This window comes from Vibrio sp. St2 (genome assembly GCF_947311885.1).
Lineage (GTDB): Bacteria > Pseudomonadota > Gammaproteobacteria > Enterobacterales > Vibrionaceae > Vibrio > Vibrio coralliilyticus.
Genome location: NZ_CAMZNA010000002.1, coordinates 1093017 through 1150687 on the forward strand (window position 1 = coordinate 1093017; position 57671 = coordinate 1150687).

The window sequence follows — 57671 nt, forward strand, 5'->3', positions numbered from 1 at the left end:
CTTGGTCCAAAGAAGCAACATACAATAAGTAAGAAAGCTCACGACCAGCAGTGGCATGATATGGCTGATCAAAGGCCCCGTAATACTCCTTTGTATGACCATGTTGTACTTCAAATTGACGGTTTGATGGCCATTGTAGAGCTTGTCAGTTTGATAGCTAAAGTAACTTTGTAGTAGTTTCCAGCTGCCAAAATCATGTTCAGCCATTCTGATACCGGGTAAGTCTTCGGGTCGCATGGAAGGGTAGCTGTCAAACTCTGGTACCAGCATCAGGTAACCTGAGTCTGGCCGCGGGATCATCGTCAGCTCAATGACTTCACGATCGAACGGAAAAGACTCGTAATCAAAAGGCTGTTTGATGAGAGCGACAAATTGCCACAGCTGGAATCCTTCGCTTTCCCGAATCAGAGACCAAGAGGTATTCAGGGAATTATTGATGTGCAGTGGTGGCTCATCGGTTGCCTGATCTGAGGTGATGATTTTACCGACAATACTGACCTGATCCGCCTCGACCAAATCAAGTGACTCAACGGTTAAGTTTATTTGATGAATGTGCTCCGAAGAGGCTTTTTTCCCCGGTGGATATTGGGCTTGCCAAGCGAGGTACGCGCTTTCTTCATTGACCAACAGAGCTTCGCCTTTGCTGAGTGGTTTAGGTGCTAAAGCCTGATACCAAAGCAGGAGCAGGTATGACAATAGGCACAGTGATAATACAGTAAACAGGCGTCTTAATTTGGCACGTGACGCATCTGGAAAACGCAGCGAAGCGACAAAAATGATTAAACCAGCAATACTGAGAAACCAAATCAGGTCGTGATACCCAGCGTGAGACGTGGTTGATGTCCTGAGCTCATCTGCATCAATAATGAGTCCAAGCTGAGCGTCGAGTCCTTCGATATTACTCAGTACCATCCACTCCTCACGACCAGTGACCGGATGAGAAAAAGTGGATAGATCCCCCTTAGTCAGCTGCTCCGAGATAGAAGCAAGCAGCGGGTACTCGGCAGGGTCTAAGCTGTATATGTCTTTGCCAAGAACCGACTTGTTCGGGTAGGCCAATATCTGACCTGTGCGTGAAATCAGCATGCCAAAGCCTTGGCTACCAAGATCTAGATTCAAGACTTGCTTGGTCAGGCTATTGAGCGAGAAGTTGAGGAAGACGATACCGTCAAAGCCATTATTCATCTGCCCGTCATAATTGGACTCAAAGGGCACGATGAATTCAGCCAGCCAGGTATTGGCCGTGGTGCCGAAATACGGCTCCATCCACATACTGCCCTTTGACATTGGCTGATGAAACCAAAAAGTCCGCGGACCGTTGTTCATCCTGTCTGGCAAGGTGTAGTCGTAACGCTCAGAAATCTGCTGGCTTTGGCGATTGTCTCCGTTTCTCTGAAAGTAGGGTGAATACAAAGGATTGGCAGGATCCGAATAACGGTTCTTACGAAAGGCCACACCACCTCGGTGCGCTCCTTGGGTTGTCATCACTGATTGAGTGATCAAGTGGCGCAGTTCTTTATCATCGCGTTGCTTTTGGTTGATTGCCGCCGCTAACAGTTCCGTTTTCTGCGATAACTCCGCTAAGCGCTTGTTGATGGCTTGAGTCGCGGCTTGGCTTTGTTCGACCAAGTGATGGCGAATGTCAGTATCAATATCTGCGTGTAACTGGTAAAGCGTGATAGTGATAAAGGCCGCAACAGACCAGATAAGCGCTGCAATCCAGCGCAAATGGTAATACTGAAGTTCGGAAGGTTTGATCATGATTCGTCCCCCGCTTCAACGTGCCGATTTTGGCGCTTTTCGGTGAGCGTGATAAAGGTCTTCAAAAAGCTCTGACATAAAGCGCCGCTGACGATGAAAAAGCAAGCCACCATGGTGTAAATCGGCAATATCGCATCGGCTTGGCCAGAAGACGCAATGTATGAGTTTGCCGTTGCCAGTATTTCATCCACACCGATGGCTGATGCTGTGGTGGAGGCCATTAAGATAACTAGAAAGAACTGATTCACTGCTGATAGCGAGAAGGACTTACCGCTGGTACGTTTTTGTGTGGCTAAATCACAGCTGTAACCCATGACAGGGATCGCCAGAGCGATAATGGCTTTACCTAGTGCGGGTACGTACATTTCAAAGCCCATCATTTCCCAGCGTGAGGGGACGATCAGCGCAAGATAAAACAGCATCACGAAACTGGGGACATTACAAAGTAAAGACTGAGCCCCTTTCGCCAGCCACTTGATTGGTGTTTGAGTGTGATTGGTTCCGCGACTCAGCAGAGCTCCGACAGGAAAACCTATCGTCATCGCTGATATAGCAATAAGAATATTGAGGCTGAAGGAGTAGGTAAGCGACAGCCATAAAGTCATGTCCGATAAAATCATTGCAACGCTCCTTTGTTGTTGATGTCGGGCGATGTTTGTCTTTTCAGATAATCGGAATAGCGGGTGAACAGCTTGCCGACGAGATAGGCAAACAGCAGTACTTCAAGGTAATAAAAAAGAGCCAGAAGTGTCATGAGCAGAACGGGGTAGCCTGAACTGGATACTAAGGTGTTGACCACCAGAACCGCATTGGGCGAAGCAATAACACTCGCCATGCCGGCAGCTTTAGCAAGGTTGACCAAGTTAGCTTTGACCCCAGCACTGTGATGAAGATAGCTTTGAGTTAAGGAAAGCGGTGACGTCACATCTGCGGTCACTAGGTTGTTGATACCAGAGGCGGTGTACAGCGCCAGTACCAGCCAGGCAACACTGGCTCCGCTTAATAGCCAGTGCTGACCATGCTCGTTCCAAAAAGACAGCGCGCCGAAGTAAATCAGGTAGAGCATCAAAATAGGTGGAATTGAGCTTTGCAGGTGAGTGAGAAATGCGATGGGTTTGGCGACCCAGTTTTTACTACTCATCGTCATTTGAGTAAAGCCTAACGCCAGCGCGATGGCGGTTAGGATTGAAATCACAGTAAACAGAGCAGTGTGAAGCATCGATTGAATAAGTCGCTCGGTATCGAACTGGTCAAAAGGCCAAAACTGTTGGTCCCCTTGTTGCCCTAGTGATATGACGGTATCAAAGCAGAGCTTTTTCTTGCTGACCTTGTCGCTATCTGCCTGACACACGGCATCGCCATTCTCATCTACTGAGTTCCAGTTTTTATGTTGCTGAGCAAGGTAATCCTGTTCTGGCAACTGCCACTGTTGGGCGAGACTCTTCAGACGACCATCTCTGATACGGCTAGCGATAAAACGGGACAGCCAGTTCGCTAAAGATTGCGATGCAGTATCTTTACGAGTCACCATCGACCAATGGATTGGCATGATGGTCTCCACATCAACGCTATAGTCACTCCACTCCTTTTGGTTTGATAAGTGGAACAGAATGCCACTGTCATAGGCCCATGCCCGACATTTGTTGGTCAATAGCGCCAGTTTTGAATCTCGGTTACTCATCAGAATGATTGGTTTGATGCGATAGTTCTGTACCAGCGACTTATTGAAATACGCTCCAGCGGTCAGGCAGACCGGCTTGCCGATTAAGTCAGTCCACTTTTCGACGGTGTTCGATTTGTGAGTCAGGGCGGTAACACCACTGCGGAAATAGTGGGGTGTGATCATACGGACACGCTGTCGACGTTGCATGGAGTCACCGACAGTCGCAATCAGCATATCTACTTGCCCTTCGTTAAGCTTTTGAAAACGGTTGGCACTAGTGACGGTTTTGAATTCCACTTCTGCATTGAGCGCATGGCCGATCATTTGCGCCAAGTCGGGTTCAAAACCAGCAGGTTGATTGTTGCTGTCCAGCATTCCCCAAGGTGGGTAATCGGCTTTAACGCCGATTACAATCCGTCCAGATTGTTTAATTTTGCTCAGTAAATCTTGCGCCTGAACGCTGGGTAACAATAGACAACAACTTATAAGGAGGGTAAAGAAACGAATCATGCACGCCTCCTTGCGACCACCAGTAAGCCGTAACCCAGCGAAGCGGGTAGGAGATTGCACAGCAGGTTATCTAAGAAGGCCATGGCGGAGTTCTGGATGACAAAACGCTCGGGAAAAATGCTTTCTGCAGTGACTTTTTCGATATCAAACCCTGCTTCAATCAGTTCTGCTCTGATCTCGTTTACAGTGTAAAGATGATAGAAAAGAGGTATTTTTCGACCTGATTGATAGCGTTGGTACTGAATATCTCCGGGCAAGTTTTGTTGATTTCTCTGTCGCCATTGCAGTGTGAGAAAACGCCGTCGCCGATTGGGCACGGATAAGATCAGTGATCCATCGGGTTTCATGTGTTTGTAAAACCATTTCAGTAGGTTAGCTCGATCTTTCTGCTCTCGAATGTGGCTCATGACACCGAAAAGTAGCATGCCTAGCTGGAATTTCTCATCTCGGTCTTCAACGTGTTGATGAAGCTGGTTTTGGTCACTGAACCAGTCGACACGCTCGGAGAATGGTTGTGTTGCTTGCTTCGCTTGTTGGACGGCGATTTCACTGATATCAAAGCCATAGAGATGTAAGTTGGTCTGTTTGAGTATTGGATAGCTGTAGCGGCCGTTTCCGCACCCATAGTCCAGTGCTAATGAGTCCTGAGCGAGAAATTGCGCATGCTGAAAGAGCGTGTTTAGAACTCGGATATTGGCTTTTGGATAGCGAGAGGTATACAGGCCGATGCGATAATAATCGTCGTAGGATTGGGCGATAGTTGTAGATTGGACGTTGTTCATGAATAGACTCCTTTCTTCGCCTGAATGAATGCTGCGCAGGTCGCCCTGCGCAAGCCGTTTAAGCTGAGTGAGTCTGGTAGGCGGACTCCAGTCTTTCGTCATAGCGGTTTTCCGCGTAGCCAGGGCCGTTGTAGTAACGGGCGAAGGTCGGCCAGTCGAGTGCTTGAATTGCCTCGTGCAGTTTTGAGTTTGATTTGATGAAATTCACAAAAGCCATCAGGTGGTGACGCTCAGCAAAGAACATGTCGCGAACGAAGGTTTCGACATCGTCATAACCCGCAGCCTGATGGTTAAAGCCCATGATTTGGTAACGGCCGAAGGAAGCAGATTTCAGAGCGGCGGTTCTATCCAAGTCGATAGCTTGTTTCAGGCGGTCATACTCTTTTTCACCACCTACATAGAGTGAGCGATCCCATTTTGGGGAAGAAATATTAGGGTGTGAGTCATCAAATTGATGGCCACTGTATTTGGAGAACTGGTGCGCTTCGAACAAGATGCAAGGCGCGCCAGACTCAAAGAAACCACTGCCTGATGATTCAACATCTGAGACGGCTTTAATCGCGGCAACTTCACAGCCAAGGGAGTCAGCTGCATCATTGTAGTCATCGTCAGTCAGTCCTTTGATAGGTTCAATCGCTGGCAAGAATAACGAGCTCAGCGCACTTTGACTTGCGCTCAGTTCTTTGTTGAGTGTGCGGTGGCTTTTACCATTAGCATCGATTCGGCTATCAGGATTATGAAAACCCAGAATAGTTTTCTGCATAGTGGCGATTGCCTGACATGTTGGCGATTGGCCAAGCTCTGAGCTGATGATGCCATCTTCTTTCAGTGGTGTGCTCAAGCCAATTTTGTCGCTCAATTGATTAAGGGCTTTTTGCACGTTGAGCACATCATCAGGTGTGTTGTCCGCGCCAATTCCAACCGACGAGGATAGGGTGAGTTCTTTCATGTTTGACTCCATGTATTCTGGTTTGATTGATCCCTACAAACGCTACTGGAATAGAGGTGTGACTAATTGGGCAGAGTCAGGGAATTTTCGGCGCGACCGATGAACAAAGGGTTTAAGAAGGAAAAGTTAAGATTTCGTCAGAATTAGATCTCAGAGTGAAGTTGTCGATTTGGATCTCAAATATGGACACATAATGGTGCTATGTTTGTATGAAATTTAACCAGTAAAATCCACCAAGATGAACAAAGGGGTTGTTATGCTAGGTGAAGATCACTCTCTATTAAGCGAATTCCCGCAATACAAAGATACCATTCGTGCATTGGCCAAAATGGATGACAGTTTTCTGTCTGAGATGAAGTCCTATGACTCGTTGGATAAAGAAATCCGCAAGCTTGAACTGATGGATTCTCCACTCAGCGATGAAGAAATGCATAAGATGAAACATGATCGCGCAGTGATGAAGGATGTCCTTCATAAACGTTTGGTGAGCGCGCATCAGTAAGTGGATAACTATCGGTGCTAGGGCGCGTGGTCGCCCTTTTTTTATGTTAGTAAATCAGCTATATCTGTTTGATAGTAAGTGGACTTTAACCTTGAAGTAACTCATCAGGTAATCATGAATATTGATCATTTAAAGCTATTTGTTCGTCTCGCCTCAACTCATAACATCAGTATGGCTGGTCAGGAACTAGGGTTATCTCCAGCAGTAGCAAGCTCACATATCAGTAAACTGGAAAAAGCTCTTGGTGTCCGTCTTGTGCACAGGACCACACGAAAAGTGTCACTCACACAAGAAGGTGAAGCGTTTTTGCCCCATGCTGAGGATGTTTTGGGGAGTGTTGATATGGCTAAAAGTGCTGTCGGTGCAGGGAGTATTACCCCAACAGGTACCTTGAGAGTGACTGCGCCAGCGTCATTTGGTCGATTGCACCTTACACCAGCGTTAAAAGGATTTATGCAGCGATACCCCGAGATCATGATTGACCTGAGGTTTTCTGACTCCGTTATCGATTTGATTGACGGTGGCTTCGATATCGCTATTCGCAACGCTGAATTGAAGGATTCTACATTAGTTGCGAGGAGGTTAGCTAACGACAAACGTGTATTGTGCGCTTCACCGACTTACATTTCTGAAAATGGAACACCACAACACCCTGAAGAGCTTAATAAACACCAGTGTTTGATTCTATCAGGGTTGGACCACTGGTCTTTCAGGTCATCTGCTGGCCCAATGGCAATCAAAGCGCGTGGACGGCTGAGAACTGATAACGGCGACGTAATGAGGGATGCAACTGTCGCTGGATTAGGAATTTCTATTAACTCAACGTGGAGTGTTTACCAACACTTGAAGTCTGGGCAACTGGTAGAAGTTCTAGAGCACTATCCTCTAATATCTGACACCGCAATCTGGGCGGTGTACCCGAGCTCAAGGCAAGTAGCGCCAAAAGTTCGGGCATTTATCGACTATCTGGTTGAATATTACGGTGAACCTACCTACTGGGACAAATATTAGTTATCTAATATTGAATCTAGTGTATTAATTATCGTTGCAATTTTCTCTGTATTCATGGCATCCGGGTGTGGATTGGAAAACGATTCGATGTCGTTGTCATAGTAACACCCATGAGCGTTAGCAAATTCATCTGAGAGTGCTGCTCGCACCAGAATTTCAGCACCAAGGCGGATGTCTCCCCCTGCAATTCCGTAGGCTTCTTTGACCATTTTACTGCCAAGTAGCGATTTTGGGTTTACTGATACAATCATAGGGCCTGATTGTTTATTCTGTGCGCCTAAATAGTGGGACCACATGGTAAGTGCCAGTTTGCTTTGTGCATAAGCTTCACCATCACCAACTTTTACATTTCCTTTTAAGGCGTCTAGTTTGACTGGTGCTTGCGCAGCAGAAGATAGGTTGACCACCCGAGATGTTGATGACATTGAAGGCAGCAGCTGTTTGGTTAATAGGTACGGAGCGAGTGTGTTGACGGCAAATCGGACGTCTAACCCCGCTTCAGTTGTTGGTTCACTGGTAGCATACACGCCAGCATTGTTGATCAGCACATCTAAGTTTCCGAACCTCTCAGTGATTTCAGATACCATTGAACGGACGGAATTGAGATTAGAGAGGTCACAGATTACTGTATTCACGGCGTAACCATCTTTCAGGCTGGCTAGCCGATCTTTGACGTTCTCTGCCTTGCTCTCACTGCGGCCATGAACAATAACATGATGTCCGAGCTGAACCAGAGACTTTGCTGTTTCAAAACCAATGCCATCTGTCGCACCAGTAATTAGTATCACTTTCTTCATTTGTAATGTATCCGTTGCAAGTTGAATTCATGCAAGATCGTCTTTTGCCTCAATTAATGCATGATGACTGACGGAGCCAGCTTTACGAGCTTCAAGGTGAGGTACGTATTCCGGATCGTTCATAAAGTCTAGTGCAGCCTGACGTGAAGGCCATTGGATAATAATACGCAACGCTGGGTCTGTAGCATCTCCTTCCAGGCGCTCATGACTGTCCGTTCGAGCGAGATATTTTCCTCCATACTGAGCCACCAGCTTGTTCGCAGGCCCAATATAGTCTGGTATCCAGTCCTGAACGGTTGGTGTAACTTCTAGAACAGAATAATAAGCGGACATCATCTTTCTCCTAATCGTTGTTTTGTTGCCTGATGTAAAGCTTACTATTCATAAAAAGAATGATAATCCCTAAATTAATGGAATGAGTTTTTAGATTTGGTTGAAAATCGAATACGCTAGCCGTTTGATTTAAAACATTCTAGATAGAATTAAAAAGCGCTGACATCAGGTCAGCGCTTTTGGTTTGTTTCGGCATTATTGGCTTTTGATATTTAGCTATTTTATAGCGAGCAGTTTTTGTGTGAATTCTGCAAAACCGTAGCCACCTGGCTGCGTCATTAGGACTGAAGGGTGAAACGTCAAGCGATCCCAATAGTGCTTAATATTCGCGACCCCAACACTGTTTGGCATAATTTCAAACATGTGCTGGTCGTTCATTGAGTCACCGACATAACAGGCACGCGTTGTGATCTCTTGGCTAGACAGGCCTTTCTCGGTAAGGAATGCCGTGGCTGTCGCTTTTTTCGAGTGCTCGCCATACCATGCATTGATGTGAATCGAGCTGGCGGTGGCGTGGGCACCCAAAGCATGAATCTTAGCGACAATTTCTTCGATCACGGCTTCGTCTACACGGGGGCGGTTCTGGCCGATATCAATCGCCACTTCACATAAACGATAAGATTGATCCAGCGTTAGTGACAAATCTGGGTAGTCACGAAGGATGTCTTCAACCTGCTCTTTTAGCTTTGTTTGGTCGTCGCGGATAGCTTCAAGAGGAACACCAGATCGTAGGGTAAGATATCCATCCTTCTTTTCCATAATAAACGCGCCGTTTTCACCTAATACGGCATCCACAGGCCAAAGCTGGGCAATATGGTCACACCACCCCGCACAAGCGCCAGTTACAGCGACTACCTTCTTGCCTGAGTCTCTTAATTTTTGTAGCGCGATTAAGGTCTCTGGCGGCAAACGGCCTTCCCAAGTCAGGGTGTCATCGACATCCGTCAGTACCCAGTCGACCTGTTTCCAGTTTTGGTTTAAATCATTCGTCACCGAATTCATTTCTACACCTCAAAATTCTTTCAATACATCGTGTTAAAGTAAATTCGGCAAAAACATCACTAAGCTTTCTGAGAAAGTCAGCAGCATCAACACCGTCAGTAGCGCCAACAGTAGTGGCGCCACTTCTCGTACAAAATCAACCATACGTACCTTTAGGATGGAACATACGGTGAACATCATTGAACCAAATGGCGGTGTCACACCCCCAATCATGATATTTACAATGACAATGATGCCGAAGTGAACTGGGTTGACGCCCAAGTTCAGTACGGCTGGCAGTAGCAATGGCGTGAGGATGATCATCGCCGCGCCACCTTCAATAAACATCCCTACGACCAACAGCAGAGCGTTAATGAGTAGCAGCAATACCAGTTTGTTGTCTGTCAGTTCAATCAGCGCTGAGGCCACATTGTGTGGGATTTGCTCCAGCGTCATATAGTAACCAAACACCATGGCACCAATAATGATGAACATGACGCTACTGGTACCTTGAACCGTTTCACGCATGATCATTGGAATGTGTTTGAAGCCAAGCTCGCGATACACAAATGCGCCAATGATGATACAGAGCAGAACCGCAATCGCACCTGCTTCTGTCGGTGTAAACAAACCAAAGCGCATCCCCAAAATGATGCCGAAAGGAATCAGTAATGCAGGCACGGCTTTCAGGAAGTAATGGAAACGCTCTTTTGCTGTTGCAGGCTCCGAACGAGATGGCTTGTACTTACGTTTGCGGGCGATAAACGCGATGGTCAGCATCAGGGAAGCCGCCATTAGAAGCGCAGGTACATAACCCGCAATAAACATCTGGTGAACAGAAACATTGGCGAGCAACGCAAAAATGATCAGGTTGATACCCGGCGGAATCACCGGGCTGATGCTTGAAGAAGCTGCGGTTACCGCTGCGGTAAAGGGTAGGTCATAACCGCGTTTGGTCATTTCTGGCGCCAGTATTTTCGACTGCATCGCAGCATCAGCGTTAGCAGAGCCTGAGATGCCGCCCATCAATGTGCTTAATGCTACGTTAACCTGCGCCAGGCCACCTGTTTTGTGACCAATCATAGAGTCAGCAAAGGCCAGCAAGCTTCGGCTGATCCCAGCGTAGTTCATGACCGAACCGACCATAATGAAAAACGGTATCGCTAACAGTGGAAAAGATTCAGCGGAGCTGATGAAACGCTGCATAACCAAGCTCACTGGAATCGAATCATTGATGAATAAGAAGTAGACCATCGATGAGGCGATCAGTGAAAAAGCAATGGGAATATTGAGCAGAAAAAGGACAAATAGAATGATGATTGGCAGATAGCTTTCCATCGACAGAACCTATTTATGTGAACGCTTAAGTAACGCGACGTCATCCACAATGAACTTCACTGTGTGAATAGCCATAAGAACAAAACAAAGCACCAGTACGCCGTTAATGGCGAAGTACGACAGGCCCATTACAGGCGTGACTTTGTTAGAAAGCATCAGGTATTGATAGCTCAGAATCGCCATCAAGATATTGAGGGCCAGTAAGAACACGGACACACCGAGCTTAAATGCAGGTTTCGCTTTGCTTGGCAGCATAGCGACCATGACGTCGACGCCCATATGCAGCTTATGCTTGTAACAAGAGCTGATACCTAAGTACACCGCCCAGATAAAGCAGATTACAGACAGCTCTTCGCTCCAAGGGACGACAAAGCCAAACCCGTAACGTAAAACCACGTTCACAATCACAACCAGTACCGTGATTGAAATAGCAATCGAAGCGAGGATCTCTTCAATATTTCTTAGTAAAAACAAAAAATCTTCTCCGGCAAACTACCTATTAACCATAGATAATTTACGAACAATGCGGCCTGAAAAACATCAAGCCGCATCTAGGTTAGTTAGTGTTTTGTGAGTTATTGAGCTGCACGAATCGTTTCTAGCTCTTGCATGATCTTAGCGTGGATGCCTTCGCTCCATTCAGGGAACTGGTTGTAGACATCAGCCGTTAGCTGGTTGAACTCTTCAGAGTTGACTTCGTTAAACGTTACGCCGAGTTCTTCCAGCTTTTGAGTGTATTCCGTATCAAGCTTGACCAGCTCAGAAGTGTTTGAAATCGCGCCCGCTTCCAGTTCTTCGTTAATGATTTGCTGCTGCTCTGGAGTGAACTTGTCCCATAGCTTAGGAGAGATGTAGATGCCGACTGTGCCAAGGAAGTGCTTGGTGAGTGACATGTTCTTCGCAACTTCATAGATCTTAGTCGAGTACATCGTCAGAATAGAACCTTCCAGACCGTCAACCACACCTTGCTGAACACCCGCGTAAGTTTCTGGGAATGGCAGAGAAGCTGGTGCTGCGCCCATCGCAGATAGCGTGCTAATGAACAGTTGGCTCTGTGGTACGCGAATACGCATGCCTTTCATATCTGCAGAGTTCACGATCTCTTTGTTGGTGATCATGTGGCGGAAGCCGAACATGTAATCTGCATTCAGTACTTTAATGCCTTTTTCTTCTGCTTTCGCTTTTAGCCCAGCGACAAACTCTGTGTCCATCATTGCTAGGTATTCATCGTACGTGTTGTAAAGCATCGGTCCAGCAAGCGCCGCGAAGTCTGGCACGTAGTCACCTAGGTAGGTTAAATCTTCGACCGCGATCCAGTTTGCACCGTTCACAACCTGCTCTAGGTTATCTTTGTATACAGGTAGCTGCCCGCCTGGGAATACTTTGATGTTCACTGAACCGTCAGTACGTTCACGAATTTTGTCTGTCGCTTTAATGAGCTCCTTAGTCAGTAACTCATTTTGCGTAAATACCAGGCTCATGTTGATGTTGATTGGATCAGCAGTCGCCTCAGCTTCAGGCTTTTTCGATTCACCACAACCTACTAAAAGTAGCGCTGCCGCTGTAATTACCGCACCTAATAGCTTTTTCATTTGTCAGTACCTTATTGATGGCTGTTTTATAAAAATTAGAGAGTGATATGTAATATTTGTAGAGTATGCGAGTGAATTATTACACTCATATGAACATTATCATTATTAATATGAACATATTTTGAATGAGATCTCACAATTGTTTAGCAACATCAGCCATTGCCGCTGATGTCGTTTTTCAGCTAAATTAAAGGATAGATCGTTATAAATAATAAAACTGTAATAAAACCAATCTATTGTCGCTTGGTTTTCAAATGAACATTGAGGGTACACTATGATTACAGGCCATCGCGGTGCGGCATCGTTAGCACCAGAGAATACTTTGGTGAGCATTGAACACGCTGCTAAGTCAGGTGCCCTATGGGTAGAAATCGACACCCAACTCAGCGCAGACAACGTTCCAGTTATCATTCACGATAAGACGGTTGATCGTTGTACCAACGGCAAAGGTAAAGTATCAGACCTTGATACTAAGGCGCTTAAAGCACTCGATGCAGGGAGTTGGTTCGGTGCATCGTTCGAAGGAATATCCATTCCCACTCTCGAAGAGGCGTTGGATAAATGTGTCGAACTCGGGCTCACGCTGAACCTTGAGTTGAAAACCTATGATGACAAAACCATCGACACTCTGGTCGAGCAAGTGGTTAAGGTAGTGAAGCAGAACAACTACCCGTTGGACAAGCTGCTTTTCTCGAGTTTTAGCAAAGAGGCACTGGCCATTTGCCAAGCGCAGATACCGGAAGTAAGACGTGGATTCATCTGCGAAGTGTGGAATGATTTTAGCCTAGAGTCGTTGCAAGACTTGGACTTGTTCAGTATCCACATTGATCACAAAATTCTTGATGCTAAGATTGCGAAGTCGATTAAAAACGCGGGTTTGGTGTTAAAGATCTGGACGTTGAATGCACCAGACAAAGCACAGGCGTTTTACGATTTGGGTGTGGATTACATCATCACGGATAAGCCAAACGAATTTTAGTAGGAACTATGGAACTGAACCAACGCCAAAAACAGATTCTCGCGACCCTTAAAGTGGATCAGGATGTTCAGATCGACCAGTTGGCCGAGTTGTTTTCAGTGACCACGCAAACCATTCGGCGCGATGTAAACAATTTGTGCGAGCAAGGGCTAGCGCGTCGAGTTCACGGTGGGGTCAGTTTGCCTGCTACCTTAACAAACACCAGCTATCGCTTTCGTTCTGAGGTGGAGTCGACCACCAAAGATGACATCGCCATGGCGGTCGCGGAAGCCATTCCTGATGGTGCGACCGTGATGATTGGTATTGGTACTACGGTTACGCGCATTGCTCAGTTTCTATTGGGGAAAACTACTTTGCGCGTCGTTACCAACAACCTGCAAGTCGCGAAAATCTTAGAAGCCAATCAGAACATTGAAGTCTACCTTGCTGGCGGCCTGTTTCGCCGTGAGCATCAAGATCTGGTGGGAAGTAGTGTAGTTCACTTCTTCGAGGGCTTTGAAGCCGATATCGGCCTATGCGGTTGCGCATCGGTGACCAGCAGTCACTTCGCAATGGAGCACGAGCAGTTAGAATCGGACTTATCTCAATCCATCATGCGCAACAGTCGCCAAACTTGGCTGGTAGCTGATGCCACTAAATGGGAGCGCACTACTGCTATCAAGGTTGCGCCTCTTGCTCACTTTGAGAGTATTTACACCAATAAAGATCACCTACCCAATGAGTTGAATGTTAAAGTCATTCCAAGTGCTCTATCGCCAAACAAAGAATAAGAACTCTTTCGGTATTTCAAGAACGTACGCCTAAATGCTAGCCCTGTTTATCGACTATTATTAATAGATATGTCTATACATGGAATGGAAGCGATTTAGCTAATAGTCAGATATTAGCTATGTATTCCGTATCCAGATAATACAGGGATTTAGTGAATGAAGGGCAGGTGCAGAAAAAGGCGATACTTTGGCTTTGGGTTTAGCCTTTATTTCTTGCCACTATTTGCTATGGCAGGGCTTAGCCAAACAATAGATTTTACGCTGACGGGTAGCTATGATGTGGGGGATACAAGATTTGCCATCAGCGCAACGGCAACCTCTGGTTTAACGGTCAGTTTTGCCTCTTCCACGCCTTCTGTCTGTACGATTTCAGGCCCTTATGTTGCGATTGGTGCTACCGGAACCTGTACTATTGTTGCTTCACAGGCTGGTGATGGTACTTACGATCCAGCACCGGATGTCTCGCAGTCCACCACGATAGCTAAAGATACGCAAAGTATTCTCTTCCCTAACCCCGGCCCGCAAAATCTGGCAGATAGCTCATTAACATTATCGGCAGTGACCACGGCCAATTTAAGTGTCACATTTGGCTCTAATACGACCAGTGTCTGTACTGTTTCTGGCACCACTTTGAGCTTTGTGACCAACGGTCTGTGTACTGTCTATGCTGACCAAGCGGGTGACAGTAACAATAACGCCGCTAATAGGGTCACACTGTCATTTTACATTGATAATGATACCGACGGAGATGGCGTGATCGACCAGTTGGATGCGTTCGTCAATGATGCCAGTGAATCGTTCGACATCGATAGTGATGGCACAGGGAATAACGCTGATACGAATGATGCCGGTGACTGGGATCTTAGTTTCAATAGCCAGGGTTGGTTGGTCACCACTACTGAAGCGAATGAAGACTATACCTATCAAAATGGAGTGGATGTGACGTCGACAGATGGGATTATTGCTGCGGGTCAAAATGAGATTAATGCAGGGGGATTTAGTGGCCAGTTTGGCACGGTTATCTCGGTCAACTCAGATGGAACGCTCAACACAAGCTTTGATGGTGACGGTAAGCTTCAATTCAGTTCGACTTCCTGCACAACTGGCTGTAATGAAATTCTTGGCAATGTCTTCGTCGCTAACGATGGTAGTTATGTGGCGATAAGCCGAGAGGGTAACTCTTCTGAAGCTAGGTTGGTCAATATAGACTCGACCGGCAGCCTGACCAGTGCCTTTTCTTCTGGTATCTATACTCTACCTGCTCAGTTTCCGATTGGGATATTACCGCTCAGTGATGGTGGTTTTGTGGTTGGCAGCACTAATGGCAGCGTGCCCATCTCAACAATCTATTTCACTCGCTTTAAAAGTGATCTGACGGTGGATACCAGCTTTGGTACTGCTGGGTCTGCGGATGTTCGACCAACGGGCTTTTTCGCCGTAACATCAGTGGCGGTTGCCGAAACGGCTAACTACCTGTTCACTATTCTTCAGCAAAACAATGGCTCTCGCTATCTGGTTCGAATAAACAAAACGGATGGCAGCGTCGATACCAGCTTTGTTCATTTAGGAGCAACAGGCCTTAACCCCAGCGTGTTTGGCACCATTTATGCCATGTTAGGCACTGTAGACAACAAAATTCTTTTTGCCAATTCTGCGTCGCAAATCATCGCTATGGATGAGGATGGCGATATTGCTGAAAGCTTTGGTGATGGGGGGATACAGACGCTCAACCAGACGCTGCAGACCGCTGATCTTGTGAAAAGCAGCGATGGGCGCATTGTTGTTTCTGGCTATGATTCAAATGGCGATCTTCATGTTGCTCGTTTGAAGAGTGACGGGAGCTTAGATACATATTTTGGTGACAATGGTCAGATCAAACTCGACCCAGGTAACGATAGGTTCATTACCAGAGATATGGTGCTGGACAGTGACAATGATATCGTGATTGCTGGCTATGCGGAGATGACAGATACCACTGAGCAGGCGCTGTTCATAAAGTTGATTAATGACCTTGATACCGATGGTGATGGTATTAGTGATCTTGTTGATACAGATGACGATGGCGACGGCGTTAATGACAGCAGCGATGCTTTCCCGCTCGACGCTTCAGAAACCCTCGATACGGATGGGGATGGTACGGGCAACAACGCTGACACGGACGACGATGGCGACGGTGTTAATGACAGTAGTGATGCCTTCCCGCTCGACGCCTCTGAAACACTCGATACGGATGGAGATGGTACGGGCAACAACGCCGACACAGATGATGACGGCGATGGTGTTGATGACAGCAGTGATGCCTTCCCACTCGATGCTTCAGAAACTCTTGATACGGATGGTGACGGCACAGGTAATAATGCCGACACGGACGACGATGGCGATGGCGTCAATGACAGCAGTGATGCTTTCCCACTCGACGCATCAGAAACGCTCGATACTGACGGGGATGGTATAGGGAATAACACTGACACGGATGATGATGGTGACGGTGTTGATGACGTTAATGATGCCTTTCCATTGGATGCTTCAGAGACCAAAGATACTGATGGAGATGGTATCGGAGACAATGCCGATAAGACCAACCAGACTATCAACTTTGCTGCAATCAGCCCTCAAGCTTTATCGGCCAGCACTCTGGCTATCAGCGCGACAGCAACCTCTGGGCTTTCCGTCAGCTTTTCCTCCTCAACATCAGCCATATGTACTGTGACAAACGCTGTGGTGACGCTAGTCGCATCAGGCACATGTACTATAGTCGCGAGTCAGTCAGGAGATACCAACTACGAAGCGGCGAATGATGTGAACGTCAGTTTTGATATCTTGGATGACGCAGCTTTGAGTTCTCGTATTGTCTTGAGCCAGGGAAGTGGTTCAGTTTCCGTATTTTTTGCAGATCAAGGAACAGCGGTGCTGAGGGCCCAAGTGGACAGTGCGAGTAGCACTGCGGGTTACAGTTTTGTCTGGAGTCAAACAGACGTTGAACTTGATCCTAGTGAAGGCCTCAATAGCGAAACCTTCAGCTTTGATCCTCAAGGACATGTCGGTAGCCATGAGGTGAGTGTTGTGGTGACCGATCCTGTTGGGACAACGGTCACTATTAGCAGGGAAATTAGTATTCGCTCGACACTGCCGACCTTGAGTGCGTTAACAGACAGTGATGGGGATGGGAACGATGATCTGAGCGAAGGCTTCGGCGACAGTAATGGAAATGGTATTCCCGACTACCTTGACTCTATCTCAAGCTCATCACAAATTTATTCAGATTCTGTCCACCATTTGGCTTACACCGAGACTGGCTTGTTGTTTGTTCTGGGCGATGTTCCTTACGTTAATGGTCAAGATTTTATAGGTGTTTCCATGGATAACATTGTTGATCATTACAATCTCAGTGAGCAGCAGCAGGATGGGGATTATCAGTATCCAAGCGGCTTGTTTGACTTTGAAGTGCAGCAACTTCGACTGGCCGCTTCCGCGCAGATTGTACTGCGACTGAGTTCTGCTATTCCCGCCAACGCGATTTATCGTAAGTACATTGAGTCAAAAGGGTGGTTTACGTTTGTTGAGGATGCAAACAATGCGCTTGCCAGTGCGGCGAGCGTGAGTGACGATTGCCCCGCGCCGGGCAATGTCAGCTTTAAAAACGGTTTGAATCAAGGGGATGACTGTATTCAGCTCACGATTGAAGATGGTGGCCCTAATGATGCCGATGGTAAGGTCAATGGTATTGTCAGCGACCCAGGTGGTATCGCTGTCGCTTCGACGACGCCAGAAGTCAGCATCGCGGTGGTGAGTAATAACGCCAATACCTTTAGTCGTAACGATCAAGAACAAGTGGTATTGCGCTTGAAAGTCACAGCCAGTTTGGCAGGAGCCCAATTGGATAGCTTACAAATATCCTCATCGGGTGATTTGAATGAGCAAACTGATTTAAGTCTAGTTGCGCTTTATCAAGATACCGATGCGAATGGCGAGGGTGATACCCTGCTTGCCAGTGGTATCTACCTTCAAGATGACGGTCAGCTTGAATTCACTCTATCCACTCCTTTGCAATTGAGCGCGGGTGATACACATCTGGTCATCACCTATCAATTCAAAGAGTGCCCTACAGGGCTGGCGAGTTGCGATACCACAACGGAACGGAGGTAACTCATGATAAGGAAAGTCGTACACGGTGTTGTCGTAGTGCTTGCCGTTTTTGCATTGTCTGGCTGTAGTGATGCTCCAGAGTCGAATGAGTTTGAGCTATCTGTCTCGGATATCAAGATCAGCGAAACCAGCAGCAGCGCACAGCTAGACGTCGATGTGAGTGCTGCCAAGAGCAGCACTCTAAAATTGAAGTAATTGAACGAGATAAACTCTGGATCAGCGACTTTAGTTTACTTCTGCGCCCTGACATGTTGCTTTACGCTTATCGAGCAAACCGCTGAATTGTGTGAGAAGTAGGGCAATGATGACAATCAAAGCGCCGACCCAAGGTGTATTCATTAGGCCATGCTGTGCAACGATTAATCCTCCTCCCCATGAGCCTAAAGCGATGCCGACGTTAAACGCCGCTATGTTAAGTCCAGAGGCGACATCAACCGCATCAGGCGTATGTTTTTCTGCCAGATTAACCACGTAAACTTGCAACCCAGGGACGTTACCAAAGGCGAATGCCCCCCAGATTAGAATCGTAATAACAGCACTAATAGGATGGTAAGCAGCAAGGTTGAAGACAAGCAGTATCATCGCAAGACCTATAAAAATGGCGGTCAGTGCTTTGACAGGTCCAAGTTTATCGGCCATTTTGCCTCCCCAGATATTACCAATGGCAACGGAAACACCATACACCAACATGATTAACCCTATGGTCCCAGAGCTAAATCCAGAAACGTTTTCCAGTATAGGGGCGAGATAAGTGAAAGCAGTAAAAGTGCCTCCATATCCAAGTGCCGTAATCGCATAAACCAGTAGCAACCTAGGTTCAGTAAGAACCTTTAGCTGGGCTGAAATTTTGGTTGCTGGTGGCTGTTTGAGGTTGGCAGGGATTAACAGGGCACTGCCAAGCAAGGCAATGACGCCAAGAATAGCCACGGTGAGAAATGTCGCCTGCCATCCAAATACTTGCCCGATATAGGTGCCAAGAGGAACACCGGTGACCAAAGCAACGGTAAGGCCTGTAAACATGATCGCGATAGCGCTGGCGGCTTTTTCTTTGCTGACCAGTCCTGTAGCAACAGTAGAACCGATGGAAAAGAAAACACCATGAGCCAGTCCGGTCAGGATACGAGCGATGATCAGAGTTTCATAACTCGGAGCTTGCCACGCGAGTACATTCCCTAAAACAAACAAGCTCATTACGGACAATAGGACCTTTTTTCTTGGCCAGTTGCCAGTAAGCGCAGTTATGACGGGAGCTCCAATTGCCACGCCAAGCGCATATAAGCTAACCAATAAGCCAGCGGAAGGTAGGGATACTGCAAGGTCGCTTGCCATGGTCGGAATCAATCCGACGATAACAAACTCAGTAGTGCCGATAGCAAAGGCACTGAGGGTTAAAGCAAAAAGTGCAATTGGCATAATAAATTCCAATAATGATGTCGTGGCTGCCATTATTGAAAATCTTTTATTTGTTAAAAATGGTGATTTTATCAAATTACTTTTGCTATAAATAAAGGTAATTGAATTTAATGGACGAAGACATGCGCACACGTTCAGGTGAGTTAGAAATGCTACTCGCGGTTGTCGATAGCGGCGGGTTTTCAGCGGCAGCTGAAATGTTAAACATACAAGTTGCCAGAATTTCACGTGCGGTAAGCAAGGTGGAGAAACAGCTGGGTGTTTCAATATTGAACCGAACAACAAGGCGGGTAGAGTTAACCCAAGAAGGTCGGACTTTTGTTGACTCTGTGCGTAAGGGCCTTCACATTATTCATCAGGCTGAAGAAGATCTGATTTCTGGAAGCGAACGTCCAAGAGGCAAGTTACGAGTGGATGCCGCCAGTCCATTTGTTTTCCATCAGCTTGTACCGCTGATACAGTCATTCAAAGATACTTATCCAGAGATTGAGTTGGAAATAACCTCTAACGAAGGTTTTGTTGATTTGCTCGAGCAGCGCACCGATGTCGCTATCCGTATCGGACAACTAAAAGATTCAACATTGCATGCACGTCCACTAGGTAAAAGTGAGCTCTTCATCGTAGCTTCTCCCCAGTATCTGGAATCTTCTGGTGCGCCCCGCACAACGTCAGAATTACAGTCGCATCAATTGATAGGTTTTACATCACCTAAAGTGCTTAACCAATGGCCGCTAAAAGGAGTTGATCCCATAGAGCCAGATATCACGTCGAGTAATGGTGAAACGGTTCGGCAGTTGGCATTGGCATCTAATGGTATTGCCTGTTTGTCTGGCTTTATGGTTCGCGAAGATATTAAACAAGGTAGGCTGGTATCTTTGCTTGATGATGCCAAACGTCTTGATACCGGTCGAGAGCAGGTGAGTGCTGTGTACTACAAATCTTCAGCAGTAGCACGGCGAATCTCCGCGTTTATCGACTTTATTCAGCCGAAGTTAACCTTGTAGCAAGATTAGTTTGTGAGCGCAGTGTTTGACTAAACCCACTGCTAATATGGATAACAGTCTATCAAAAGGAGAAAGATGATGATTAAAACAACGACTTCAGTAGTTGAAGGGCGACCTGTACAAGATTATTTGGGCGTTGTGGTCGGTGAAGCTATTTTAGGAGCTAACATTTTCAAAGATATGTTCGGCGCAATTCGAGATGTCGTCGGTGGCCGCTCTGGCGCCTATGAAAGAGAGATGGGCCGAGCTCGTGAGATAGCCTTTGCTGAAATGGAAGAGCGAGCACGTGAGCTGGGTGCCGATGGCATCGTCGGCATCGACATTGATTACGAAGTGATTGGCAGTGGCGGCAGCATGATGATGGTGAGCGTCAGTGGTACCGCGGTGAAATTCAAATAAGGCTATTCAGCAAGGCGCTTTTGCGGTGTAATGGCGCCAATTGCAGATTTAGGAAAGTAATAGATGAAAATTTGGGTTGATGCAGACGCCTGTCCGGTAGTTATCAGAGACATTCTTTTTCGAGCCTCTGAGCGCACTGGCGTGGAAGTCACTCTAGTGGCTAACCAGTTTATCCGTACTCCTGCTTCTCCAAAAGTCACCATGCTACAAGTTCAGGCTGGCTTTGACGTCGCAGATAATGAGATTGTTCAGCGCTGTGAAGCTGGCGATCTGGTTATCACCAGCGATATCCCATTGGCCGATGAGATCATCACCAAAGGCGGCCACGTGTTGAGTTCTCGTGGGGAGCAGTTCACCAAAGAGAATATAAAATCACGCCTTAATATTCGTGATTTTATGGAAACCATGCGCAGTAGTGGTGTCCAAACAGGCGGCCCAGCACCGCTAAACCAAGCGGATCGACAGCAATTTGCTAACCATTTAGACAAATGGTTAGTGCAGTGGCAAAGGGCGCAAAAATAGGAGAGGTGGATGTCCTTGGTTAACCAGTTAGCGCTGTTTATTGATGTGGTGCAGCAAGGCTCTTTTACTAAAGCTGCGACCTTGCACAATATGGACAATTCATCGTTGTCAAAACAGATCAAAAAACTGGAAGTAGAACTAGGCGTGCAGCTTCTTAATCGCTCAACGCGCTCCTTTTCCCTAACGCCAGCGGGTGAAGAAATTCTCGAGCAGGCCCATAATCTGGTTGGGACTTTAGGGCATGTTCACTCCATCGCAGACTCTTATCAGGCAAGGCCGAAAGGGCGCATACGTATTACCGCCCCTCTGCATATTGGTCAGCACTACCTTCAGCCCGTGATTACGCAATTTATGCGCAGTTATCCTGAGGTGGAAATTAACCTGCAAATGGATGATAAACGTTCAGATATTATTTCTGATCACTTTGATGTCGCGTTTCGTCTTGGTCGGCTAGAAGATTCGAGTTTGATTGCGAAGAAAATCGCTGATATCAGGCCGGTGATTCTGGCGTCTGAAAGCTTTATCGAGCAGCACGGAGAACCTCAGACGCCGGACGAGCTAATGAGCTTGCCTTCTGTCGTCTATAGTAATGGGCCATTAACCGTAGATACGGCACGTATTAGCGAAGCTCCGGGTGGCAGTACCTTCATAAATCACAAAATGACGGGTAAATACAAGGTCAATGATGTGCTGACTTTATTGGCGGCCGTCCAAGATGGGCTTGGCTATGCCATGATTTCATCCTCCAACCTATACCGCCCAGTTGCCGAGATGAATCTGAAACCGATCCTGACGCATTACACTCTATGTAATCGCGGCCTGGCCCTATATGCTCTGTACCCCCATCGTAAGCAAACGGCGCTGGTTAGAGAGTTTATTTCTGCGGTGCAGGCACATATTGGTACACCACCAATCTGGGAAAAGCAGGTGGACAACTTTGCTCACCTCTACCCAACTCGCTAAAGAGTGAACAATAAAAAGCCCGGCGAAGGCCGGGCTAATCAACAAAACTTAGTGATGATGTTTGTGGCTCATCCCACTCATGACTTTCTTGATAGGTGCTGAGACGGTCTGCTCCTCACCGTTTGCGAAGGTCAGTTTCACATCAATGCTCTCACCTTCGACCAGCGGCTTTTTCAGGTCAAATAACATAATGTGTAGGCTACCGGGTTTTAGCTCGACCATACCATTGGCTGGCACAGTAATTTGCTCTACCTGACGCATTTTCATTACATCGCCATCTTTAATCACATCATGCAGCTCAACTTTGCCTGCAGCGTCTGTACTGGCTGATACGATAACGCGGTCTTTTGCGCTGTGGTTCATGATTTCAGTGAACACAGCACTAGTGGCTGCACTCGGTGGTGTCGCACGTGCATAGGTATGGGATAGCATGATGTCTGAAGCAGCGTGAGCAAGTGGGCTAAGTGCGATAGACGCTAAAATGAGGGCTTTTAACTTCATTAGGATTTTCCTTGTGACGTAAGTGTTTTCATCGCTTCAACCAAAGGAGCTGGTGTCAGCGTGTGTGGCACTTTAGTAATTAATGTGCCATCTGGTTTTAGGAAATAAAAATAGGAGCTGTGGTCAAGGGTGTACTTCAGCTCCGAGTTTTCTAATTTGGTCTTACGGAAAATAACGCCGTATTTATGTGCCAAAGGTGTGGTGACATCGAGTGGCGCGGACAAGCCTTCAATCATTGGATGGAAGTACTGGGCGTATTTGTAAGAGTCCGCCGCGGCATCACGTTCAGGATCAAGCGAAACAAACATAGGTCTGAAGTGAGATTTTACCTCATCATCCACCTGATTCAGCGCGCCTGCTAACATGGCTAGCGAGGTTGGGCAGACATCTGGACAACGTGTGAATCCAAAGTAAACGATGCGTACGCGAGAGTCTTGTTGGTCGAAGATTTTGACCGGTTTGTCGTTTTCACCGAACAGGACGACTTCTTTACTGGTTGCAGCAGGAGCCTCGGTCGTTGGCTGTGAATCCAGATACGCTTTCACGCCAAAGCCTAGTGCAAACGCAGCAACTAAAATTAAAGACCAGTTCTTACTCATTGTTCCATCCTAATCGAGGTGCTCACACTGTGTTGGCCATCAGTGAGTTCGCCAACCCAAGTCATGGCATCAGTCGTACATACCGGCAGAATAACCTGGCCTGTAAACTGACCTGTTGAGCTTTTATTGAGTTTAAATACGGCGGTACCCATTTCCATCTCGTGGCCCTCCAAAGTCAGCAACAGACTTTCTTGTTGAGCTTCGGGCCAGTCGACGACGATTTCAGTGGGTACCAATGGCTGACTGATGTCGCGATCAACTTTTATACGAACATCGTTGCTTTCACAAGCTTCAGTAGTGAGTAAACAATATTCTGACAAAGGTTTGACTTGGGAACGGGTTTTAAACCACTGGTAAATGTCACCGGCGAAGAAGCCTGCACCAAGCGTTACGACGACCAAGAGCAGCTTTAACATTGAAGACACGGTGTTCTCTCTTTGATTCTAAAGCCGCAATCCTAGCACCAAGTGAGTCTAAATACCTCAGCCAACAAATAAATCTGTGCTTGGAATCAATCTACTCAATGATGGGTGTTCTGGCGATGAATTCCATAGACAGCATGATCCAGAATTCGATCTCCAACTTTTTCCTTATTGGTGATGATACCCTCTAGGGTCATACCTACTCGCTCGGCGACTCGTCGGCTCGGCAGGTTATCTTTGGCGGCACATAGCTGGACCTTCTCCATCTGGTACTCATTAAACGCAATATCAATCAGTTTGTTCACCACGCGCGTAATGATGCCTTTTCCTTGCTGGTGCTGCGATAGCCAATAACCAATCTCGACAGTTTTTGTGTCGTAATTGATTGTGTTGAAGCTGCAGTTTCCTACGATGTTGCTGTTATAGATGATCGCACAGGTCATTGATTTCCCGTCTGCATATTCATGTAATACGCGCTGAACGAACATACGGAAGTCTTGCTCTGACTGGCAGTAGGGCGGCCAAGCTAGCCACTGGGATAAATACTCGGTTTGACTGGATACTAATTCACTGTAATGAGTGGCAAATGATTCCTGAACAAGAGCGAGTTCGAGTTCAGAGTCGATAGAGATTGTGAACATAAGGAACCTAAACAAGTTGAATATGAAGAGCTAACTTAACAGAGTAAGACTGGTATGACCATAAACACTTGTTGCAAAAAACATTTTCCATGTAGCACGGAATTCACCCAAGACGTTATGCAAATCACAATTATATAAATAGTCTTAAATAATTTGTGGTTTTTATGAAAGGAAATCGTTTAGCCTTGCAGCCCTAAAATAAGAAAAATTAGTCAGTTAGGTTATTACTAATGGATGAGCCGCTTGATAACGTAAGCGTAGATTTACGTCAGGTGCTATTTGAAATCGCTTCAGCCCTCGATGCAGTCGGAATTGATGATATAAATCACGGTCACCGAGTTGCATACATTGCTTATCAATGTGCTAAACGAATGGGGTGGGAGGAAGAGCAGGCTCAAATCGCTTTTTCCCTGGGATTGATCCATGATTGCGGTGTTTCGCAGTCTAATGAGCGTTCCTACCTATTCAAGTCGATGGCTCCGGAGAACACCAAAAAGCATTGTATTAAAGGTTATGGGCTGTTGAGCGCTTGCCCGCCTCTGGCTGGATTAGCATTGCCAGTTCTGTATCATCATACCTGGTGGGAGCAGCTGAGTTGCGAAACCAGAGCTTCAGAAAACGATAAACTACTCGCCGGATTGCTATTCATCTCTGACCGGGTTGATTATCTCTACTCACGTTTTTACCCAGACCAATACGGCAATATCACCGAGAACAACAAAAAGTCGATAATCGGGGAATTGACCGCCAATGCTGGGATCTTGTTTGAGCCTAATATGGTTCAGCACATGTGTGAGTTGATAGACAACGATGACTTCTGGTTTTCAATGGAATCTCGCTATATCGAGACAATGGCAAGTCGCTTTCCATCGGTACCTTTCTTTTCATCTCGATTGGGATTGGAAGACACGATTGCTGTAGCGGAATTCTTTGCCCAGATTGTCGATGCAAAAAGCACTTTCACGTTTCAGCACTCTCGTCATGTTGCGGAGTTAACGTCATTTCTGGGTAAACAACTGGGGTACTCGACCAAAGCACAACGTATGCTGTATCTGGCAGGGTTAGTGCACGATATTGGAAAACTGAAAACTCCGGTCGCTGTTTTGCATAAACCTGCAGAGCTGACGGATGAAGAGTATGCGTGCATAAAGCGCCATGCGACTGATACCCGTCACGCATTGACCAATATGTTTCGCTCTAGCCAAGTTATTGATTGGGCTTCGAATCATCATGAAAGGCTGGATGGGTCTGGTTACCCGTTAGGGAAAACAGCCAAAGATCTCGATCAACCAAGCCGAATTGTGGCCATTGCCGATGTGTTTCAGGCTCTAACTCAATCACGCCCTTATCGACAAGGCGTGTCACTTGAGGAAACAATGCAAATACTGCAGGAATTGGTAGATGAATCGAAACTGGATTCTGTCGTGTTTGAGTGTTTGATGGAGAACGATCTTGAGTGCTATCAAATTTCAACAGGTCACCCTGCCATAGAAAAAGCCAGCGCTTAATGCGCTGGCTTTTGGCTTATTGGGCTTGATTACTTTTCCAGTAAGAACTGTTTGAAGCGCGCCTGTGTTTCCGCGTCGGCTTTGTTATACCAGAAATGCAGCATCTCCTCGGCAGTCGAGTCGCCTTTGACGCCTTCTTTGGTGACTTTAGCAGGTAGAGTTACTGGTTGTACCGTGGCGCCAATAGCGGCGGCAGAGACAGCTGCAACACCACCTCGGCGGTTGTAATCTGCCAGTTCAATCTGGAAGTTTCGGCCGATCTGCATACCGTCTTTTACGAGCTTATCCTGCGTAACTGCTAGAGCGCTGCCACTTGCAGTTGTAAGCTGCCAGTCGACATTTTTAATCTTCTTCTCCGCTTCGTGTTGATCGCGGTATTTAGGCATATCGAATGTCAGTTCAGTATCATTGGTATCAAACGTGGCAATAATGGGATCGCTTTCAAGAATAATACGGTCATTACCTTGCGTGAAGTATGGCTGGTAGCGGAACAAAATTTGGTTTTCGCCGTCAGGTAAAGTCAGCGTTTTGTTTGCTGAAAAGAAGCCACCAGAGAGCTCTGGTTTTGCGTCGTTCGCAACCAATACATCCACAGTGTCTGGGACGGTAATGGTTACTTCAGCCACCGCCATACCGCTGATGCTTAATGCAACGGCGGCCAATAATGTTGTTTTGATTTTCATGACTTGATCCATTTGATTTGGTTAGCCAACACTTTGCCTAGCAAGTCCAGATATTTCAATTAGATGAATGTCAAAGTGATAAGATTTCACGGAAACTTAACTTTCAGTGATGATAAACCACTAACTAAGCGCAAGCTAAGTGTGACAGGTGTTTAAGGGTACGGATGACCTATTTTGCTAAGGTTTATTAAATAATGATTTTGGGGTGTGTGATTTATAAATTTTGAGTGACATTTCACGGTAAATAGGTGAGATTACGACTATATTGATGGTTATGTCTATAACCTACGAGAAGGATAACGCTATGAACTGCATTTGGATGCAAGACAGCCGTTTTGTGTTGTCGTCATGGTACAACTTAGACTTTTGCCTATCGCTTTTGAGCAAAGAATCCCCTTCGCTTTGATTTCCTAGGTGCACTCGCACCATCTATTCGCAATTTAACGCTTGAAATCCGATGCAGATTGTCTGCAGGGATCGATCTATCTATAGGAAATTAAATATGAAACGCATTCCAGAACCCTTTCGCATTAAAATGGTTGAACCGATCAAAATGACCACTTATCAAGACCGAGTTGCTGCGCTTGACGAAGCCGGTCTTAATCCTTTCTTGCTAAAAAGTAATGATGTCTATATTGACCTTCTGACTGACTCGGGCACAGGTGCGATGAGTGACAACCAGTGGGCTGGTTTGATGATGGGGGACGAGTCTTACGCAGGGAGTCGCAACTATTACAATCTTTGCCAGGCTGTAGAGCACTTTTTTGGTTATAAGCTAACGGTGCCCGCTCACCAAGGTCGCGGGGCGGAGCAAATTCTATTCCCGGCATTGATTGAGCGTATGCGCAGTGTTCGCGGCGGGACGGAGCCAGTTTTCATCTCTAACTATCACTTTGATACCACGGCGGGGCATATTGAGTTAAATGGAGGCAAGGCCATTAATGTCGTCGACAGACATGCTTTTGATACGACGACCCCGTATGACTGGAAAGGAGATTTCGACCTCGACAAACTTAAAGCCACTATTGAGCAGTATGGTGCGCATAACATTTGCGCCATTATCACCACAGTGACTTGCAATAGTTCTGGCGGTCAGCCCGTATCTATGGCTAACATGCGTGCGGTTTATGAGTTGGCAAGCAAGAATGACATCCCCGTTGTGATTGATTCTGCACGCTATTGTGAAAACGCTTATTTCATTAAACAGCGTGAAGAGGGGTATCAGGATAAGTCGATTTTAGAAATCATCCGAGAGATGTATCAATACGGTGATATGCTGACTATGTCCGCTAAGAAGGACCCTATGGTCAATATTGGTGGCCTGTGCTGTATTCGAGACCACCAAGAGCTGTTCCAAGCCGTGCAAACGCGATGTGTACCAATGGAAGGGTTTGTCACTTATGGCGGCATGGCAGGGCGAGACATGGAAGCGTTGGCTCGTGGTCTATATGAAGGTGCAGACGAAGACTACCTCCACTATAGGATCAGTCAGGTGCAATATCTTGGAGAGCGCCTACGAGAAGGGGGGATTCCCATTCAGTATCCAACAGGTGGGCATGCAGTGTTTGTCGATGCAGCGAAGATACTCCCTCACATTCCACCAGAAGAGTTTCCAGCTCACGTCTTGTGTAATGCCCTATACCTTGAAGCTGGAGTTCGAGCGGTAGAAATTGGTTCGTTGCTCCTGGGGCGTGATCCGGAAACAGGCAAACAAAAATCGTCGGAATTGGAACTGATGCGTCTTACCATTCCTCGTCGTGTATATACCAACGATCACATGGATTATATTGCCGATGCGATCATTGCGCTCAAAGAGCGTGCTCATGAACTTAAAGGCTTAATGTTTGAGTATGAACCTCCCGTGCTGCGTCATTTCACGGCGCGATTTAAGTCCAAATAATCCTTAATTAAAACCTGCCTCCTAAAATTTTTAGGGGGCAGTATTTTGTAATGGAGATCCTCCAATATTTGGTATCTCATTCTTTAAATTATTGACAAATAAGTATGTTTTTCGACTTGTTAGGATTTTATAAATTATGGGTCGAAATCCAATTTGTAATGTAACAGACCTCGTATATACAACTATTTTCTGATCTTGCCTCGAAAACAACCTTTATTTTTTTCATCAAAAAAAAAGTCTCTCAAATACTGAAAGTGATGTTCTTCGCGATGTATCCGTAGAACAGCGAATACCGATCCTCGATAAGTCTTTCGGCTCAATACTTGGCCAGCAGGCAGTTAAACGCGGCTTACGATGATAGGTATCACTTCCCAACTTTCGGGTAAATGTACAAGGAATGAGAGAAATAGGTATGAATCGTATAACTTTGTGCGCCGCTAGTATCGCTTTGGCGCTATCCGGCACCGCGATGGCTGCACCAACAGCCCCTAGTATTGATGTTTACGGCTCGAACAATCTTCAGTTCTCGAAGATTGAGTTAGCAATGGAAACCACTTCTGGCTACAACGACATGGTGAAATATTTCGATGAAGCAGATATCACCATTAAATTTAATCAGTGGAGTGGTACAACAGGGGACACCTACAAGGTTTACTTTGACGGAACTCAGGTGGCAACCGGAGCAATTACGGGTAGCCAGACCACAGCAAGCTTCAAATATGCAAATGGCGGTCGTTATCAGATGACGATTGAAGCGTGTGATGCAAGCGGTTGTAGCACGAGTGCACCTGCTGAAATTGTGGTTGCTGACACCGATGGTGCTCACCTTGCACCGCTGGCGATGAATGTTGATCCAAACAACAAGAGTTACAACACGGACCCTAACACGGTCGTTGGTACTTACTTTGTTGAGTGGGGTATCTATGGCCGTGACTTTACGGTAGACAATATTCCTGCCGATAACCTGACCCATATTCTATACGGCTTTATTCCAATTTGTGGCCCGAACGAATCAGTGAAATCAGTCGGTGGTAACAGCTACAACGCACTGATGACCGCATGTAAAGGGGTTCCAGACTATGAAGTCGTGATTCATGACCCATGGGCGGCTTATCAGAAGAGCTTCCCTCAAGCCGGCCATGAGTACAGCTCTCCCATCAAAGGCAACTACGCGATGCTTATGGCGCTTAAGCAACGCAATCCAGACCTGAAAATCATCCCTTCCATTGGTGGCTGGACGTTATCAGACCCATTCTTTGACTTTACTACCAAAGCGAACCGAGACACGTTTGTCGCTTCTGTTAAGCGCTTCCTGACGACGTGGAAGTTCTATGATGGTGTGGATATTGACTGGGAATTCCCAGGCGGCGGCGGTGCTGCTCCTGATTTAGGTGATCCTGTAAATGATGGCCCAGCGTACATTGCGTTGATGCAAGAGCTTCGTGCGATGCTTGACCAGTTGGAAGCAGACACTGGCAGAACTTATGAGCTTACGTCAGCAATCGGTGTGGGTTACGACAAAATTGAAGATGTGAACTACGGGGATGCAGTTCAGTACATGGATTACATCTTTGCCATGACGTATGACTTCTACGGCGGTTGGAACAATGTTCCTGGTCATCAGACGGCACTGTACTGTGGTACATTCATGCGCCCAGGTCAGTGTGATGGCTCTGGTGTAGATGAAAATGGCGAACCGTATAAAGGCCCTGCTTACACGACGGACAATGGTATTCAGCTTCTGCTAGCACAAGGTGTACCTGCGAATAAACTCGTTGTGGGTACCGCCATGTATGGCCGTGGTTGGGAAGGCGTGACACCTGATACGCTCACCGATCCTAATGACCCAATGACAGGAACAGGTACTGGTAAGCTGAAAGGGAGCACAGCACAAGGTGTCTGGGAAGATGGTGTGATCGACTATAAAGGTGTGAAATCCTTTATGCTTGGCGCAGACAATACCGGCATCAACGGTTTTGAATATGGATACGATGCGCAAGCTGAAGCACCTTGGGTTTGGAACCGTTCTACAGGTCAGCTGATTACGTTTGATGATGACCGTTCTGTCAAAGCGAAAGGTGCATATGTCCGTAACTTGGGCCTTGCCGGTCTATTCTCTTGGGAAATTGATGCTGATAATGGCGACATTCTAAACGCAATGCATGAAGGGCTAGCTGGTGGAACACCAGCAAATAGAGCCCCAGTTGCAGCAGCGGGAGCGGATGTCTCAGTAACAGGCCCAGCATCGGTTGTACTGGATGGCAGCAGCTCAAGCGACTCGGATGGCAGTGTTGCAAGCTATGCGTGGGAACAGCTCTCAGGTACTAGCGTTTCACTAACGGGTGCAAACACTGCACAGGCGAGTTTCGATGTAGCTGAAGTTGCACAAACTGAAACGCTTACTTTCAAATTGACGGTGACGGATAATGAAGGTGCGACGGGCACCGACACAGTTGTTGTGACAGTAAAGGCGAAAGATACTGGCCCTGTAAACACTGCACCAGTTGCGGCAGTATCAGCACCTGCTACAGCGAATGCTGGAGATGTGGTAGTGGTTGACGCTTCTGGTTCTAGTGATGCAGATAATGACACACTAACGTACAGCTGGGATGTGCCTGCTGGACTTAATGCCACCATTAATGGCGCAACGGTGACATTCACGGCTTCAGAGTATGCGCAAGATACTTCTTTGCTATTTACTGTAACAGTCAGCGATGCTCAAGCGACGTCGTCTGCTTCAGCGACTGTCGTTGTAGCGAAGAAAGATACTGGTGGTGGTACTTGTACCAACGTTTGGGATTCTGGCGCAGTATACAATGGTGGTGACCAAGTGACTTGGGATGGTAAAGTCTGGGAAGCGAAGTGGTGGACACAAGGTGATGACCCAGCTCAATCTGGTCAGTGGGGTGTATGGACAGAAGTTGGCCCAGCAAACTGCTAATCTAGGCAACTCTTCTTATCGCAGATAAAGAAAAGCCGCTCAATACTGAGCGGCTTTATTGTTTCTGTCAGTTTAGTTAGCGGCTCTGACTTTGCCTTGTTTAAGACTGTTGAGTACTTCAGCTTTAGGCCCATCAGCGATGACGCAGCCTTTCTCCATCACGATGACTCGATCTACCACATCTAGCATAGATGTTTTATGCGTAATCAAGATCAGCGTTTCCGATGGCTTTAGTTGCGCTAACTGTTGCTTGATGTGCATTTCAGAGCGGTTATCCATAGCACTGGTTGGCTCATCCATTAACAGTACTGGTGGGCGACCAAGGAAGGCGCGTGCAATGGTAACGGCTTGACGTTGACCACCGGAGAGCAATAAGCCTCCTTCACCGACCTGGCGTTCTAGACCCGCTGGGTCCTGCTGAGTAAATACGGTCACACCAGCGCGGTTTGCCGCATCCATCACATCACGATCGTCGGCCAATGGACGACCTAAAGTAATGTTATCGCGAATGGAGCCATAGAATAGCTGGCTGTCTTGCGGCACACAGCCAATGTTGCGTCGGATATCGATATGATGAAGCTGCTCGATATCGGTATCATCAATACGAACATGGCCTTCAGTTGGTTTAAACAATCCAAGGATCAAACGCTCAAGCGTGGTTTTACCTGATCCAATTCGACCAATAATAGCGACTTTCTCACCAGGCTTAATGGTAATGCTCAGGTCTCGAATAGAAGCTATCGGTGAGTCAGGATAGTGGAAGGTGACCTTGTCCAATTCAATCTTACCGTGAACAATTGGACGGTGAATATAGCGTTTCCCTTCCTCCTGCTCATCTGGCATTTCCATCACTTGTTCAATAATGGTCATTGAAGACTTGGCTTGGTTGTATCGTGTGGATAGCAAAGAAAGCTGAACCATAGGGCCAATGGCTCGACCACTCAACATGGTTGCTGCAATCAGGCCACCCATGGTGAGGTCACCTTCTGCAATCAAGTACACGCCAAGAATGATCATCCCAACATTGGATGCTTGCTGAACGAAGCCTGCAGTGTTCTGGATGCCATCTGTGATGCGACGACTCTTGATGTTCCAGTTTGCCATATGAGCGACCGCTTCTTCCCAGCGGAACTGGAATTGGCTTTGAGCACCAAACAGCTTGACGGTTTCTAGCCCTGACAGACTCTCAATCAGGTTAGCGTACTTTTGTGAGGCTAGGCGTGACCCCTCTTCTATTGTGCGTCGCAAAGGTCCCTGAATCAGCGCCGAGTAGATGATCAGGATCAGCACGCCTGCAATCGGAACCAGAACAAGGTTACCCGCCATCAGCCAGATTAGAACAAGGAATAGCAGCGCAAAAGGCAAGTCAATTAAAGAACCAATGGTGGCTGAAGTGAAGAACTCCCGAATGGACTCAAATTCTTGCAAATGACGAGCGAACGCGCCGACTGATGGTGGCCTTGCTTCCATTCGAATGCCAAGTACTTTACTGAACAGCTTGGAAGAGATCAGAATGTCGGATTTTTTGCCTGCTACGTCGATAAAGTAGCTGCGCATTATCTTGAGTGTCAGATCAAATAGGAAGATGACAAAGATACCGCTTGCCAGCACCCACAAGGTTTCGAAGGCGAGGTTGGGCACCACCTTGTCATACACCAAACGGGTAAACATTGGCGCTGCAACGGCAAACAAGTTAATCAGAATAGAAGCGATCAACACGTCACGATAGATGTTCTTCGACTGCCAAATCGTGCTCCAGAACCAGTGCCCTTCGCGCGTTTTGAGGACTTCTGGAGAACGTTCGTCATAACGGAACTGTTTCTTAACCAGAAAGTAGCGACCAATGTAGAGTTCTTCGAGCTCTTCAATAGGAATAGCAATCGGCACTAAACCAGATTCGCCCGTGACGATTTCTGCTTCCTGTTTTTCACTGTTGATAGTGTTAAGCACGCACGCATCACCGCTTTTAAGCAGTAAGACCACGGGCAAAACTAAATCCGAAATATCTTCGAGCTTGGAACGGTTTTCTTTTGCGACCAGACCGGCACGCTCAGCCGAGCGAGGGAATAAAAATGGTGTCAGCTTGCCTTCGGTTAAAGGCAAGCCATTTATCAAGGCTTCCGGCGAGTTAGCCAGACCGTAATAGCGGCTGACATAAATCAGCGAATTTAATAAAGGATCCTGCATCTATAACCTTTTTACTTATCGACAATGAAGCCTTGGAAGACATCAATAAAGTGTTCAGACAAGAAATCCAACTGGGTTTGTGTCTCAACTCGGGACGCAATGGTCTTAATACCAAGGTTATGTGCGGTACGTGAGATAGAAGTCAGGGTAAATTTCTGCTTCTCATCATCCAGATGGTGCGTGTATAGGTAATCCAGTTTGACGTAAGCCGGACGGAACTCATTGATGTAGTCGAGAGACTGGAAGTTACGTCCATAGTTATCAACACCAAATTCTGATCCCGCATTACGCACGGCATTGCAGAAAAGAGCAGTGTGGTGAGGTGTATTAACGAAACAGCTTTCAGGAATTTCGAAGTGCAGTTGGTGTGCGACCGATTTGTGGCGGTTGAGCATTTGAGTGATCCAGCGAATAAAGCTTGGTTGAGCGATACTGCTTTGCGACACGTTGATCGCGATTGGCTCGGAAAACTCGCCATTCTCTAAACGTTCCACAATGGCTTTGATGACATACTCATCGAAAAGATGGCTGGCATTAAGTTGCTCAAGAGCAAATAAGTATTGGTTGGCGCTGAAACGCTCACCGTTTTTCTCAATCGCAGAGAATACTTCACGATGATAGGTTTTCCCCCAACTGTCATTGGCTGCCTGGAAGCGGAACTGGAACCAGTCATTGCTCATTGCTTCTTCAACAAGCGTCTTCCATTGCTGTTTACCCATCAAGTTCTCAGAGTTGTCGCCAGTGACGTAGCCATAGGTTATCTCTGGGTCAGACTTAGCCGTCGCCAAGGCATTATCTAGCATGGTGAGTACTTCAGATGCACTCTTAGTTGCTTCGCTGTAGACCACACCAAGCGATAAGTTCGACGTCGCCATGCCTGTAGGGTCAGCATTGATATCTTGAACGTAAGTAACAATGCTATCGGATACGAGTTTAAGGTCCGCTTCATCCATATTCGGTAAGATGAAGCCGAACTCAGCAGAAGAAATACGAGCAAGCGTAACATCCGGCGAAGTTAGAGAAACTTTAAGGTGATCAGCCAGTTCTCGTACCATGCCATCACCGGCTTCGTAGCCTTTCTCTTCATATAGCTCATGGATAAAACTGGCTTCCAGAATTGCCACACCGCCAAAGCCACCTTCGCCAAGCCAAGAGTTCAATTGGCTCATATAGTAAGCTCGGTTACCCAGCCCAGATACTGGGTCGATGTAGGCACGTTCACGAAGTTGTTGAGCTTCTTTGGCTTGCGCTTTGAAGGACTTTTCTACCTGAGCAGACATGCTATTGATACCATCTACGACATAGATCAGATCTCTTGTGGTTGGTCGCGGTAATGGATCACCGAACTGGTTACGAGCTACTTGCTCCATTTTCTCTACGATGAGTTGAAGAGGGCGAAGTGCACGCTTAAGAATGAAGGCGATGGCCAGAAGACCGATAGTGAAAATCAGACTGAAAGCAATGACCAGACGTTCGAAAGCCTTCCACAACTGGGTGTAGGCATCCCCAGTGTGGCTGACGATCTCAACTTCAGCCAATTGCATCCACCCACTGGTGACGACTCGGCGATCGTGAATTTTCTCAAACAGGTGCAGGCTGGTGAACCAATCAGGTACATCCAAAGGTTTGACTGGGTATGAGCGTAGGATTTCTTCGCCGTTGTCTAAGAAGATTAGTCGGACAACCGAATAACTACTGCCATCGAACAGGGCGTTAATAACAGACTCCACCGCGACATGATCCTTGTTCTCCAAATATGGAGCCAAAGCCAAGCCGACTGTGTTGATGGTATTGTTCACTTCTGAGCGCTGCTGCTGCACTAAGTTGTTGCGCGTGGTATTAAATTCAATGATGAAGACCGAGGCCATCAGCATCAAAAATACAGCAATCATTCCCGCGACAAGCTGTTTATATAAAGTCATATTGCCTACTCATCGTAATTCACTATTGGTTTGTTCAGTTTGAGTGATTTTTCACGGGCACGAAGGTCATTCCACAGACTGAGTCGGGAAGATTTTCCTGCCAGTTGTCCTTGTTTTGATTTCATTAGCCACAGGTTTTTACCATTGAAGCTGTAAATCGGTAATAAATCTCTGCGCTTGGATGCTTTTTTGATTTGTGGATCGATATTATCTAACAGAATTGGTTCCGCACTGGGCTTAGAGTAATATGCGAGCACCATGTGAAACTGGTTAAGCGTGATAGCTTTAACGTATACCAAACGCAGTTTTTTATCTGAGACACCCAGCTCAAGGAGAGAGAAATACTTTGCGATGGTAAAATCTTCGCAATCGCCGGCATTACTGCCAAGAAATTCCAGTGGAGTGGCCCAGTAGTCTTTCTTTCCCCATAAACGGTCATCGTTGACAAAGTTCAGTTGATTAAAGAAGCTATTGACTTCAGTGAGCTTTTGTCTTTCCGAAAGCCCCTTAAACTGCTCCATCTCACGACGCCATGTTTCGACACGTTTGCCCGCTCGATCACCATAAGTATTGCGCACAGCTTCGACCCAGCGCTGCTCTTGAGTATTGAGCGCCTGTGAAGCTGTGGAAGCTAAAATGATAAATAGAGCTGCGAGCCAGTATTTCATGCTGGCTATACTCTGACCTTACTTGTAGTCTCAGTTGTTCGCATCGTTATTCCTTTAGTGCGTTATTTTTGGCGCCCAAAATTGGTTTAAGTAAGTATTCCATTACCGTGCGTTTTCCCGTGATGATATCGACAGAAGCGGTCATCCCAGGAATGATTGGTAAAGAGGTATCGTTGTTCAGACTGGTTTCTTTGGTACGCACCCTAACCAGATAAAAGCTATTGCCTTCTTCGTCTGTCGTGGTATCAGCACTGATGTGCTCTAGTGACCCTTCCAGGCCTCCATACTTGGTAAAATCGTAAGCACTGAATTTTACAATAGCGTGCAAATCTGGTCGAAGGAATGCGATGTCTTGGGGAGCTATCTTCGCTTCTACAAGCAATGTATCTTCACTAGGAACAATTTCGACTATGTCCATACCTGGCTGAATAACGCCGCCTACGGTGTTTACATTCAGTGTTTTGACCGTACCTGCTACAGGTGAAATCACAACCGTGCGATTCACTCGGTCTTCCAAACCAACAGTCGACTCAGTGAGTGCAGACAGTTTGTCTTGTGCTTCGTTGAGCTTTTCTTGTTGTTCTGAGCGGAATTTTTGAGCAGCGTCAATACGGCTAAGCATCGATTCTTTAATAGCTGACTTGAGTACCGGTACTTTCAATTCACTGGAGGTCATTTCTCGACGGGTATCGTTCACCTGACGTTGTAATTTTAGGAGTTCAATTCTAGGTACAACGCCTTCGTCAGCAAGGGGCTTGGTGATCTCCAGCTCTTTACGAGCAAAGCTATAGCTTTCGCGTAGGTTGCGTACCCTTGCCTGAATTTCAACCAAGTCCTGCTGTTTCTGTTTGACCTGCTGGTCAATCAAAGAGATCTGATTTCGTAGATTGTTTAAGTCTTGACGATACTCGGCTCGTTGGCGTTCTACCAGTTTGGGTTGTTTCTCCTCAAGCTGAGGGGGGAATGCAAGCTTACTGAAATCGAGCTGAACACTTTGTTGCCAAGATTTTTCACTGAAGTCTTCATTGATTGTGACGCTTGTGATGGAAGCAGATAGCTGCAGTACGCTCGCAGTCAGGTTTGCTACCTGCTGCTCTCTCTCTCGAAAATCAGAGCGGAAGCGGGTGTCATCGATCAAAAGTAGTTGCTGACCTTTTTGAACGACTTGGCCTTCACGGACGAGAATCTCTTTGACTAGGCCGCCTTCAAGGTTTTGTACTACTTGTATTTGCGAAGAAGGCACAACTTTCCCTTGCCCGACGGTAACTTTATCAATTTGAGCCCATGATGCCCATACGCCAGCAAGAATAAAAAACACCACCATTACCCACAGCATAACGCGCGCACTACTAGGCGTATTGAGCAAAAGCGCTGCCGTTTTGTCATCCACATACTCAAGCTCATTGCCAGAGAGCTTGTTGTAATTGTCCTGACTCATTGATGATCCTTGTTACTTCTACGTATTTGATTGATTCTATTATCCAAAATGATAAATGTTAAGCTGTAGTCGTTAGAACGGTGTGCCATATCAAACACTTAAATAATAGAAAACAATCAATCAGTTGTACTAAGTATATACGGTGATTTTTCTTGATAACTTGCTTTCTACCAATCGATAGCGCTTTACGTGCATCAAATCTCCCGAGACAATCTGGTACATGAGCTTGTGTTAATGTATATATGAGCGCACAATCGGCAAAAAAATTTCGCAGGAGAGAAGATGGAACTCGAAGATATCCGCCGTGAATACAGTAAAGGTGGTTTGCGTAGGAAAGACCTCAAAACCAACCCAGTAGATCAATTCAATCTGTGGTTGCAGCAAGCGATTGACGCTAAACTCACTGATCCAACCGCAATGACAGTGGCGACGGTAGACGAAAACGGTCAGCCTTTCCAGCGAATCGTGTTGCTGAAGTATGTCGATACACAGGGGTTTGTCTTCTATACCAACTTAGGTAGCCGCAAAGCGCAGCAAATTGAAGTTAATTCACGAGTTAGCCTTCATTTCCCATGGCATCCATTGGAGCGTCAGGTGCATATTACGGGTGTGGCTGAGAAGTTGAGTGTTGCAGAAAATATTAAGTACTTCTCCTCACGTCCAAAAGAAAGCCAACTGGCGGCGATTGCAAGTCGACAAAGTAGCCGCATTTCTACACGCGGCGTTCTAGAAGGTAAGTTTCTTGAGCTGAAGCAAAAGTTTGCACAGGGCGAGATTCCGGTTCCTAGCTTCTGGGGAGGATTTCGTATTAAACCTGAAAGCATTGAGTTTTGGCAGGGTGGCGATCACCGCCTTCATGACCGCTTTTTATTCTCCAAGTCAGATAGCGAGTGGCAGATTGACCGTTTAGCACCATAGGTTAGCCGCTTACAACACATACGTTGAATACGCCGTGCTATGCGGCGTATTCATTACTCAATACGACTGAAAGCTGTGTTCTTAGCAGGGTTTGAGGGATGTGCGAGCCAAATCCCGCATCCAGAGCCATATCAATCAGTTGTGCTTTACTGTGGGCACCAAATTTCCCTCTTAGGTGCAACACGTAGTTTTCCAGCGTTTTAGTCGAGATGTTCATGACATCGGCTATGTATTTCGGCTTCTTACCGTACAGCAACAAAAACAATACTTCTGACTCTCTTGTTGTCAGCTTGATTTGATGGTTTTGCGGCGACAATTGATTCAACGAGATTCGCTCTTCACTGTGTAAACCCGTCGCCCGACAAATCCAATGACCGACCTCCAACACTGCGGTATCAGTGAGCTCTTGACCATAGAAGATAGTGCCCTGAACGTTTCCTTGAGAGTCATACCAAGGGGACTTACTGAAAATGTGTGTGCGCCAACTGCCGTCAGGGTAGGGGTGAACATCCAGTACCTTAATTGACTGTTTAGTCTCAATCACGAACCTATCTTGCTCCTGAAAGTCACTGGCACACTTAGTGGTTGGGCTAGGCATCTGATGATCGGTGAGACCGATACAATCCTCTGGCAGTTCAAAGCCAATTAGTTTGGCATAAGAGTGGTTAGCGTAAGCGAAAACGGAATTGAGGTCTTTGCATCCCCAGTAACCCGGGAGTTGATTGAATAAAGAGATTAGGTGCGGTTCCAAAGCGATGTCTACCTTTTACAGTACTCCGGTTATGATATCAGATGAGTAATCTGTCAATCCATCCTAGATTTGCTGTAAGGGTTTTAAAAATAAGAATTTTTGCGGCAAATCGACAAGTATCGAACGAAAAAAAAAGCCAGCGATCGACAGGATAGCTGGCAAATACAAGAATAATTCTTGTCGACGTGTAGAAGAGGTTCTATGCACTCAGTACGAGGAACTGAGCATAGACGTATCAATCGATACTGAGCCCATTGTTGGGTGAGCTCAGGAGAAATTCTACGTGGAAATGAGGCACAAAAAAGGGGGGAAATCCCCCCTAAACCATTATGTGTATTGTTTATTTAGTTGATGTCTCTCACGACACGGAATCCGACATAGTTTGCAGCAGAAGAACTTGATAGCGAAAGCTGCTGATGAGCCGCCGCCATGTCTGGTGAAAAGTTCCAAGCGCCACCTTTTAGCAGGCCGCGTGAGTCACTGGTCCATTGCCAGATGTTGCCTACAGTATCGTAAATACCTAAACGGTTTGGCTTGAACGCATTGACGGGAGAGGTACTCTTGTTTGACCAAGGCGTTCCTCCCCAACCCGTGTTGGCTTGATTGGGGATAAAACTGTCACCCCACCAATAGTTGGTTTCCGCGCCTGCTCTTGCGGCGATCTCCCATTCATCCTCACTTGGTAGACGATAGGTATGTTTGGTTTTTGTGCTTAACCAGTTTACGTAGGCTTGAGCATCGTTTCTGCTAACACAAACCACAGGAGAGTTTGCTGCTTGTTTAAAGCCTGGGTTGCGCCAGTAGCCCTTCGAGATAGGTGTTACTTCGCCTTTTACGATAGCAGTACAGGTGTTCTTAAGCTCCGCGTCAGTCTGGTAGTTAGTGGCGTCAACGAACGTTTTAAACTGACCAACGGTGATAGGTGTCGTACCAAAGCCGAATGGGTGTTTCAACTGAAGTTGCTTCGAGCCATGTTCACCAAGAATGTACTGGCCTGATAGAATAGTGGACAACTCAGGGCCTTGATAACCAGAGCCCAGTGAGTCTGCGAACTTGTCACCTTCACGCAATGGGTTCTCTTTTTCGACCAGAACGGCACGAAGATTTTGATCACGTCTGACGGTCAGCTCACGATGGAAAGAGCGGTAGCCTTCTTTCTGGACGGTAATCATATGCGGCCCAACGGGTAACATGACTTCGACAGGTGTGCTGCCATAGTTTACGCCGTTGATCTCAACGTTATCATCGTAAAGGTTAGAACGGATATTCAAAGTGACCCAAGCCACTTCTTTATTGCTAACAAACTGATCTTTATCGCTCAGTGCTTCCGGTTCGAAGCAGTATTTCTTATCGATGCCCAATAGGGTACAAGCTGCGCTCTGGGTTGGTCTGGCTTGCATCTCAACGTCCATTAAGCTGCGGTAACGAACACCATCATAGAAGCCAGATTCTTTCGCTTTTGAGCGCAAAACGTGAATGTTGAAGGGAACTTTATTGGCATGCAATTTCACCACTTGAGGTTCACTGGTGCCTGCTACAAGTTCTGACTGGAATTGCTTAACCGCCTTTTGCAAAGCAAGATCGCGAGTCTGGCGATCACACTGGGCTATAGTCATATCTGCCTGACAGCGATTAGTGAAACTCACAGATAAGGAATGAGCTTGCTGAAGCTCCTCTTGAAGGCGCTCGGCGCGTGCGCGTAACTTATTCTGGTCGAGAGCATCGATGCCTTGCTCAATCGATTCAACTTCATTGTTCGCGAGATCAAGCTGGTGTTTAAGCTCTTGCAGTTGCTGTTCTTCTGATAGACGTTCTTTCTGGTTTTGTTTTACCTTTGACCAGGCATCTTGGTAGGCTTTCTGAGTAGCGGCGAGATCGATGTTCGGGTCTTCAATCATCCGTGAGTAATCACTTTCAAGGCGTGTTTTTGCCTCGGTCAGTGCCTCATCAAGCGATTTGGCCAGCTTGGTTAACTCAGAGACAGATTGTTGCTGTTGCTCATACGTCGCTTTTTGCTCATCCCGAGCTTGAGTTGCCGCTTTCAGCTCTCCATGCCTATCAAATAACTGCTGATCAATTTCGACAATCGGATCACGAGTATCCTGTGCCGCAACATTAGCCGTGATGAAGCATGGTGATAAAGCAAGAAGAAGCGTTGGTAAACCAGTTCGCATTATCTATATCTACAATTCTTTTCTATCTAATGGGCTTATTCTAAACGAAAGCGCCATTTTGTCTTAAGTTATAAAGCGATAACTTACGACAAAACGGCGTTTTAGGTCAATTTTGTGCAATTCCCCTCTTTCCAAAAAGAGAAGTGGGTTAAATATCTGAATCTGGGCGCAACTTCACCCATACTGTATCGTTGCCATTGACTGGAATTGTACGGTTGTAGGTTTGGTAGCCATCTTTCGACACAGTAAACTGATGTTTGCCTCTTGGTAACACAACTTCAACAGGTGTGCTGCCGTAGTTGACACCGTTAATGGTGACACGATCTTCGTACTGATCTGAACGAATGGTAATGTTGGCCCAGCTCTTCTCTTTGTTGCCTTGTTCTTTTTTGACAACTTCAGTGCCGTTTAGGCAGTAACGAGATGACACGTTCAATAGCTTACACGCTGCAGAAGCTTCAGGACGCGCCTGAAGTTGCGCCTGCATTTCAGTGTAGTAGCTGTTGTTACCTTCAAAACCAGAGCGGATGATTTGGCTTTCCTGAACAAACACATTCAGCTGCACACCTTTAAGGTTCTGCTTAGCCAGATTGGCTTCAGTTAAACCATCAAGCAGTTTCGCTTTGAACGTGTTTACAGCGCGCTGCTTAGTTAGGTATTTACCTTGATTGGTACATTCACCAAGTGTCATGGTAGCAGAACAAGTGGTCTTAAATGCTGTGTTGAGCACATCGCTTTCGCGTAATTCAGCGTCAAGACGCTTCACTCGCGCTTCGACTTTCTGCTCTTTTAGGTAAGATAACTCTGAGTTAATGCGAGAGCGTTTCTGTTTGATTTGCGACAAACGCATTTCCTGTTCGGTAATGGTTTGTTCTTGCTCAAGAATCTGACTTTGGTTTTCTTTAACCGAAGCCCAAGCTTGTTGATACTCCTGCTGGAAAGAAAGCAGGTCAACATCTGGATCGTCTAGAAGGCGGTTATATTGTTTGTCCAGTGCAGACTTGGCACGGTTACGTTTGGCGTTTAGCTCTTGCTCTTCACGCTGGTACTTGGTCAGCTCAGCCCTTAGCTGCTGTAAACGCTCAGATTCTTGTTCAAACTCAGCTCCAAGTGTCTGTAGTTCACTTTGTTTGTTCTCTAACTTTCCATCGATAGTTGCGACAGGATCGGCAGAGGTTGCCGTTTCCGCAAAAACCGAAGTCGATACCCACATAGGGCTTAGCGCAAGTAAAAGCGCTGGGATGCGACGTGTTATCATATTTCCCTGCAACAATTAACGTTTCATTTTACCAACGTAAAAACCAAAAAAAGACAAACTTTTGACAGTCCTTGTTTCCCTGCCTCTCCCAAGTTTTCTTTTAACCTAGCATCTTTCTTTTTAACAGATTAATCAGATTAATCTAACTTAAGTATATAAAACTTGGATGCTATCTATCATTTTGAGTTGATTGGGGAAATATGCAAGTGAAGATTGGGCATCTTCAAAAAGAAAAGTTGCTAGAAGTGACATATACCGTAATTTATGTGCACTTGATCATTCTTCCGGAGCGGTTGAAAGTGTGCTTTTTAACCTATGTTCGGTACTTTTTTCACTCTTCAATAATGTGATGCTGTACCCAATTGCATATTAATCGATAAATTTCGAATTGAAGGGATTTTGGTATAACATGCGACTCTAGTGCCATTCGAGATCACAAATTGTGCCATGACAGCATCTAAGTACACACCATTGATTGGTGAACATGCCAAACTTTTGTCACCCAAGCCCGCAGAGCTAGTGACACTGCCATCTTATATGGACTGTCACGATCACAGCTATACCCAAATAGTGATTGGATTGAAGGGACAGGCGGAATTTGAAGTAAGTGGGTTTGGTAATTTAGTTGGGCCTGGTCAAGGCTGTGTGGTTACGTCTGGCTCTGGTCATGCGTTTGGCGGTGTAGTTGGGCAATCCGATATTCTGGTGTTGAATATGCCCGCGCCATCATGGGATGACCCGTTAATGCTGCAAAAACTCAACGAACTCAACCAGCGCGATACCTATTTCCAACTCGATGGACAAATTCAAAAGCTGATACAAATGCTTGTTGCAGAAATGCAGTCTAGCCCAGAGGACTTGCTTCTCAGTCGGGCTTGCAATGACACAGTGATTGCTTTGCTGCAGCGTCATATGTCGACTTTTACAACATCTCGTAAAGATTCACGCTTCGACCTTGAAGCCATCGACAGATACATTGAACAACATCTTAGTCAGAAGATATCCGTTGCTCAGTTAGCAGGCAGTGTGTTCCTTGGCGAGAGCCAGTTTCACAACTTGTTTAAAGAACAGATGGGTATTACACCCCACCAATATGTGTTGGGTAAGCGGATAGATATGGCCAAGTCATTGATTGAAAAAGGCCACCTCTCATTAGGTCAAGTGGCAGAGCTGACGGGCTTCTCCGGCCAAAGTGCTTTTACTCATACCTTTTCTCGCCTTCAAGGCATGTCTCCATCTCATTACAAGAAACAATTTGGTTAAATAAGAAAAGATTAACCATATATTATTTTGCTTATATGCATGTGACTCTGTTTTTGTTTTGTTAATAATCAGAGTTTTTAGCAAAAAACTCGGAGTTTTTGACAAGTAATCCTCTCCCGCTCAAAATACACTGCAAGCCATTGTAAGAATCCTGATGAAATTGTCAGGTTGAGATTGAGGAAAACGCATGTTTACAGCAACTGATGTGTTGAATGCCGAGTTTGTCGAGCAGCCGCTTGATAAGTTATGGTCATTGATCTCGCCACTTTACATGGTGGACGAATCCCAATGGCTTGAACAACTGTTGCCTCTGGCAATCCCTACTGATGCTGAAAAAGCACAAATTAGCGATAAGACCACCCAGCTAATCGAATCGATTCGTGCTGATAAGAAATCAATCCAGATGATTGACGCCTTGTTGCTTGAATACAGTCTAGATACTCAAGAAGGTATCTTATTGATGTGTCTGGCAGAAGCTTTGATGCGTATTCCTGATTCAGCGACGGCCGATGCATTGATTCGAGATAAGCTGAGTGTTGCCGATTGGAAATCTCACCTAAAGAACTCTGATTCTGTATTCGTGAATGCTTCGACTTGGGGCCTAATGCTGACCGGTAAAGTGGTTGGCTTGTCAGAAGCCGAGTCACAAAGCCCTGTTTCTGCGGTTAACCGCCTGGTTAACAAGATGTCAGAGCCGGTTATCCGTAAAGCGATGCACCAAGCGATGAAAGTAATGGGCCACCAGTTCGTTCTTGGACGTAGTATTGCTGAAGCGCAGAAAAACGGTCGCACCATGCGTGATAAAGGCTTTACCTATTCCTACGATATGTTAGGTGAAGCCGCACTGACGACAGCAGATGCGAATAAATACTTCAAAGATTACCTGATGGCGATTGAAGCGGTTGGTCGTGACAAATATGGCTTAGACACTAGCCCTGCGCCTTCAGTGTCTATTAAGTTGTCAGCCTTACACCCACGCTACGAAGTGGCGAACGAAGAGCGTGTTCTAAACGAGTTAGCTGATACTCTGATGCAGCTTCTTCGTCGAGCTGTTGAGCTGGATGTAGCTATCACAATCGATGCGGAAGAAGCCGATCGTCTTGAGCTTTCACTGAAATTGTTCGAGAAAGTGTATCGCAGCGACTTAGTGAAAGGCTGGGGTAAGTTTGGCCTGGTTATTCAGGCTTATTCAAAACGCGCACTGCCTGTGCTGGTTTGGATTAACGGACTGGCAAAAGAGCAAGGTGATTTGATTCCACTGCGTCTGGTTAAAGGTGCATACTGGGATAGTGAAATCAAATGGTCTCAACAAGCTGGTTACGATAACTATCCAGTTTACACGCGCAAAGAGGCGACGGATGTTGCTTACCTAGCGTGTGCGCGATTCCTACTTTCTGAGAATGTTCGTGGCAACATCTTCCCCCAATTTGCGAGCCACAACGCTCAGACGGTGACGTCTATTGCAGTCATGGCTGAGCACAAAGATTACGAATTCCAGCGTTTGCACGGTATGGGTGATTCCCTATACAACCACGCGATGGAAGCTTATCAGCAATCTGTGCGCATTTACGCACCAGTCGGCAGCCACAAAGATCTATTGCCGTATTTGGTTCGTCGCCTTCTAGAAAACGGTGCAAACAGTTCATTTGTACACCGCTTAGTCGATGCCCGCTGCCCGGTAGAGACTTTGACTCAGCACCCAGTCGATATGCTAAAAGCGTTCGATACCTTGAACAATGCCAAGATACCATTGCCACCACAGGTCTTCCCTGAGCGTCAAAACTCTTATGGTGTCAACGTTGATATTGAATCAGAAGCCAAACCATTTGAGCACTCTGTCGAGAGCTTCCTGAAGAATCAGTGGCAGGCGGGTCCGATCATCAATGGTCAAGCTCATGCCGAAAGCATGATCAAGGAAAACATCAATGTTGAAGCTGTAACAGCGCCTTACGACCGCCGTATTGAAGTGGGTCAGGTTGCCTTCGCGACTCTTGATCATGTTTCCGCTGCCATCGATGGTGCACAGCAAGCGTTTGCCAAATGGCAGACCAGCGATAAAGCTCAGAGAGCCGCTATGCTGGACAAACTGGCAGAGCTACTGGAAGCCAATCTTGCTGAACTTGTTGCTCTGTGTCATCAGGAAGCGGGTAAAACTATTCACGATAGCATTGATGAAGTTCGTGAAGCCGTGGACTTCTGTCGCTACTACGCTAAGCAGGTCGATTCTTTAGGCGAGATTCACTTAAACGGTTTTGATGGACAGGCGCGTACAGTGTCTCGTCAAGGTCGCGGTGTGTTTGTGTGTATCAGCCCTTGGAACTTCCCATTGGCGATTTTCCTTGGTCAGATTACAGCCGCTCTTGTCGCAGGTAACACTGTGGTTGCTAAGCCGGCTGAGCAAACCAGTTTGATTGCTGCACGTGCCGTCGAGTTGATGAATGAAGCAGGCTTCCCAGCAGGTACGATTCAATTGCTGCCAGGTCGCGGTGCTGAAATTGGTTCTGCGTTAACTTCTCACTCTGCCATTGCTGGTGTTGCCTTTACGGGTTCAACGGCAACAGCGCAACGAATCAATCAAACATTGGCGTCTCGTGATGCGGCACCTGTGCCTTTCATCGCAGAAACTGGCGGTCAAAACGCAATGATTGTGGACAGTACGGCACTGCCTGAACAGGTTGTGCGTGATGTTATTCGTTCTGCGTTTGCCTCCGCAGGCCAACGTTGTAGTGCTCTGCGCGTACTTTATGTTCAGGAAGACATTGCCGATCGCATCGTTGCACTGATTCAAGGTGCGATGCAGGAACTGAGTGTCGGTCTTCCTTATCTTCATTCCACCGATGTGGGGCCGGTTATCGATACGACAGCAAAAACCAAACTGGTTAAGCATATTGAGCGTATGACCGCGACGGAAAAGAAAGTGGCTGAGCTTACTTTGGGTGAAGAACATCAACATGGTGATTTCGTTGCGCCAAGTGCCTTTGAAATTCGCGATATTTCTTGTCTTGAAGAAGAACAGTTTGGTCCGATTCTGCACATTGTCCGCTTTAAAGCGAACGAACTTCACCAGATTGTTGAGCGCATTAACAGCACAGGTTTTGGTTTGACTATGGGGATTCATAGCCGCAACGAAACCACTTACCGCTGGATCGAAAAACACGCACGTGTGGGTAACTGCTACATCAACCGTGATCAGGTGGGTGCTGTTGTTGGCGTACAACCGTTTGGTGGTCAGGGCCTTTCTGGTACTGGTCCAAAAGCTGGCGGTCCGCACTACCTATTCCGCTTTACACAAACTTCGTTTTCTTAATCTGTAGGCAAGGAGAAAGATTATGGTTCATCAAGTAACTCGTTTTTCTGATGCTTTTTCAGCGTGGGAAAACTGGAATCTGACTAACTTTGATTCAAAAAGCGAGTGTCTACTGGCTTTTAAACAGGCTCTGCAATCAGTACAGCCGAACTTAGCTTCTGTTGTGGCATATCACATGGAACATGCGTCAGCACTATTGGCTGAAACGCACCAACTGGTAGGCCCTACTGGGGAAACAAACGAACTGTATACCGCAGGTCGAGGTGTGGCACTGATTATTCAAGATGAGTCGTCAGAGTCAGCACAACAAGCAACGATTGCACAGGTGACTGCTGCGTTAGTTGCGGGTAACAGTGTCATCTTATGTAGTGATGACACACAGCTTACTCAAAATCTGGAAGCTGCCTACACGCAGTCTTCCTTACCTATGAACCTATTACAATTTGCCTCTCTTGATGCTTATCATCAGCTGCTGGAGTCAGATGTACGTAGTGTCGGATACATAGGGAATCAAGAGGTTGAACAAACAATCAACCGCCAATTGTCGAAGCGTACAGGTGCTATTGTTGGCCTAGTTTCGGAGACGGATGTTGTGGCTATTCCGGTAGCGCATGATCCACATCTATCGCTTCGCTTTATCACAGAGCGAACGAGAACAATAAATATAACAGCAGTGGGCGGCAACGCGACCTTGTTAGAACTTGGGAGTGAGGCCCACTAATCCTTTCTCAGAGAGCCCTCACTCAGTGTAAGTGAGGGCGTTCATGGAAGGCGATCTTATTAGAGGACAAACACATGGAAAATAGCTTTGCTATTACGACCACGTTTATTGCGTATCTTATTCTGATGTTGGCGATAGGCGTTATTGCTTATCAACGAACGAAAAACTCGACTGATTACTTCTTAGGTGGTCGTTCATTGGGCCCTTGGCCTGCGGCGCTATCAGCGGGTGCATCTGACATGAGTGGCTGGTTGCTACTTGGCTTGCCTGGCTATGCGTATGCAGCGGGTATTGAAGCTTTGTGGCTAGCTGGTGGTCTGCTAGTTGGTACTTGGCTGAACTGGCTAATCAGTGCAAAACGTCTACGTACATACAGTATTACGACAGATGCTCTGACTCTGCCTGAGTTCTTGTCACGTCGCTTTAACGATAATTCGAAACTGATTCAGGTTATCTCTGCTTTCTTTATCCTTTTATTCTTCCTTTTCTACACCAGCTCTGGTCTGGTAGCGGGCGGAAAACTGTTTGAAACGGTATTCGGATTGGATTACACCACAGCAGTTATTATTGGTACTGTTTGTGTGGTTTCTTACACATTGTTTGGTGGCTTCTTAGCGGTATCTTGGACTGACCTTGTACAAGGCCTTCTGATGGCGGCGGCGCTAATGATTGTGCCTATTGCAGCGATGGAAGGTGGCTTTGGTCAACTAAGTACAGATCTATCTAACATCAACCCTCAGCTTTTGACATTGTGGAATGATACTAAAGGTGAGCCGCTGTCAGCGATTGCGATCATCTCTTTGGTTGCGTGGGGCCTAGGTTACTTTGGTCAGCCACACATTCTGGCTCGTTTCAAAGCAGCGCGTAGCAACAAAGATTTGACCACGGCTCGCCGTATCGCTGTTATCTGGACTGCACTGTCTATGGTTGGCGCGATGCTGGTTGGTCTGGTTGGTCTGATTTATGTTACCAACTCTGGCGTATCCATTGATGACGGCGAGAAGATCTTCATGCTACTGGTGAACTCTATCTTCCACCCAGTGGTTGCAGGTGTTCTTCTTGCGGCGATCTTGGCGGCAATCATGAGTACTGCGGACTCACAGCTTTTGGTTTCTTCTTCAGCATTGGCAGAAGATTTTTACAAGCAGCTTGTGAAGAAAGACGCTACGTCTGAAGAGATTGTGATGGTTGGCCGTATTGCGGTAGTAGCTATCTCTATCGTGGCGCTAATCCTAGCGATGACGCCAGACAGTTCAGTTCTTGGCCTAGTGTCTTACGCTTGGGCAGGCTTTGGTGCTGCATTTGGTCCAGCATTGGTGCTTAGCTTGTACTGGTCCCGTATGAACCGCAACGGTGCGCTTGCAGGTATCGTGATTGGTGGTGTGACTATCGTGGTATGGAAGCAGCTAACAGGTGGTTGGTTCGATGTTTACGAAATCGTTCCGGGAATCATCTTCTCTACTATCGCAATTGTGGTTGTGAGCATGATGACAGGTGAACCAGAAGAATCGGTGAAAGCACAGCACGCGAAGTTTGAAAAACAGCTTACTGAACTTGAATAAGCAGTAAACTGGAGAAACATAAAGCCCCGATATTCGGGGCTTTTTTAATAAAGTTGGTTAATAATTGAACTTGGTTCACAAATTGAAAATGAAAATTTGAGCAATTGGAACTAAGGCCTTACTAATATGTCCACTATCAATAACGCCATCGCTCACGGAGAGAGAAAATGCCTCAGGTATATTGCCATTGCTGCCAAAAAGTGACTGCCCACAAAGTTGTTATGAAGCGATGCCAAGAAGAGCATGACTCGGTGAAAAAGAGTTTGGCGTGTTTCTTTGCGACCCTCTTTCAGGGCGCACACTATGTAAAAATGGAAAAGCAGACGTTTTGTCGAGTGTGCAACACTCAGGCAGACTTAGTCGAAGAGCGTGAGCTCTCGAACGTTGAAGCCGCTTAAGTTTCCATTCCTCTCAATAAAATTTCTTCTAGGTCGGTTCCTTTATTAGGTTTCATTGACTTGTTTCGATTATGATAAGCATAAAGAAAGACATCTAATCAGAGCGTTAAATGGACTTAGATAGAATTGACCGTGAAATCCTTCGCACCCTAAACCTTAAAGGGCGTCTTCCTGTCGTCGAGCTTGCTAAGCAAGTGAACCTGACTACATCCCCGTGTTCTGATCGCGTCAAACGATTGGAAAAAGAGGGTTACATTAAGGGCTATCACGCAGAGTTGAATCCGGAAAAACTCGGCTTGGACGTTCAGGTTTTCATCCATATTCGTCTTGATCAAACCAGTTTCTCTATCTTTGAAAAGTTCGCCAAGGCAGTGGAAGACATGCCGGAGATCGAAGAGTGTTATTCGTTATCTGGCGATTTCGACACTATGATCAAAGTGCGGGTTAAAGATATGAAAGCCTATCAGAGCTTTATGTCAACCAAGCTCGGGACACTGCCAGGTGTGATACAGACGCGAAGTGAAGTGGTGATTGAAGAGCATAAAACCAGCTTTGGTGTAAACGCGGATTTGATAGCAACACTGTAGAACAAGAAAAGGGAAGCATTTGCTTCCCTTTTTCGCCAATTGCTGAGTTCTACATCAGGCAATGAATGATGATGCGATACCGATTAGACCGCCAAACACACCGCCCCAGACAACCAGCCAGCCTAAATGCTCTTTAATCATTTTCTGGACGATTTCTTTGACCAGCTTTGGCGTCAGTTCACTTAGGCGCTGGTCAATAATGTTTTCAATATTGACCTGAATCTCTTCCATCATGGCTGGCGATTCCAGTTGACCCTTTAGCGCTTCTTTAACCGCATCGCTCTGGCTGATTTCTACCACCGCTTCCTGCATTTTTTCGACAAACGGTTCTTTCAGCGGTTGCAGGGCTTCCGCGCCGCCAAACATAGCCAGCATGCTGCCAAAAGAAGAGTTTGCAATGACATTGACCAGAGAATCAAACGTTGGATTGAAATCGACTTTTTCTAATACAGGCTCAAGATTGAGTGTCTTGCCCGACATCTCTTTGTTGAGGAATCGATCGATGTTCTCTGCGGTGAAAAACTGTTCCATCATCAAGTTTTTAATGGCGGCCTTAAACTCTTCAAAACGCGCAGGGATCACGCCAGAGCCGTATAAGCCGGGCACTTTCTCGAACAGCATGTGAATCGCCAACCAGTTAGTGATTGCGCCAGAGAAAGCGAATAAGCCTGCATAAAAAGCAATTTGGTTGTCTGTCTGATAGCCACCAGCCAATAGCGCTAGTGCCAGCAAATTTGTTAGTAAGCTTTTATTCATTAGATTTGTGGAAAAATATTGAATGGGAATGGCGCGAGTATATCTCAATTGCTAGTAGAGATTGAATATCGGAAACAAAAAAGCAGAGGGGACACCTCTGCTTTTGTTTCCGGTTATTGGCTTTGATCAGGCTGTTTGTTTCTGCTCGCTTTCATCGCCAATGAATCCGCCCGTTTGATGGGCCCAAAGCTGAGCGTAGATGCCTTCGTTCTGAATCAATTCCTGATGAGTGCCTTGTTCAACAATCTGGCCTTTATCGAGCACGATTAATCTATCCATAGCGGCAATGGTTGATAGGCGGTGTGCAATCGCAATAACCGTTTTGCCTTGCATCAGTTCATTGAGGCTCTCTTGAATAGCCGCTTCCACTTCTGAATCCAAAGCAGAGGTCGCTTCATCCAAGATGAGTAAAGGAGCATCTTTAAGCAGCACACGTGAGATAGCGATACGTTGTCGTTGACCGCCAGACAGTTTCACGCCTCGCTCACCCACCTGAGCATCGTAGCCTTTGTTGCCAAACGGGTCATTGAGTGACTCGATAAACTCATGAGCATGAGCTTGTTTAGTCGCGCGCAGTAGGTCATCTTCTGTGGCATCAGGGTTACCATAAAGAATGTTATCGCGGATAGAGCGGTGAAGCAGGGATGTATCTTGCGTAACCATACCAATATTGCTGCGCAGTGAGTCCTGAGTGATATCAGAAATCACCTGACCATCAATCTTAATGCTGCCACTTTCGACATCATGGAAGCGCAGCAGCAAGTTGACCAAGGTCGATTTACCTGCACCAGAGCGTCCAACTAAACCAACCTTTTCACCTGGCTTAATATTGAGATTGAGATGACTGATCACACCTTTGCTTTCATCGCCGTAGTGGAAGCTGACATTATCAAACTCAATGCCACCTTGCTCAACCACAAGAGGCTTAGCATTGTCTTTGTCCTGAATATCAATCGGTTTGGAGAGCGTTTTCATACCATCGACAACGGTACCCATATTTTCAAATAGGGCCCCGACTTCCCACATGATCCACATAGACATGCCGTTGATACGCAGCGCTAGAGCGATTGCGATAGCGATGGCACCGATGCTGATCGAGTTGTCCATCCACAGATAAATAGAGAGCGCACCGATAGTGAAGACCAATAGGTAGTTGGTGATCTCAACAGCGACGTCAAAACCAGTCACTAAGCGCATCTGGCGGTAAACGGTATCAAGGAAACCACGCATGCCATTTTCTGCGTACACCGTTTCACGTTTGCTGTGGGAAAACAGCTTAACTGTCGCAATGTTGGTGTAGCTGTCGACGATACGCCCAGTCATGGTCGAACGTGCATCGGCTTGCTCTGACGCCACTTTCTTCAATTTCGGCACGAAGTAAAGCTGAATACAGACATAACACAGCAGCCAGATCACCATTGGGATCATTAGACGCCAGTCAGCCTGCGCCAACAAAACAACAATCGCGGTAAAGTAAACCGACACATAAACGAAAACGTCCATGGTTTTCATCACGGTTTCACGCACGGCCAAAGAGGTTTGCATCACTTTCGTCGCCACGCGGCCTGCAAAATCATCCTGATAGAAGTTCAGGCTCTGTTTGAGCAGGTAGCGGTGTGCGAGCCAGCGAATAGACATTGGGTAGTTGCCAAGCAGTGTTTGGTGAACCAAAAGAGAATACGCAACGACCAGGATAGGCATGACTATTAATAACAAGCCGCCATACAACATCAGTTCTGACTGGTTTTCCTGCCAGAAAGTTTCTGGATTGCTGGTTGATAGCCAGTCAACGAGGTTACCCATGGCACCAAATAGCGATACTTCCACTATCGCAACCACAGTGGCCATCAATGACATCAGGATCAGAGGTACCTCAAATCCACGGGTGTAATAGCGACAAAAAGCAAAGATCCCACTCGGTGGCTGAGAGGGTTCTTCATCGGGAAAAGGTTTCGTAAAGCCTTCAAATTTCTTAAACATATCTCGCCTTAAATATCACAACGCAGGGGAGAGCCAGACATGGCAATTGCGCTTGTGTCATATGGTAGCTCGTTAATGTTTGAAATGTAACCATATATCAACCATTTGTTATACGAACTGCTGCATATTATTCAGGCAATTAGTTTTAAAAGTCATACTGACCATAAAATTTACTGAGAAATACGAAATTCACAGTAAAAATATGCGGTCTATATCTATTGAAATGGGTGAATTCAGCAATTGTTATTTTAACAATATGTCTACAATTCAACGTAAGTGAGTGAGATATAACGAGTCTATCGCAATGTTCAAACAGCAAACACAACTAGAAAAGTCAGTTTCTACAGTGCAAAACGCTAACTGTGTGGTGATGGTGCCACCAAAGGAATTTGCGTTTAATGCTGAAACCGCTCGAGACAATGAGTTTCAACATCAGGTGACCGAGTCGACTGAACAAGTTCGCAAGCAAGCGATGCAAGAGTTCAAGACAATGGTCGGTCAGCTACGTCAGGTCGGCGTTCAAGTGGTCGAATTTGATTACCCGCTTGGAGACGTGGAAACGCCAGACGCGGTATTCCCAAACAACTGGTTTAGCACCACTGCTGACGGCGCTCTGTATACGTTCCCAATGGCGTGTGAGAACCGTCAACAGGAAGTTCGCCCTGATGCGCTGCGTGAAGCATTAGAAGCAGCAGGTCGAGCAGTATCTAGCGAAGATTCGCTGACGGATTACTTAGCAGAGAATGCCCACCTAGAAAGTACCGGTGTGATGGTGATCGATCATGTCAATCGCACCATTTATGCTGCGCTGTCACAACGCTGTGATCGAGAAGTGTTGGAAGATTACGCACAGCGAATTGGTTACGAGCGTGTGGTATCTTTCCAGACTGCACTTCCATCGGGCAAGCCTATCTACCATACCAATGTAATGATGGCGATCGGCGAGCATTTCTGCGTGATTTGTGATGAAGTGATTCCTGAATTTGAGCGTCGTTTTGTACTCAAATCTCTTGCGAAAGATAAGCAGGTTGTTTCTATCAGCCTTGAGCAGATGAACCAGTTCTGTGGCAACATCTTGGAGCTTGAGACAGTCAATGGTGATAAAGTAATTGCAATGTCGCAATCGGCGTACGATGCGTTTTCACCTGCACAACGTGCCCAGTTGTCGAGCCACGGTAAGCTTCTTCCATTCAACGTCCAGACCATTGAATCAATTGGTGGTGGTAGTGTTCGTTGTATGTTGGGTGAGGTCTTCCTACCAAGTCGCAAGAACAACTTATAATCTTACAACAGCCTGTCACTCGACAGGCTGTTTTGTTTTGGATTGATACTTCCCTTTACAACTGCCCGTCGCGCCTCTTATTCTGCATGTATGAATTAAAGGAATAGATTCACACCTATGCTCAAAGGAAGCGAACTTCCATCGATTAAAGCACTGCGATCCTTTATCGCTGTTGCTCATCATCAGAGTTTTTCAAAAGCAGCAGAAGAGCTTTATGTCACTCAGGGCGCTGTTAGTAAGCAGATAGCGATACTGGAGCAAATGGTTGGTCAGCCACTGTTAGAGCGCCAGTTGAATGGCATTGAGTTGACGACTGCTGGAAAGCAATATTTACCCAAAGTTATTGAAGCGCTGGAGATCATCCGGCACGCTACTGCCAGCTTGATTCAAAGTGATACTCAGCAAGAGTTACTGACTATTGATGTGACGCCTTCGTTTGCCAGCTTATGGCTGTTGCCTAAGATCGAAGAGTTCCGCCGTTTGCATCCACAGCTGCAGGTTAAAATTCGCACTCGCGAGAATACCCAGCTTAAACTTGCGGGTGAATCGGATATCGCCCTGCGTTGCTTGCCGTTGTCTCAGCACTACGAGCACAGCCAACTCTTGTGTCAGGAAAAGTTGCTTTTGATTGGTGAACAATCTGCGACCTGTAGCGACGTCACTTCTGTCTTAACTCAGCATGCATTAATTCCTCACACCACCAGACCACAGTTGTGGGAGCTGTTTAAGTTAGAACATCAGTGCGCGGAGTCGCTCAACTATTATGGTGTTGGCTACGAACATTTTTACTTGTCATTGGAGGCGGTGAAGCGGGGGAAAGGGCTGGCTTTGGTGCCTGATTTTATGGCGAGTGAAATGTTGGAAAACGCTCAGGTGAGCAATCTGCTTGGCCTATCCATGCTAAGTGGCTATGGCTACTATTTGAGTGTGCCGAATTACCGTTTGGCTTCAAGGAAAGTTCAGCTCTTTCACCAGTGGCTCAGAGACGAACTCGAAGAAAGTAATTAAAAAACCCGGCGTTTGCCGGGTTTGTTACTTATGACGTGGTTACTTAATCAGTCCCACTTCTTTGTAGTATTTCAGTGCACCTGGGTGAAGAGGTGCAGACAGACCGTCTTTGACCATCTCTTCTTTTTTCAGGTTTGCGAACGCAGGGTGTAGTTTGCGGAAGTTATCGAAGTTTTCGAATACTGCTTTCACAATGTTGTATACCACATCTTCCGGTACCGCAGTGGAAGAGACAAACGTTGCGCCAACACCAAATGTTTGCACATCATCAGGGTTGCCCTTGTACATGCCACCTGGAACCGTTGCAGTACGGTAGTAGCTGGCATCAGACAGTAGCTTGTCGACTTGTGGACTTGCTACCTGAACGATATTACTTTCACATGACGTTGTAGCTTCCTGAATCGCACCACTTGGGTGGCCTACCACATAAACCATCGCGTCAATTTTGTTATCGCACAATGCTTTCGACTGTTCAGCCGCTTTCAGTTCTGAAGCCAGCTTAAAGTCTTTAGTTGTCCAACCATACTGGTCCATCAGAACTTCCATTGTGCCGCGTTGGCCTGAGCCTGGGTTACCTATGTTGACTCGTTTACCTTTCAGATCTTCAAAGCTCTTGATGCCCGAATCGGCGCGAGCAACAACGGTGAACGGTTCTGGGTGAACAGAGAACACAGCGCGTAGCTCTTTGAATGGGCCCGCTTCAGAGAACTTGCTTGTTCCGTTGTAGCCGTGATATTGCCAGTCAGACTGTGCGATACCTAAGTCCAGTTCACCCGCACGAATCGTGTTGATGTTGTAGATGGAACCACCGGTAGACTCAACAGAACAACGAATGCCGTGTTCTTTTTTCGTCTTGTTTACCAAACGGCAAATAGCACCGCCTGTTGGGTAGTAAACGCCTGTGACACCACCGGTACCAATGGTTACAAATCTGTCAGCAGCCGAAGCGTAAAAAGTGGCGCCTAAAAGTGCAGTTGCTGAGGCGGCAGTCAGTACGTTTTTTAGCAATGTCATAATAATTCCTTTTTATTGCGTGTAACGATCCTATCTTACTTACCAGAGGCACGAATCAGTTTTTGTTTAGTGCCTTTCGGAAACTATAAGCATCATGAATGCAAATGTTTAATAATTTGTTAATTTTTTTGAGGTTTCTCACTTGTTCTGCATTATTAATGGCTGGAATTCCTTGTGGATCAAGGTGATTGTTCTCAAACCCAACTCGTACATCGAGGCCAAGTAGCATGGCACTGATGAGGCAGTCCTGCTCACGATCGCCAAACGCACATACCGCGAGGTGAACGTTTTGTTGAACAAACAGACTCAAGTCAAGTCGCTTTAAATCCCACGGACTGGATTGCTGTTCGTTATGGTATCGGCCAAGAACGACGAGAGCGTGTTGATTCATGGTAGGCAAGACTCCCAGAGCACGTAGCTGGAAGTAACGGTCAATATCATCTTGATCGTAGAGAATGATTTGGCTGATGATTCCGTGTTCCGCGACCCAGTGAAAAAAGGCTTTTCCAGATTTAATGTGGGTGTCATCGGGTATCAATTCACGCAGTGCGAATGAGGCGGCTTCGGGCTTGACCGCTTTAGTCAGTGCTATTTGCTGCTCTGCACTATAAATCCCTACGGCTTCGGTTGTCAGCTGGACGATAATGCTGTCACCGACGGCCTGTTTCACCTTGTCATACAGTTGGCGATTGGGTTCGATCTCTAGGCTGTGCTGACCATGTTCATCTCGACAGTGAAGATGAATCATTGCAGCGCCGGCATCACGACATGCAATGACCTCAGAGATAATTTCTTCCTCGGTCATTGGAAGATTGGGATGATCTCGCTTGGTTTTACGCGCTCCATTTGGTGCCACGATAATTGCGC

The 57671-nt window shown here is 46.5% G+C and carries 50 protein-coding genes (2 of these 50 cut by a window edge); 22 read left to right on the forward strand and 28 right to left on the reverse strand.

The window, feature by feature from the left end:
- The 5 genes in view from QMA41_RS11410 to QMA41_RS11430 are tightly spaced (at most 58 nt apart) and all read right to left on the reverse strand, a layout consistent with a single transcriptional unit that may run on beyond the window.
- On the reverse strand, nucleotides 1-1761 hold the 5' portion of the coding sequence (locus QMA41_RS11410) for a hypothetical protein (RefSeq protein WP_281629692.1). The gene continues 318 nt to the left of window position 1, outside the view; the window shows 1761 of its 2079 coding nt (coding positions 1-1761); it begins with the start codon at nucleotides 1759-1761; the stop codon falls past the left edge of the window.
- The gene (locus QMA41_RS11415; protein WP_021456124.1) at nucleotides 1758-2381 is read right to left on the reverse strand and encodes a hypothetical protein; all 624 of its coding nucleotides are present in this window, start codon (nucleotides 2379-2381) and stop codon (nucleotides 1758-1760) included. The genes QMA41_RS11410 and QMA41_RS11415 overlap by 4 nt, the downstream gene beginning before the upstream one ends.
- Complete coding sequence (locus QMA41_RS11420; RefSeq protein WP_281629693.1) at nucleotides 2378-3934, reverse strand: transporter substrate-binding domain-containing protein; 1557 nt, start codon at nucleotides 3932-3934, stop codon at nucleotides 2378-2380. Before QMA41_RS11420 ends, QMA41_RS11415 begins: the two co-directional genes overlap by 4 nt.
- The gene (locus tag QMA41_RS11425) at nucleotides 3931-4716 is read right to left on the reverse strand and encodes a class I SAM-dependent methyltransferase (protein WP_040122274.1); all 786 of its coding nucleotides are present in this window, start codon (nucleotides 4714-4716) and stop codon (nucleotides 3931-3933) included. The genes QMA41_RS11420 and QMA41_RS11425 overlap by 4 nt, the downstream gene beginning before the upstream one ends.
- A gap of 58 nt (nucleotides 4717-4774) precedes the next feature.
- A complete protein-coding gene (locus tag QMA41_RS11430; protein ID WP_281629694.1) occupies nucleotides 4775-5665 on the reverse strand; it encodes an N-acetylmuramidase family protein in 891 nt (296 codons plus the stop codon).
- Nucleotides 5666-5921: 256 nt separating this feature from the next.
- Here QMA41_RS11430 and QMA41_RS11435 point away from each other — a divergent pair, with 256 nt between their 5' ends.
- Together QMA41_RS11435 and QMA41_RS11440 are read left to right on the forward strand one after the other, a co-directional pair.
- Complete coding sequence (locus tag QMA41_RS11435; RefSeq protein WP_006960152.1) at nucleotides 5922-6167, forward strand: DUF465 domain-containing protein; 246 nt, start codon at nucleotides 5922-5924, stop codon at nucleotides 6165-6167.
- A gap of 114 nt (nucleotides 6168-6281) precedes the next feature.
- A complete protein-coding gene (locus tag QMA41_RS11440; RefSeq protein WP_281629695.1) occupies nucleotides 6282-7178 on the forward strand; it encodes a LysR family transcriptional regulator in 897 nt (298 codons plus the stop codon).
- Here QMA41_RS11440 and QMA41_RS11445 read toward each other — a convergent pair.
- From QMA41_RS11445 to QMA41_RS11470, 6 genes are all read right to left on the reverse strand, one after another.
- Nucleotides 7175-7975, reverse strand: coding sequence for an SDR family NAD(P)-dependent oxidoreductase (locus QMA41_RS11445; protein WP_281629696.1), 801 nt, complete (start codon nucleotides 7973-7975; stop codon nucleotides 7175-7177). The two genes, QMA41_RS11440 and QMA41_RS11445, sit on opposite strands and share 4 nt — an antisense overlap.
- Before the next feature lie 27 nt (nucleotides 7976-8002).
- Nucleotides 8003-8308 carry a DUF1330 domain-containing protein gene (locus QMA41_RS11450; protein WP_043010878.1) on the reverse strand — a complete coding sequence of 102 codons (306 nt, stop codon included), beginning with the start codon at nucleotides 8306-8308 and terminating at the stop codon, nucleotides 8003-8005.
- Nucleotides 8309-8524: 216 nt separating this feature from the next.
- Nucleotides 8525-9310 carry an HAD-IIB family hydrolase gene (locus tag QMA41_RS11455; protein ID WP_281629697.1) on the reverse strand — a complete coding sequence of 262 codons (786 nt, stop codon included), beginning with the start codon at nucleotides 9308-9310 and terminating at the stop codon, nucleotides 8525-8527.
- A 33-nt stretch (nucleotides 9311-9343) separates the two neighbouring features.
- Nucleotides 9344-10627: a TRAP transporter large permease gene (locus QMA41_RS11460; RefSeq protein WP_006960159.1), complete on the reverse strand. Its 1284-nt coding sequence runs from the start codon at nucleotides 10625-10627 to the stop codon at nucleotides 9344-9346.
- A 9-nt stretch (nucleotides 10628-10636) separates the two neighbouring features.
- Complete coding sequence (locus QMA41_RS11465; RefSeq protein ID WP_019277198.1) at nucleotides 10637-11101, reverse strand: TRAP transporter small permease; 465 nt, start codon at nucleotides 11099-11101, stop codon at nucleotides 10637-10639.
- A gap of 101 nt (nucleotides 11102-11202) precedes the next feature.
- On the reverse strand, nucleotides 11203-12219 hold the full coding sequence (locus QMA41_RS11470) for a C4-dicarboxylate TRAP transporter substrate-binding protein (protein WP_006960162.1): 1017 nt from the start codon (nucleotides 12217-12219) through the stop codon (nucleotides 11203-11205).
- Nucleotides 12220-12493: 274 nt separating this feature from the next.
- On the opposite strand from QMA41_RS11470, the gene QMA41_RS11475 reads away from it, so the two are divergent.
- From QMA41_RS11475 to QMA41_RS11490, 4 genes are all read left to right on the forward strand, one after another.
- The gene (locus QMA41_RS11475) at nucleotides 12494-13198 is read left to right on the forward strand and encodes a glycerophosphodiester phosphodiesterase family protein (RefSeq protein WP_281629698.1); all 705 of its coding nucleotides are present in this window, start codon (nucleotides 12494-12496) and stop codon (nucleotides 13196-13198) included.
- Between the two features lie 8 nt (nucleotides 13199-13206).
- Nucleotides 13207-13968 (forward strand): DeoR/GlpR family DNA-binding transcription regulator, encoded by a 762-nt coding sequence (locus QMA41_RS11480; protein ID WP_281629699.1) that lies wholly within the window; start codon nucleotides 13207-13209, stop codon nucleotides 13966-13968.
- A 228-nt stretch (nucleotides 13969-14196) separates the two neighbouring features.
- The gene (locus QMA41_RS11485; RefSeq protein WP_281629744.1) at nucleotides 14197-18114 is read left to right on the forward strand and encodes a choice-of-anchor U domain-containing protein; all 3918 of its coding nucleotides are present in this window, start codon (nucleotides 14197-14199) and stop codon (nucleotides 18112-18114) included.
- A gap of 3 nt (nucleotides 18115-18117) precedes the next feature.
- On the forward strand, nucleotides 18118-18309 hold the full coding sequence (locus QMA41_RS11490) for a hypothetical protein (protein ID WP_021458235.1): 192 nt from the start codon (nucleotides 18118-18120) through the stop codon (nucleotides 18307-18309).
- 30 nt (nucleotides 18310-18339) lie between these two features.
- Here the strand turns inward: QMA41_RS11490 and QMA41_RS11495 are convergent, their stop codons facing one another.
- The gene (locus QMA41_RS11495) at nucleotides 18340-19527 is read right to left on the reverse strand and encodes an MFS transporter (RefSeq protein WP_281629700.1); all 1188 of its coding nucleotides are present in this window, start codon (nucleotides 19525-19527) and stop codon (nucleotides 18340-18342) included.
- 122 nt (nucleotides 19528-19649) lie between these two features.
- On the opposite strand from QMA41_RS11495, the gene QMA41_RS11500 reads away from it, so the two are divergent.
- The 4 genes from QMA41_RS11500 (at nucleotide 19650) to QMA41_RS11515 (ending at nucleotide 22415) form a co-directional block, all read left to right on the forward strand.
- On the forward strand, nucleotides 19650-20531 hold the full coding sequence (locus QMA41_RS11500) for a LysR substrate-binding domain-containing protein (protein WP_281629701.1): 882 nt from the start codon (nucleotides 19650-19652) through the stop codon (nucleotides 20529-20531).
- A gap of 78 nt (nucleotides 20532-20609) precedes the next feature.
- Entirely contained in the window at nucleotides 20610-20930 is a 321-nt protein-coding gene (locus tag QMA41_RS11505) for a heavy metal-binding domain-containing protein (RefSeq protein ID WP_019276990.1), read from the forward strand.
- Between the two features lie 63 nt (nucleotides 20931-20993).
- Nucleotides 20994-21452, forward strand: a complete 459-nt coding sequence (locus tag QMA41_RS11510; RefSeq protein WP_006960182.1) for a YaiI/YqxD family protein — start codon at nucleotides 20994-20996, stop codon at nucleotides 21450-21452.
- 9 nt (nucleotides 21453-21461) lie between these two features.
- Entirely contained in the window at nucleotides 21462-22415 is a 954-nt protein-coding gene (locus QMA41_RS11515) for a LysR family transcriptional regulator (RefSeq protein ID WP_095663252.1), read from the forward strand.
- Nucleotides 22416-22463: 48 nt separating this feature from the next.
- Here QMA41_RS11515 and QMA41_RS11520 read toward each other — a convergent pair whose 3' ends face one another.
- The 4 genes from QMA41_RS11520 to QMA41_RS11535 form a co-directional block, all read right to left on the reverse strand.
- Complete coding sequence (locus tag QMA41_RS11520; protein ID WP_019276988.1) at nucleotides 22464-22916, reverse strand: copper chaperone PCu(A)C; 453 nt, start codon at nucleotides 22914-22916, stop codon at nucleotides 22464-22466.
- A complete protein-coding gene (locus QMA41_RS11525) occupies nucleotides 22916-23515 on the reverse strand; it encodes an SCO family protein (RefSeq protein WP_006960189.1) in 600 nt (199 codons plus the stop codon). The genes QMA41_RS11520 and QMA41_RS11525 overlap by 1 nt, the downstream gene beginning before the upstream one ends.
- The gene (locus tag QMA41_RS11530; RefSeq protein WP_019276986.1) at nucleotides 23512-23931 is read right to left on the reverse strand and encodes a hypothetical protein; all 420 of its coding nucleotides are present in this window, start codon (nucleotides 23929-23931) and stop codon (nucleotides 23512-23514) included. Before QMA41_RS11530 ends, QMA41_RS11525 begins: the two co-directional genes overlap by 4 nt.
- 104 nt (nucleotides 23932-24035) lie before the next feature.
- Entirely contained in the window at nucleotides 24036-24578 is a 543-nt protein-coding gene (locus tag QMA41_RS11535; protein WP_019276985.1) for a GNAT family protein, read from the reverse strand.
- 230 nt (nucleotides 24579-24808) lie between these two features.
- Between QMA41_RS11535 and QMA41_RS11540 the strand changes: the two genes are divergently transcribed.
- The gene (locus QMA41_RS11540) at nucleotides 24809-26086 is read left to right on the forward strand and encodes an HD domain-containing protein (protein WP_021458230.1); all 1278 of its coding nucleotides are present in this window, start codon (nucleotides 24809-24811) and stop codon (nucleotides 26084-26086) included.
- A gap of 29 nt (nucleotides 26087-26115) precedes the next feature.
- Here QMA41_RS11540 and QMA41_RS11545 read toward each other — a convergent pair whose 3' ends face one another.
- Nucleotides 26116-26769: a DUF2057 family protein gene (locus QMA41_RS11545; protein WP_281629702.1), complete on the reverse strand. Its 654-nt coding sequence runs from the start codon at nucleotides 26767-26769 to the stop codon at nucleotides 26116-26118.
- Nucleotides 26770-27271: 502 nt separating this feature from the next.
- Here QMA41_RS11545 and QMA41_RS11550 point away from each other — a divergent pair.
- Together QMA41_RS11550 and QMA41_RS11555 are read left to right on the forward strand one after the other, a co-directional pair.
- The gene (locus QMA41_RS11550) at nucleotides 27272-28669 is read left to right on the forward strand and encodes a tryptophanase (RefSeq protein ID WP_281629703.1); all 1398 of its coding nucleotides are present in this window, start codon (nucleotides 27272-27274) and stop codon (nucleotides 28667-28669) included.
- Between the two features lie 412 nt (nucleotides 28670-29081).
- Nucleotides 29082-31610: a glycosyl hydrolase family 18 protein gene (locus tag QMA41_RS11555; protein ID WP_281629704.1), complete on the forward strand. Its 2529-nt coding sequence runs from the start codon at nucleotides 29082-29084 to the stop codon at nucleotides 31608-31610.
- 72 nt (nucleotides 31611-31682) lie between these two features.
- On the opposite strand, the gene QMA41_RS11560 is transcribed toward QMA41_RS11555, so the two are convergent.
- From QMA41_RS11560 to QMA41_RS11575, 4 genes are read right to left on the reverse strand one after another with little or no spacing between them, the layout of a single operon-like run.
- The gene (locus tag QMA41_RS11560) at nucleotides 31683-33797 is read right to left on the reverse strand and encodes a type I secretion system permease/ATPase (RefSeq protein ID WP_281629705.1); all 2115 of its coding nucleotides are present in this window, start codon (nucleotides 33795-33797) and stop codon (nucleotides 31683-31685) included.
- Between the two features lie 11 nt (nucleotides 33798-33808).
- Nucleotides 33809-35719: an EAL domain-containing protein gene (locus QMA41_RS11565; protein WP_021458226.1), complete on the reverse strand. Its 1911-nt coding sequence runs from the start codon at nucleotides 35717-35719 to the stop codon at nucleotides 33809-33811.
- A gap of 5 nt (nucleotides 35720-35724) precedes the next feature.
- Entirely contained in the window at nucleotides 35725-36387 is a 663-nt protein-coding gene (locus QMA41_RS11570; protein WP_019276978.1) for a transglutaminase-like cysteine peptidase, read from the reverse strand.
- A gap of 46 nt (nucleotides 36388-36433) precedes the next feature.
- Nucleotides 36434-37825: an HlyD family type I secretion periplasmic adaptor subunit gene (locus tag QMA41_RS11575; protein WP_281629706.1), complete on the reverse strand. Its 1392-nt coding sequence runs from the start codon at nucleotides 37823-37825 to the stop codon at nucleotides 36434-36436.
- A gap of 282 nt (nucleotides 37826-38107) precedes the next feature.
- Here QMA41_RS11575 and pdxH point away from each other — a divergent pair, with 282 nt between their 5' ends.
- Complete coding sequence (gene pdxH, locus QMA41_RS11580) at nucleotides 38108-38743, forward strand: pyridoxamine 5'-phosphate oxidase (protein WP_172851469.1); 636 nt, start codon at nucleotides 38108-38110, stop codon at nucleotides 38741-38743.
- A gap of 37 nt (nucleotides 38744-38780) precedes the next feature.
- Here the strand turns inward: pdxH and QMA41_RS11585 are convergent, their stop codons facing one another.
- From QMA41_RS11585 to QMA41_RS11595, 3 genes are all read right to left on the reverse strand, one after another.
- On the reverse strand, nucleotides 38781-39494 hold the full coding sequence (locus tag QMA41_RS11585; protein ID WP_006960203.1) for a helix-turn-helix transcriptional regulator: 714 nt from the start codon (nucleotides 39492-39494) through the stop codon (nucleotides 38781-38783).
- A gap of 344 nt (nucleotides 39495-39838) precedes the next feature.
- Nucleotides 39839-41668 carry an SUMF1/EgtB/PvdO family nonheme iron enzyme gene (locus tag QMA41_RS11590; protein ID WP_006960204.1) on the reverse strand — a complete coding sequence of 610 codons (1830 nt, stop codon included), beginning with the start codon at nucleotides 41666-41668 and terminating at the stop codon, nucleotides 39839-39841.
- A gap of 148 nt (nucleotides 41669-41816) precedes the next feature.
- Nucleotides 41817-42926, reverse strand: a complete 1110-nt coding sequence (locus QMA41_RS11595) for a PEGA domain-containing protein (protein WP_006960205.1) — start codon at nucleotides 42924-42926, stop codon at nucleotides 41817-41819.
- Between the two features lie 447 nt (nucleotides 42927-43373).
- On the opposite strand from QMA41_RS11595, the gene QMA41_RS11600 reads away from it, so the two are divergent.
- From QMA41_RS11600 to QMA41_RS11625, 6 genes are all read left to right on the forward strand, one after another.
- Nucleotides 43374-44189 (forward strand): AraC family transcriptional regulator, encoded by an 816-nt coding sequence (locus QMA41_RS11600; RefSeq protein ID WP_281629707.1) that lies wholly within the window; start codon nucleotides 43374-43376, stop codon nucleotides 44187-44189.
- A gap of 187 nt (nucleotides 44190-44376) precedes the next feature.
- A complete protein-coding gene (gene putA / locus QMA41_RS11605; RefSeq protein WP_281629708.1) occupies nucleotides 44377-47496 on the forward strand; it encodes a bifunctional proline dehydrogenase/L-glutamate gamma-semialdehyde dehydrogenase PutA in 3120 nt (1039 codons plus the stop codon).
- Nucleotides 47497-47518: 22 nt separating this feature from the next.
- Nucleotides 47519-48217, forward strand: a complete 699-nt coding sequence (locus QMA41_RS11610; protein ID WP_045987436.1) for a 1-pyrroline-5-carboxylate dehydrogenase — start codon at nucleotides 47519-47521, stop codon at nucleotides 48215-48217.
- A 74-nt stretch (nucleotides 48218-48291) separates the two neighbouring features.
- Nucleotides 48292-49779: a sodium/proline symporter PutP gene (gene putP / locus QMA41_RS11615; RefSeq protein WP_040122291.1), complete on the forward strand. Its 1488-nt coding sequence runs from the start codon at nucleotides 48292-48294 to the stop codon at nucleotides 49777-49779.
- Between the two features lie 167 nt (nucleotides 49780-49946).
- Entirely contained in the window at nucleotides 49947-50177 is a 231-nt protein-coding gene (locus QMA41_RS11620; protein WP_006960210.1) for a hypothetical protein, read from the forward strand.
- Nucleotides 50178-50287: 110 nt separating this feature from the next.
- Entirely contained in the window at nucleotides 50288-50764 is a 477-nt protein-coding gene (locus QMA41_RS11625) for an Lrp/AsnC ligand binding domain-containing protein (protein WP_019276970.1), read from the forward strand.
- 54 nt (nucleotides 50765-50818) lie between these two features.
- On the opposite strand, the gene QMA41_RS11630 is transcribed toward QMA41_RS11625, so the two are convergent.
- The gene (locus QMA41_RS11630) at nucleotides 50819-51520 is read right to left on the reverse strand and encodes a DUF445 domain-containing protein (RefSeq protein ID WP_281629709.1); all 702 of its coding nucleotides are present in this window, start codon (nucleotides 51518-51520) and stop codon (nucleotides 50819-50821) included.
- A 126-nt stretch (nucleotides 51521-51646) separates the two neighbouring features.
- The gene (locus QMA41_RS11635; protein WP_281629710.1) at nucleotides 51647-53500 is read right to left on the reverse strand and encodes an ABC transporter ATP-binding protein; all 1854 of its coding nucleotides are present in this window, start codon (nucleotides 53498-53500) and stop codon (nucleotides 51647-51649) included.
- Nucleotides 53501-53804: 304 nt separating this feature from the next.
- Here QMA41_RS11635 and QMA41_RS11640 point away from each other — a divergent pair, with 304 nt between their 5' ends.
- Complete coding sequence (locus QMA41_RS11640; protein WP_095571336.1) at nucleotides 53805-54782, forward strand: arginine deiminase-related protein; 978 nt, start codon at nucleotides 53805-53807, stop codon at nucleotides 54780-54782.
- Nucleotides 54783-54899: 117 nt separating this feature from the next.
- Nucleotides 54900-55790, forward strand: coding sequence for a LysR substrate-binding domain-containing protein (locus tag QMA41_RS11645; RefSeq protein WP_281629711.1), 891 nt, complete (start codon nucleotides 54900-54902; stop codon nucleotides 55788-55790).
- 39 nt (nucleotides 55791-55829) lie between these two features.
- Here QMA41_RS11645 and QMA41_RS11650 read toward each other — a convergent pair whose 3' ends face one another.
- Both QMA41_RS11650 and QMA41_RS11655 read right to left on the reverse strand, forming a co-directional pair.
- A complete protein-coding gene (locus QMA41_RS11650; RefSeq protein ID WP_006960216.1) occupies nucleotides 55830-56804 on the reverse strand; it encodes a TAXI family TRAP transporter solute-binding subunit in 975 nt (324 codons plus the stop codon).
- A 55-nt stretch (nucleotides 56805-56859) separates the two neighbouring features.
- Nucleotides 56860-57671: the 3' portion of a 3-keto-5-aminohexanoate cleavage protein gene (locus tag QMA41_RS11655; protein WP_281629712.1), read on the reverse strand. Its footprint extends 40 nt past the window's final position; only the last 812 of its 852 coding nucleotides appear in the window; the start codon falls outside the window, past its right edge; its stop codon occupies nucleotides 56860-56862.

What these genes read in the sequence shown, in the direction of transcription:
- QMA41_RS11415 (WP_021456124.1), bottom strand. Translation starts at nt 2,381, where the DNA reads ATGATTTTATCGGACATGACTTTATGGCTGTCGCTTACCTACTCCTTC.
- QMA41_RS11420 (WP_281629693.1), bottom strand. Translation starts at nt 3,934, where the DNA reads ATGATTCGTTTCTTTACCCTCCTTATAAGTTGTTGTCTATTGTTACCC.
- QMA41_RS11425 (WP_040122274.1), bottom strand. Translation starts at nt 4,716, where the DNA reads ATGAACAACGTCCAATCTACAACTATCGCCCAATCCTACGACGATTAT.
- QMA41_RS11430 (WP_281629694.1), bottom strand. Translation starts at nt 5,665, where the DNA reads ATGAAAGAACTCACCCTATCCTCGTCGGTTGGAATTGGCGCGGACAAC.
- QMA41_RS11435 (WP_006960152.1), top strand. Translation starts at nt 5,922, where the DNA reads ATGCTAGGTGAAGATCACTCTCTATTAAGCGAATTCCCGCAATACAAA.
- QMA41_RS11440 (WP_281629695.1), top strand. Translation starts at nt 6,282, where the DNA reads ATGAATATTGATCATTTAAAGCTATTTGTTCGTCTCGCCTCAACTCAT.
- QMA41_RS11445 (WP_281629696.1), bottom strand. Translation starts at nt 7,975, where the DNA reads ATGAAGAAAGTGATACTAATTACTGGTGCGACAGATGGCATTGGTTTT.
- QMA41_RS11450 (WP_043010878.1), bottom strand. Translation starts at nt 8,308, where the DNA reads ATGTCCGCTTATTATTCTGTTCTAGAAGTTACACCAACCGTTCAGGAC.
- QMA41_RS11455 (WP_281629697.1), bottom strand. Translation starts at nt 9,310, where the DNA reads ATGAATTCGGTGACGAATGATTTAAACCAAAACTGGAAACAGGTCGAC.
- QMA41_RS11460 (WP_006960159.1), bottom strand. Translation starts at nt 10,627, where the DNA reads ATGGAAAGCTATCTGCCAATCATCATTCTATTTGTCCTTTTTCTGCTC.
- QMA41_RS11470 (WP_006960162.1), bottom strand. Translation starts at nt 12,219, where the DNA reads ATGAAAAAGCTATTAGGTGCGGTAATTACAGCGGCAGCGCTACTTTTA.
- QMA41_RS11475 (WP_281629698.1), top strand. Translation starts at nt 12,494, where the DNA reads ATGATTACAGGCCATCGCGGTGCGGCATCGTTAGCACCAGAGAATACT.
- QMA41_RS11480 (WP_281629699.1), top strand. Translation starts at nt 13,207, where the DNA reads ATGGAACTGAACCAACGCCAAAAACAGATTCTCGCGACCCTTAAAGTG.
- QMA41_RS11485 (WP_281629744.1), top strand. Translation starts at nt 14,197, where the DNA reads ATGGCAGGGCTTAGCCAAACAATAGATTTTACGCTGACGGGTAGCTAT.
- QMA41_RS11490 (WP_021458235.1), top strand. Translation starts at nt 18,118, where the DNA reads ATGATAAGGAAAGTCGTACACGGTGTTGTCGTAGTGCTTGCCGTTTTT.
- QMA41_RS11495 (WP_281629700.1), bottom strand. Translation starts at nt 19,527, where the DNA reads ATGCCAATTGCACTTTTTGCTTTAACCCTCAGTGCCTTTGCTATCGGC.
- QMA41_RS11500 (WP_281629701.1), top strand. Translation starts at nt 19,650, where the DNA reads ATGCGCACACGTTCAGGTGAGTTAGAAATGCTACTCGCGGTTGTCGAT.
- QMA41_RS11505 (WP_019276990.1), top strand. Translation starts at nt 20,610, where the DNA reads ATGATTAAAACAACGACTTCAGTAGTTGAAGGGCGACCTGTACAAGAT.
- QMA41_RS11510 (WP_006960182.1), top strand. Translation starts at nt 20,994, where the DNA reads ATGAAAATTTGGGTTGATGCAGACGCCTGTCCGGTAGTTATCAGAGAC.
- QMA41_RS11515 (WP_095663252.1), top strand. Translation starts at nt 21,462, where the DNA reads ATGTCCTTGGTTAACCAGTTAGCGCTGTTTATTGATGTGGTGCAGCAA.
- QMA41_RS11520 (WP_019276988.1), bottom strand. Translation starts at nt 22,916, where the DNA reads ATGAAGTTAAAAGCCCTCATTTTAGCGTCTATCGCACTTAGCCCACTT.
- QMA41_RS11525 (WP_006960189.1), bottom strand. Translation starts at nt 23,515, where the DNA reads ATGAGTAAGAACTGGTCTTTAATTTTAGTTGCTGCGTTTGCACTAGGC.
- QMA41_RS11530 (WP_019276986.1), bottom strand. Translation starts at nt 23,931, where the DNA reads ATGTTAAAGCTGCTCTTGGTCGTCGTAACGCTTGGTGCAGGCTTCTTC.
- QMA41_RS11535 (WP_019276985.1), bottom strand. Translation starts at nt 24,578, where the DNA reads ATGTTCACAATCTCTATCGACTCTGAACTCGAACTCGCTCTTGTTCAG.
- QMA41_RS11540 (WP_021458230.1), top strand. Translation starts at nt 24,809, where the DNA reads ATGGATGAGCCGCTTGATAACGTAAGCGTAGATTTACGTCAGGTGCTA.
- QMA41_RS11545 (WP_281629702.1), bottom strand. Translation starts at nt 26,769, where the DNA reads ATGAAAATCAAAACAACATTATTGGCCGCCGTTGCATTAAGCATCAGC.
- QMA41_RS11550 (WP_281629703.1), top strand. Translation starts at nt 27,272, where the DNA reads ATGAAACGCATTCCAGAACCCTTTCGCATTAAAATGGTTGAACCGATC.
- QMA41_RS11555 (WP_281629704.1), top strand. Translation starts at nt 29,082, where the DNA reads ATGAATCGTATAACTTTGTGCGCCGCTAGTATCGCTTTGGCGCTATCC.
- QMA41_RS11560 (WP_281629705.1), bottom strand. Translation starts at nt 33,797, where the DNA reads ATGCAGGATCCTTTATTAAATTCGCTGATTTATGTCAGCCGCTATTAC.
- QMA41_RS11565 (WP_021458226.1), bottom strand. Translation starts at nt 35,719, where the DNA reads ATGACTTTATATAAACAGCTTGTCGCGGGAATGATTGCTGTATTTTTG.
- QMA41_RS11570 (WP_019276978.1), bottom strand. Translation starts at nt 36,387, where the DNA reads ATGAAATACTGGCTCGCAGCTCTATTTATCATTTTAGCTTCCACAGCT.
- QMA41_RS11575 (WP_281629706.1), bottom strand. Translation starts at nt 37,825, where the DNA reads ATGAGTCAGGACAATTACAACAAGCTCTCTGGCAATGAGCTTGAGTAT.
- pdxH (WP_172851469.1), top strand. Translation starts at nt 38,108, where the DNA reads ATGGAACTCGAAGATATCCGCCGTGAATACAGTAAAGGTGGTTTGCGT.
- QMA41_RS11590 (WP_006960204.1), bottom strand. Translation starts at nt 41,668, where the DNA reads ATGCGAACTGGTTTACCAACGCTTCTTCTTGCTTTATCACCATGCTTC.
- QMA41_RS11595 (WP_006960205.1), bottom strand. Translation starts at nt 42,926, where the DNA reads ATGATAACACGTCGCATCCCAGCGCTTTTACTTGCGCTAAGCCCTATG.
- QMA41_RS11600 (WP_281629707.1), top strand. Translation starts at nt 43,374, where the DNA reads ATGACAGCATCTAAGTACACACCATTGATTGGTGAACATGCCAAACTT.
- putA (WP_281629708.1), top strand. Translation starts at nt 44,377, where the DNA reads ATGTTTACAGCAACTGATGTGTTGAATGCCGAGTTTGTCGAGCAGCCG.
- QMA41_RS11610 (WP_045987436.1), top strand. Translation starts at nt 47,519, where the DNA reads ATGGTTCATCAAGTAACTCGTTTTTCTGATGCTTTTTCAGCGTGGGAA.
- putP (WP_040122291.1), top strand. Translation starts at nt 48,292, where the DNA reads ATGGAAAATAGCTTTGCTATTACGACCACGTTTATTGCGTATCTTATT.
- QMA41_RS11620 (WP_006960210.1), top strand. Translation starts at nt 49,947, where the DNA reads ATGCCTCAGGTATATTGCCATTGCTGCCAAAAAGTGACTGCCCACAAA.
- QMA41_RS11625 (WP_019276970.1), top strand. Translation starts at nt 50,288, where the DNA reads ATGGACTTAGATAGAATTGACCGTGAAATCCTTCGCACCCTAAACCTT.
- QMA41_RS11630 (WP_281629709.1), bottom strand. Translation starts at nt 51,520, where the DNA reads ATGAATAAAAGCTTACTAACAAATTTGCTGGCACTAGCGCTATTGGCT.
- QMA41_RS11635 (WP_281629710.1), bottom strand. Translation starts at nt 53,500, where the DNA reads ATGTTTAAGAAATTTGAAGGCTTTACGAAACCTTTTCCCGATGAAGAA.
- QMA41_RS11640 (WP_095571336.1), top strand. Translation starts at nt 53,805, where the DNA reads ATGTTCAAACAGCAAACACAACTAGAAAAGTCAGTTTCTACAGTGCAA.
- QMA41_RS11645 (WP_281629711.1), top strand. Translation starts at nt 54,900, where the DNA reads ATGCTCAAAGGAAGCGAACTTCCATCGATTAAAGCACTGCGATCCTTT.
- QMA41_RS11650 (WP_006960216.1), bottom strand. Translation starts at nt 56,804, where the DNA reads ATGACATTGCTAAAAAACGTACTGACTGCCGCCTCAGCAACTGCACTT.